We start from the raw sequence: 57,671 nt of genomic DNA on the forward strand, positions 1-57,671 counted from the left end.
CAAGCACTGCTGCACGTTTAGCTAAGAAAGGATCTGCGTGCACTAAACTCGCAATTTGTTGTGCAAGAATAGCGATTCGCTCTACTCTTGCACCTTGCGTGCCTAATTTTGCATGGAAAGCCACATTTAAATAATCAAGTCGTGCCATTCTTTGATCGAGAGGTTTTTTTAAATCAAGATCAAGTTTTTTTGCAGAAGATTGTAAATATTTGATATCTGGCAAATCACGCTGATCTGTTTGCCAAAAATAGAGTGCATCAGAAAGGCGAGCGCAGACAACTTTACTATTTCCCTTAGAAATTTCTTCGCCTTTATCACTTGCAAGAATATTAGAAACGAGAATAAAATGATGAGAGAGTTTAATTTTTTTGCCTTGTTTGCGGGTTACGAAACACTTTTGATTGACACGAATGGTCAAGCGAATAATTTCTGGAGGAATATCAAGGAAAGATTTGTTAAAATTGCCCATAAGTACAACAGGCCACTCAATGAGTCCTGCAACTTCTTCTAAAAGAGCATTATCTTGAACCAGTTCTAGACCGTTTGCAAAACAAAGATTTTGAGCATCAGCCAGAATAATATTCTTCCGCCTTTCGGCATCCAGAATGACCTTATGGATTTCAAGTTGGGTGATATAGTCATCAAAACGGCGAACTTTGATGGGTTTTCCGTCACTTAAGAAGCGATGCCCATAAGTTAAATTATTGCTTTTGAGAGAACCAATTGTAAAAGGAATAACGTGCGTTTCACCAATTTCTGGTCCAAAGACGCAAAGAATATTCTGTAAAGATCGAATCCATTTCAGAGCTCCACTTTTTTCTGAATCTTTGCCCCAACGCATAGATTTTGGCCATGGAAAGTTGCGAATAATTTCTGGTAAAATATCGGCAATAATTTCTTCTGCACTTCGTCCTTTTTTGATGATTTTAGCGATATAAAAATCACCCTTTTTATAATCATGCGTAATGTGTGTTTCAGAAATATCTCTCAATCCTGTTGCACGTAAAAAGCCATCAATGACATGTTGTGGAGATTTTATACTAGGTCCTTTACGTTCTTCATGGGTATCTTTTGAACGTATAGAAAGACCGCGTATATTCAATGTTAGCCGCCGAGGTGTCCAATATTCATGGGCAGCTTTATAGGTTAAGCCTGCATTCACAAGCTGATCTGTAACAGATTTTTTGAGGTCTGCAGCAGCTTTTCGTTGTATACGAGAAGGGATCTCTTCGCTGAAAAGTTCAAGAAGAAGATCAGACATTAGGTTTTTCTCCGTTATTGTGTATTTTCCCAGCTTCAGTGAATAAGAAGGCTTCTCCACAGCGGCGTGCAAGGTCACGAACGCGAAGAATATAACTTTGTCGTTCGGTTACAGAAATAACGCTACGTGCTTGTAGAAGATTAAAGATATGGCTCGCTTTAATACATTGATCATAAGCTGGAAAAACACATAGGTGTGAACTATTTTCTTTATTTGGTTTTCCAGCTTCAAGAAGCGCGATGCATTCGCGTTCTGCGTCAATAAAATGCTGATGTAGCAATTTGGTATCAGCAAATTCGAAATTATAGTATGAATATTCCTGTTCTGCTTGTAAAAAAATATCTCTATAACTTATTTGGTTTTCTCCATCTAAGCCATTAAAATTAAGATCATAGACGTTATCAACACCCTGGATATACATTGCTAGACGTTCCAATCCGTAGGTGATTTCTCCTGAAACAGGAGCGCATTCAATGCCACAAACCTGTTGAAAATAAGTGAATTGAGAAATTTCCATTCCATCACACCAGCATTCCCATCCAAGTCCCCAAGCTCCAAGCGTTGGGCTTTCCCAATCATCTTCAACAAAGCGAATATCATGAAGTGTTGTATCAAGACCGATAGCTTGTAGCGATTTGATATAAAGGTCTTGTAAATTGGGAGGAGAGGGTTTGAGAAGCACTTGAAATTGATAATAGTGCTGTAAACGGTTTGGGTTTTGACCATATCGGCCATCTGTTGGGCGTCGAGAAGGTTGGACGTAAGCCACTTTCCAAGGACGTGGTCCCAGGGAACGAAGTGTTGTTGCCGGATGAAAAGTTCCAGCTCCGACTTCCATATCGTAAGGTTGCAAAATTGCACATCCATAATGGGCCCAATAATTTTGCAAAGTTAAAATAAGCCCCTGAAAAGAACGTTTAGGATTGAGATATTCAGGCAATTTCACGCTTTATACTCTTTAATTTTCAATCAATAGATAGCGACCAAAGAAATTTCAGCCTCCATGATTGTCTATTATTTCATATGGTTGTGGTCAAGCAACATTGTTTATTGCAAACCAAATTTCAATTTTTTCTGAATTTCCTCGGAATTTTTTGCTTCCCCGTCGATTGCATGATTCCATTGAAATATTGCTTCACGCTTGCGCCCAACTTGCCAATAGGCATCGCCTAAATGATCATTTAATGTTGGATCGTCAGGTTGTAACCTGACAGCATTTTCCAATATTTGAACAGCTTGATTATATTGCTTAAGCTTGTAATAAGCCCACCCTAGAGAATCGAGGATATGACTATCTTGAGGTTGTAACGCAGAGGCTTTTTGCAACATGTGGAGTGATTCTTCAAGTTTCTCACCGCGTTCAACAAGTGAATAACCTAGATAATTAAGGACTTGCGGTTGGTTAGGAAAAAAATCAAGTGCTTTTCGTAGATCACTTTCTGCTTTTGACCATTGTTGTAAACGTTCAAAGGCGATTCCACGCTGATAAAAAAGCTTCCAATCATCTTGTTGAAAATTTGTTATTTGTGCAATAGCACGATCCAGAGTTTTTGTGGCTTCGATAAATTTATTATCTTGTATATAAAGCGCAGCGAGTGTTATAAAAATGTGGCGATCATTGGGGTTTTTTTTCTTTAATGAAGTGAGCAATTTGATGGCTTCCCTGTAATTATTGTTATTTGCAAGAATGAAGGCAAGCTGTAACTGTCCAACTCTATAATAAGGCGAGCTTTGTGGTAAAGAGCGATAAAGTTTAATGGCTTGATTGAGATCATTCACTTTGGCAGAGATGTTTGCCAGGTAGAACGTTGTTGCGTCATTTTCGGGTGATAAGGTTAAAGATAATTGTGTGAAAATACGTGCAATTCGTTGTGAGTTTTTATGGTTGAGGGCTGTTCCAAAGTTATACAATACTTCGCCAGTTCCTTGTTGAGGTGTTTTAATGAGCCTTTCTAAAGAAGCACCTTTTTCAACGTTTTCTCGAATATTCTTGAGTATTTCTCGTCCTGGTAACATCTGTTCACCGTGTTTGAGGGTTTGAATAGCTTGAGTGCGCATTTTAGAACGCAATTGGAATGAGGCATAGGCTATGATAATATGTTCATAAGTATTAGGGGCTATGAAAATGGCTTGTCGATTATGGAGTATTTGAGTGAAGTATTTTTGTGCATCCTGTTTACGTCCTGTGAGATCGCACATGAGTGCAAGATGATAGTGTATAAAAAGCTTATACCAAGCAGGTCCTTGGATTTTTTGAAGATCAGCAATTGCTTGAGTTTGGTACCCAGATCCGAATGTGGCCCAAGCACTGATTAATTCAGGTATTGGATTGTTGGCAACAGGAGGTGTTTTTAATTGCAAAAGAATCTTGGCCTTATTGTAGTCTTTTTTGATGAGATTTTTGATCGATAACGTTAATGAGACAAAGGGATTCATAACACCTTGCTCTTTCAATTTTTGGGCTTGTTTAACAGCGTCTTTAAAAGCACCTGAAAAGAGCATTGCTTCGAGCATCTCTATCTGTGTTTCAATATTTTCAGGTTTATAAGCAAGAGCTTTTTTAAAATAATTGATGGCAAGATCTGTTTTGTTTTCATGATTTGCGACTCTCCCTGCTAGATAAGCACCTATAAATGAGCTTGTATTGAGAGTGGTATTAATTTTGCTATGGGCGAGAGATTGTATCAGTATAATGCCGATGATAATGAGAGTAAGAAAGCCGGATACTGTTACACTGCGCATAGAACTAATCCTTCTTAAGATAATCAATCGACTGTACTTATAAATCATATCCGGTTACTTTATTGAAAAATATTATAATTATTGCAACTAATCAGTTTACACGGGCAATACAAAAGTCAACAGTTTCGACTAATGCATTATGAATGGAGCTTTCATTTATTGCAGCAAGAGCATAGGTTGCGTGTTTTCCATAGCTACGCGCTTGTTTTATTGTGTCTGTGAGGCTATCATATTTTTCTATTAAGTGTTGTGCATGTGCGAAGGTTTCATCATTGGTATTGCCATTTTCAAGTGTTTGTTTCCAGAATGTTTTTTCCACGGCATTGCCGCGGGCATATGCAAGAATAACAGGCATCGTGATTTTGCCTTCTCTAAAATCATTACCTATATTTTTTCCCAAATGTTTAGCAGCTCCACCATAGTCAAGTGCATCGTCAATCAATTGGAAAGCTAACCCTAGAAATGTTCCATATTTGCGCAATGCAAACCGTTCTTCATGTCCATGACCAGCAATAATTGGTCCGACTTCAGCGGCAGCTGAAAAAAGTGCAGCCGTTTTTGCATTGATGATTTTGAGATAATCTGAAATGCTAGTTTCTATATTTTTTGCGGCCGAAAGTTGCATAACTTCTCCTTCAGCAATAATTGCTGCAGCATTTGCTAAGACAGAGAGTGCCTCTATAGAACCAACATCGACCATCATTTTAAAAGCTTGTCCTAATAGGAAATCACCAACAAGTATGCTTGCTTGATTTCCCCAAATCATTCTTGCAGTAGATTTCCCACGTCGTAAATTGCTTTCGTCGATTACGTCATCATGTAATAAGGTTGCCGTATGCATAAATTCAACTGCTGTTGCGAGTTTTATATGCCCATCATTTTGATAACCAAACATACGAGCGGAGGCTAACGTGATCATTGGACGTAATCGTTTTCCACCTGATGAAATAAGATGGTTAGAAATTTCAGGAATCATTTCAATATCTGATTTTGCCATAGAGAAGATGCATTGGTTTACGCGTTCCATATCATCTTTGGTGAGATTGACGAGGGCTTGGGGAGAAATTGGATTATTTTTTATTTGATCTGATTTTATGGCAGCACGCAATATTTTTACTCCTAGAGTATTGTAATAGACATATATGAATTTTATCCATAGCATAAAGAGGGTTTTGCTTTGACTCAAGCTTTGATAGCACATTTGAAAATGCAAGCTTTGAGTAATATTGGCAAGGAATGTTTTTTATGCTTGGGTAATCGCGTTTTTATGAAATTATGGGAGAAATTTAAAGTAGTTTCATTTTAGCAAGATTTGATAGATAAGAGCTTTGGATTATGAGGATAAATATTGGGATTTTAAATGAATAAAACAAAGGGTTATAGCGATGAAACAATAGATGCGTTTCATCGTGGAAGGTTTTATTTGGTTCAACCGCGTTTACGTGGACATCGTTCTGGCATGGACGCTATGTTATTAGCGAGTTTAGTTCCCAATAATTTTAAGGGTAAGGTTGTTGATTTGGGTGCTGGTGCTGGTGCTGCGGGATTGGCGGTTGCTTCGCGTTGTTTGGAAGTTCACGTTACATTGGTTGAGCGTTCAGCTTTCATGGTATCTTACGCTCAAAAGACGCTTATGTTAAAACAAAATGTGAATTTTTCTAAGCGAGTTTGCTTATTACAAGCAGATGTTACATTTAAAGGGAGGCTCCGTTTAGAAGCAGGACTAGTGGATAATACTTTTGATTTTGCAATTATGAATCCACCTTTTAATAAGCCTGCCGATCGCAAAACGCCTGATGAACAGAAATTTGAGGCACACGTCATGCCTGAATCAATGTTTGATGATTGGTTACGGAGCGCAGCAGCAATTGTTAAGCCGGGTGGATATTTGGGATTAATAGCACGTCCGCAATCATTGAACAATATCTTATATGCTTTAGAGGGGCGCTTTGGTAATATTTGTGTAATTCCTATTCACGCACGCACTGCACAAGCTGCAATTCGTGTGTTATTTTATGCAAAACGAGGCAGTAGAGCGGCGTTATCTCTATTACCGCCACTGGTTATACATGAAGGTGATAGTCATATTTTTTCATCAAAGATTGATGCCATTAATAATGGGCGTATAAGTTTGTGGGAACTTTTAAAATGATATCTTGTGTTTTCCAATTTATTCTTTAAATTCGGATAAAGCTTTTATTTTTGGTTATAATATGGGGTTTGATTGGTATTTTGGGTATTGTAAGGTCCTTCCTTTCTGTTGTCCTTGCTCATTTAACGCTTAAGAACTTATAAGGAAATTTTGTTTTGGTTAATTTTATCAAAAATTTTATTCCACATCGTTTTTATTCCAGTAAAACTGAAATTCCTGTGGTACGCCTTCATGGAGCGATTATTGATTCAAGTTCATCGATAGCGCGTACACTTTCGCTAGGTAGGTGTGCAAATCTTTTAGACAAGGCTTTTGCTTACAAAAGAGCACCGGCTGTTGCAATTATTATCAATTCTCCTGGGGGAGCTCCTGTGCAATCACGTTTGATTTTCAAACGTATCCGTGATTTGGCAGAGGAAAAAAAGAAGCAGGTTCTTATTTTTATTGAAGATATAGCCGCATCGGGTGGCTATATGATTGCTTGTGCTGGGGATGAAATTTTTGCTGATCCTTCTTCGATTGTTGGTTCCATTGGGGTTGTTTCAGCTTCTTTTGGTTTTCCTGAACTTTTGAAGAAAATTGGAATTGAACGTCGTGTATATACGGCAGGAAAAAACAAGGTTATATTGGATCCATTTCAGCCAGAGAAGAAGACGGATATTGAGCATTTGAAATCTCTGCAACTCGAAGTTCACCAAACTTTTATTGATTTGGTTAAGGAGCGGCGTGCAGAAAAATTATCTAGTGATCCAAGTATTTTTACAGGAATGTTTTGGAGTGGAAAAAGAGGCGTGGAATTGGGTCTTGTCGACGAATTGAATGATGTGCGCTCTGTTATTAAGGAGCGGTTTGGCGATGATACGAAACTTCGATTAATTACACCTCCAAAAAGTTTTTTTGGACCTAAAACTCCTTCAGGAATTACTGCTCATGCGGTTCATACAGCAATTGATAGTGCGTTGATGGTAGCGCAAGAGCGAGCGCTTTGGCAACGTTATGGCTTATAATGAGAAAAGTGATTTCATATTTGTCGAGTTTAGTTAATGATTTTGCTTAAAAACACTTGTTGGAAGAGAAAAAATTTAAAATGATACGAATGATAGCAGTAAGTTTGGTTTGTATTATAGTTCTTTATACTTATTATGTGTTTAGGAAACGATTACGAAGGATGTTGCATTGCGTTTACTGTGCAAAATCTAAATCACAAGTTGGTATAAAAGAAACATTGGTAAAAGCCTCCCACACTGATCAATATTACATCAGATGATATCAGATGGACAAGTTTTATATAAGGGTCTTCTTTATGTATTCACCCCTATTAAACTAAATTTAGCTTTGCATGTTGTAGGGCGACGCGCTGATGGTTATCATTTAATAGAAAGTTTGGTTTATTTTAGTCTTAGTGGTGATTGTTTAAGCTACGCACCTTTTGAGAGTAACCACTTTGTTTTAACAGGCCCTTTTGCGGATGGGCTTGTTTCTGATGCAAAGAATTTGGTTGTTCGTGCACGTGATTTTATGTGTAATACTTTTCCTGAATATGCTAAACCTACTTTTTTTCAACTTGTGAAATTATTGCCGGTTGCTTCAGGGATTGCTGGTGGTTCAGGTAACGCTGCTGGTGTTTTGAGTCTGTTGCGTCAGCAATGGGCTCTTGATTGCTCTTGTGAAAAATTAGCGGAAATGAGCTTAGTGCTTGGTGCTGATGTACCGATGTGCCTTTTTGCGTTAGAATATCAGCAGCCACTTTTTGTTAAAGGAATTGGGCAAGATATAACACGACTAAAAGAGGCTTGTTCTGTTGCAATGGTTTTAGTTAATCATGGTCAACAGATTGAGACACGAGCTGTTTTTAAGGCTTTGGAGAAGTGCGATCATCCACCCTTAAAAATTGATTCGGAAGCTCTAAAAACGGTTGATTCATTGGTTGAAGCTTTACAGGAAACACGTAACGATCTTTTTGTTCCTGCCTTAAAAATTGCACCTCGACTGTCTGAGGTTTTATGTGCATTAGATGAGAGTGGAGCTCTTTTTTCTCGCATGTCCGGGACTGGTGCAACTTGTTTTGGTATTTTTAAAAATAAGAAAGCAGCCCAACAGGCTGCTCTTTTTATCAAATCGATGTATCCCGATTGGTTTGTTAAAACTATTGTAACGTTAGCAAAGCTCTAGTTTTTTGTGTTAAGTTAAAATTTGAAAGTAAAGGTGGAGTAGTGGCAACATTCTATTTGGCAAGAACAGCGGTGTTATTATCCTAGAGATGAAGAAAATAGTAATAAAATCAATAAATTATAGTAGCTGCAAGGGGGTGATCGTATTAAATTTGTTGTCTCTATTCCTAACTGTTTTAGAGCTTTTTTGTCGATTCCAGCGCAAATTTTTTACGATATGCGCTTTTTGTATAAAGAGATGCTATAGCATCATCTATCTAGCTAGAAAGTGCTTTCAAGTATGATACCGTTGCACCTGAGTTTGCTGCGCGTGTCACTGCCCATTTTTTTTTAAAAAAAAGCGATGTGCTGATTTTTAATGTATTCTTGATTGCATACTTTATTAAATACAACTTTAAGGCTTTCTTTAGCTAATTTCTTATCTTCTTTTTAGCAAATGAATGTTTCATCGCTAATGAGAGCAATTTAAAGGTTTTTCACTAGTTCAGGAAAAATCGGAATAAAGACATTTGTTTGGAATTTACTTTTCTCTGTCTTTAGATGGATGATATTATCTTTGACATCTTTCCAACCAATAGAACATCGTTTTCACAACGTAAGCCTGTGTAAAGAAAAACGTTAATCCAGACAAATTTATGAGCACCGACAGCTCATTGTTGATAATATTTCTCTATGTTTTTCTTGTATCCAAACAGGAAAGCCGTCTTTGTTTTTCAGAGGAGGTTGATCCCTAAAGCTGGATTGCTTTCCAAAAGTTTCTGTTCAATTGTTCAATTAAAAAGTCCATTGAGTGATTTCATAAAATTTTGAACAGCTGCTGGTGTTTTTTTTTTTCGCCATTCAACACCTGTTGTAATATGTGATTTTTTTATTTCTTCGTATAGAATTTTGCCTATGGTATCGAAAACTTTTATCATAATGAATTCTTCTTGTATTTTCGTACTTTTAGCGAGGATATGCTAATAGGTGCTGTTAAAATATTGTTTAAGAAGTCATGCAAATGACTCTTCAATAAGTTTACCATGATTTAGGTTTAGGAAGTATGGTGCTTTGTAATTTGGCAATTGCCCTTTTGTAGTTGTCAACAAACTCTTGCGTTCCATAGGTTCTGCGTATTCTCACGTGTGGTCCATGATCACCAATCCATACATGCCTTATAATTGTATCATGGCGTGTGATTTCTTTGACAAGATAAGGAGAGGGTGGTTTTGACAGAACAATTTCATATCAATAAATAAAAAAAAATTCAATTTATCACCTCGTGATTGGATAAAAAGTTTCTTCTTTTAAGGAATTCCTAGCCTATGTTTGAATAATCCTCTGGCTTTAACAAATGAGGTGCACAGAACTTGAAAGGAAATAAATAAAAACTTATTTAAGATAATAATGCTATGTGACAAAAAATGGATCATTTTTCGAGTTTATATTTTTTAGATTCACGCCTTAGCATGTAAGATTTAGTGGGTAATATTTAAGGAAATTGAAGATCTCTATGAGATATTTGATGAAGGAGGTCTTTTTTTGCAGAGAGGGCAAAGTAATTTGTTTTATGCTCTATTTTTTTCTGCAGGGCTTGCGGAAAAAGCATAGCAGTGCAAAAATAACTTCATGTCTCACCGTATCGATAATTTACCAAATGTATTTAATTTACCGTTTAAGCCAAACTTTTCATGTGAATTAAATTTGCAGAAAGAGGGGTTCTTGTATATAGCAGGTGTTGATGAAGTTGGACGTGGTCCTCTGGCCGGACCTGTGGTAACAGCGGCGGTTATTTTGGATAAAGACCACATTCCGGATGGATTGAATGATTCAAAAAAACTTTCTGCTCAGCGGCGTGATGAGCTTTATCATAAAATTTTGCAAAGTGCCTTAGCAGTTTCAATTGCTAGTCTTTGCGCCCGTACAATTGATCAGTCTAATATTAGAAAAGCAACGTTAGAGGCAATGTGTCGCTGTATTAGGGGACTAGCAGTTCCAGCCCATTATGCGCTGGTTGATGGACGTGATATTCCCTTTCAGTTACCATGTCCAGCAACTGCTTTGATTAAAGGCGATCAGCGTTCGGTTTCGATTGCTGCAGCGTCCATTATTGCCAAGGTAACGCGTGACCAGATGATGGAATGCGCGGGGCAGGTTTACAAAGGTTATGGTTTAGAAAAGCATGTAGGTTATGCAACGCTAGTGCACCGTGCTGCTCTTGAAAAATATGGGCCAATTGTGGGGTTACATCGTTATAGTTTTGCACCGCTTAAACAGCGCTACAGAGATCATATGTCATGACAATTCTGTCTTTCAATAGTGCTTCGATAAAAGAGGCCGTTGCGCTCCTTGAACAGGGGAAATTAGTAGCACTACCGACGGAAACTGTCTATGGATTAGCTGGTGATGCAACCAATGGAAATGCTATTGCTTCTATTTTTTTTACAAAGAGGCGGCCGAAATTTAATCCTCTTATTGCTCATGTAAGTAGTATTTTCATGGCGGAATGCTATGTTGAAATTGATTTTCTTTCACGTCATTTAATGGAAGTATTTTGGCCAGGGCCTTTGACATTCGTTCTCCCTTTAAAGGCACAGCATAATATTCATCCTTTAACTACTTCTGGCCTGAATACATTGGCAGTTCGTTTTCCAGATAGTTGTTTTGCGGAAGTTGTACAATGTTTTGGTCGACCTCTGGCTGCTCCTAGTGCAAATCAATCAGGATGCCTTAGTCCTACTTCAGCTGAAGCTGTTTTTGCATCTTTAGGAGAATCTGTTCCTCTGATACTTGACGGAGGTTTTTCTAAAATAGGGCTTGAATCAACGATTATTAAGATTTGTGGTGAGAGCATTTATCTTTTGCGTCCTGGGGGGGTTGCTGCTGAAGATATTGAAGAAGTTGCTGGAAAATCGTTGAAACGGATAGATCAGCGGGCTGCGATTGAGGCACCAGGCATGTTAAAATCGCATTATGCGCCCAATGCTGCAGTTCGTTTGAATGTTCACAAGATAGAACACGGTGAAGCACTTTTAGCATTTGGTAGAAAACGCATTATGGGGGTTGAAAATGCCGTTTCTGTTTTAAATCTTAGCGAAAGTGGACAGTTGGAAGAGGCAGCCTCTCATTTATTTCAATACATGAGGCAATTAGATTCACTCAAGGTGAAATCTATTGCAGTAGAACCTATTCCGTCTTACGGATTGGGTGAAGCTATTAATGATCGCCTTATACGTGCAGCAGCTCCAAAGGGGAAATGAAAATGGAGCAGGAGTTAATTGAAAGGTTTAGAAAAATTGTTGGTGCTGTGCACGCTATAACAGATCAGGATTTTATTGCACCCTATTTGCTTGAAGAGCGTGGACTTTTTCATGGAAAAACACCGTTGCTTTTACGTCCGGCTTCTACAGTGGAAGTTTCATCAATTATGCAATTGGCCAGTCAAACACGTACACCAATTGTCCCACAGGGTGGAAATACAGGTCTTGTCGGTGGTCAACAGCCAGATAAAAATGAGTGCAGCGTTCTTTTATCCATGGAACGATTGAACAAGATTAGGTGTATTAATCTTGAGGGTAATTTTGCTGTGGTGGAGGCTGGAGTCATTTTACAGACTTTACAGAAAAAAATAGATGAAGCGGGCCGTTTTTTTCCTCTTTCTTTGGCTTCGGAAGGTTCATGCCAGATAGGGGGAAATCTTTCCTCTAATGCTGGAGGGACAGCTGTTTTAGCTTATGGCAATATGCGTGAGCTTTGTCTTGGCTTGGAGGTGGTTTTACCTGATGGCCGTATTTTGGAGGATTTATGTTTTGTAAAGAAAAACAATAGCGGCTATGATTTAAAAAATCTTTTTATTGGTGCGGAAGGCACTTTAGGCGTTATAACAGCAGCAGTTTTAAAGCTTTTTCCAAAGATCAAAGGAAGAGCTGTTGCTTTTGTAGGCTTACACAGTCCAGTTAAGGCTCTTGAGTTTTTATCTCTTGCGCAATGCCATGGGGGAGGAATGTTGACTAGTTTTGAGCTTATGGGAAAACTAAGCTTGCAAATGGCTTTAAAGTATAAGATGTGCGAGAGGCATCTTTTTGAACATGAGCATGAATGGTATGTATTACTTAATATTTCATCATTGCAGGGTAATGGTGAGGCGTTATCAGTTCTAAGTACTATTTTGGAACAGTCTTTAAAGGAAGCTGTAATAGAAGATGCAATTATTGCGCAATCATTAAAGCAACAAGATTTTTTTTGGCAATTGCGTGAAAGTATATCACACGCACAAAAATTAGCGGGAGGATCTATTAAGCACGACATTGCTGTACCTCTTGCTTCCATTCCTGATTTTATTGCTGAGGCAGCTCTTATTGTTGAAGATATTGCTCCAGGTGCGCGGGTGGTTTGTTTTGGCCACATGGGCGATGGGAATCTGCATTATAATGTTACACAACCCGTTGAGTCTGATACTGCAACATTTTTGCAATTATGGTCACCAATGAATCATCGTATTCACGATTTAGTGATGCACTATCAGGGCGCATTTTCTGCAGAGCATGGAATTGGCCAGCTTAAGCGTGAGGAGCTTCGCACTTTCAAATCACCTGTTGCATTAGACATTATGCAGAAGATTAAAAAAACGCTCGATCCTTTAGGGATTATGAATCCTGGAAAAATATTATAGTCCAAGAGCGATGAATTTTGTCATGTATTTTTGTTTAGATTTCAATAACCAAAAAAGAAACCAGTTGTTTTTTATTCAATCTTTTAATAATCCGATGACGAGAAACTGTTAGAAGGTGTATATTGTTAAGATAAATTGGGACATTATATATGGCTAATCAATGCTTTAATCAGGCAAAAGCGGTGCTTGAATTTCGATTAGATCCGTGCCATTTGCCACAAACAACAACATATTTCTCATCAAAAACGGGCAATCAAATGATTTGTTCGTTAAGTGAGCGTGGTGTTTTTTTTAAAACAGATACTTCTTCAAGTTTATCACGTTTAGTGCCATCTTATCATTTCAAAGGAATTGCGGCGCGTACTGTAACAACCCTTTCAGGAGAAAAAGCTGTTGCATTAGAGTTGCTTCATGCAGATGAGGAAGTTTGTATCCCGCTTTTAGTTTCTAGAGATTTGAATAATATTCTTTTAGATTGGCGGGTGTGGGCGGATACTTATAGCCTTCCGATGCTTATGATTAATGAAGATAATCGTCTCGTGGTGGTTAAAGATCGTTCTGATTTATGTCGATTTTTTTCTACGACATTGCATTTTAAACACAAGCGCTTTTTACTCCGTTATAGCAATCCGTTGGGTTTGCGTTTAATGATCGCGAATCGGGTTGCACTACAGTAAATATTAATATGCCTTCGTTTTCGCTGTTATGCCACTAGATTCGTTAAATTTTACTATATTCTATATTTTTATTGAATTTAGAAGAGGGCTTTATTCCAAAGAGAGCTTTATTTTAGGTGTCAACGGTGTTAAATGCTTCTTCTATTATCATTAGAATACCAACATCTTTTTCTCCTGGCAGCTAAGCTATTGGTTTTCATGACAATGGGAATATCTTATCGAAGAATGTAGATTTTGCTTTTGTAGCATCATTCAAGTATTAGATAGGGTTTTTCAGTGAAAAAATCGCAGCTTTACCTTTCCTCTCTACAAAGGCAATGATAGTATATAATACTTGTTTTTCAAGTTTGGGGAAAAGCAAAAGAGTGTTTGTAAAAAGTGATGAGAAAATGAGTCTGAAAGAAAAGCAGTCGTAACGGTAATTACAAGACTACGATCCCGTTTCATACGCAGGAAATTTTCTTATTTTGTCTATTTTCTTGTGAGCATATTTTGTTTTTAAGAGGATAATTCAATATTTTTTTCAAATCATGAAACATATAGAACATGAAGCAGATTTATGCTCCATGCCTTCTGCATAAAATGATCGAATCATCAAAAAAGAATGTTCAAAGGATTGATTTCTCTCGTGCAACAGCGCGCCATCCGATATCGTGGCGGACAAAGCCCTCTGGCCAATCAATACAATCAACGGCTTCATAAGCGCGTTTTTGTGCCTGCAGAATAGTTTCCCCTGTTGCTGTTATATTTAAAACACGTCCACCATTGGCAATGAGTTCTCCATTGCATAATAGAGTGCCGGCTTGAAAAACTTTCACATTAGAGAGAGCATTTGCTTTATCAAGGTTGCGGATAATAGTACCTTTTTGGGGAGAATTTGGGTAACCTTTGGCAGCCATAACAACGGTTAAAGCAGTTTTTTCAGACCATTGAAGGGAGGTGTTTTCAAGATTTCCTCGCGCTGCTGCAAGCAGAATCGGGAGAATATCATCCTGTAGACGCATCATTAAAACTTGGCATTCTGGATCACCAAATCGTACATTAAATTCAATTAATTCGGGTCCTTTTTTCGTTATCATCAATCCGACGAAGAGAATACCTTTAAAAGGGTATCCCATTTGATTCATGCTATGTAGAATCGGTTCAACAATTTCTTTGAGAGTACGATTAACCATTTCTTGGGTCATGATGGGAGCTGGTGAATAAGCTCCCATGCCACCGGTATTTGCTCCAGTATCACCATCACCCACACGTTTGTGATCTTGAGCAGATCCAAAAGGTATAGCAATTTTACCATCACAAAGGCAGAAGAAGCTTGCTTCCTCGCCTTCAAGAAAGGATTCTACAACAATTTTATTTCCTGCATCACCAAAAGTATTTTTGAGGCAGGCATCAACAGCATTAAATGCTTCTTCCATTGTCATAGCAACAACAACACCCTTTCCAGCAGCTAAGCCATCAGCTTTAATGACAATGGGAACACCTTGTTGATGAATGTAGGCTTTAGCTTTTGCAGCATCATTAAAACATTGGTAAGTTCCTGTAGGAATGTTATTCTTACGACATAAATCTTTTGTAAAAGCTTTTGAACCTTCTAGCTGAGCAGCTTTTTGAGTAGGTCCGAATACACAAATATTAGCGTTATTAAGAGAGTCTGTTATACCCGCAACGAGTGGTGCTTCTGGTCCAACAATTACAAGGTCAATAGAGTGTGTTTTACAAAAATCAATAACGAGAGCGTGGTCATGAATATCCAAATCAATATTTTCACCCAATTCTATGGTTGCAGGATTTCCAGGAGCGCAATATAATTTTGTAAGCATTGGAGATGCTGCTATTTTCCATGCTAAAGCATGTTCCCGTCCGCCTGAGCCGATAAGAAGAATGTTCATTACTTACTCCTAATACAGAAGATGATGAAATCAGTTTTCTTGTCATAAGAGTGAAATGCTTCTATCGCAAGACTAAAGGTGAAGCCATTTGATGAAAAAAAATAAAAATATTACACATATTCAATCTTGTGAGAATCAGGGACGGGTTATGGATGCCTCCTCTAAACAGTGGGTCTACCATTTTCTTCCTTGCTCTGTGTGGTTTTATGCTCAATTGGCACGTTGGGATCGGCCTATCGGATGGCAGTTGTTGATGTGGCCTTGTTTCTGGTCAACAACAATGGCTTTTTTTTCTTATGAAATGCAGAGATTACCTCTTTTACCAGTGTTAATGGATTGGTTCTGGTATCTCTTTCTTTTTTTTCTGGGTTCTATAGCTATGCGGGGTGCAGGATGTACTTGGAACGATCTTATTGATCACAAAATTGATTCTCAGGTAGAGAGAACACGTTCTCGTCCGTTACCAACAGGTCATGTGAGTCGATTTCAGGCAAAAGTTTTCATATTAGTGCAATGTTTGGTTGGTTTAGGCATCTTATCGCAATTTAATAGGTTTAGTTTTTTTCTGGGCATCTCGTCATTGGTAGCGGTTGCATTGTATCCTTTTATGAAACGCGTAACGTATTGGCCGCAGTTTTTTTTGGGTGTTGCATTTAATTGGGGAGCATTAATGGGGTGGGCAGTAGTGTGTGGAAGTTTGAGTTGGGCACCAATCTTACTGTATATGGGATCAATCTTATGGACGATAGGGTATGATACAATTTACGCGCATCAAGATAAGGAGGATGATGCTACTGTTGGTGTATTTTCCACAGCACTTCTCTTTGGTGAAGGTACCAAGTGTGCTTTGGTATGTTTGTATAGTGGTTTTTTAGTGTTCGTCAGCTTAGCGTTTTATTTGGCGCAAGCCCCTTTCGTTAGTTTTTTGGGGCTTTTTGTGGCAAGCATTCATATGTTTACTCAAATTAAAGTTATTGATATAGATAACAGTTCACAATGCCTAAAGCTCTTTAAATCAAATTCATTTATTGGTTTTGTGATTTTTTTTGGTCTAGTATGCGGTGGTATAGGGATGGTACTTTATCCTACAGTTTAGCAACACAAGATGATAAATCATGTGTTCCATGATGGTAAAAGTGAAGGGAATGAAGAGCGAAGGATGCCATTATTGATTTTAAAATTTGTTATTTCAATTTTAAAATTCCTTCTCATGTAAAATTACCATCTTATTGCATTTTCGCGATTTCTAGAAAAAAGCTAAAAACAGGCTTAAAATGTGATGTCTCAATTAACCACCATGTCTCCTTAATGCAAGCTGTTTATTTCTAATCACCTTATCTAGTTTTTTTTTTGAACTAAAGCATTTAATTGGATAAGCTCTGTAATTGTAGCCTCTCTTCAAGTGGTACAATTGGCAAAAGATTATTATCACATAAGCTTTGTGTAAAGAATGTATTTCTTCGATTTCAATTGAAATCAATGGTTCACTCTTATTTTTTCAAATAAATCGTTTCACCGTTATGAAAATAAGTTGATTTGTAAAGATAATTTATCGTTTTGCAACTTGAATCAGAGAACTTAATACCGTAAGATTTTCTCATCTTAAATCTGTTTATGCTGAATCAATTAAAATTACCACCTTACATATCACGAGCAGGATTGGCGTGTGGATAAAAAACTATTAAGAAAGGAGTAAAAATGCCTTTAATAAAACGTCTAAATGCAAGGGCTTTAGCAATATTGGGAGCTGGTAAATATAATGATGGTTTCGTCTTGCTCCTTCATAAGAAAACAAAGTTTTCATTCTTTGAAAGTTTGGAGAATTAAGGATAGAGTTTTTGCCTTTTCCAATCGATCTGTTCAACAGAATCGCGTGTAAAAAGTAGGCGATCATGTAAACGGAATGGGCGGTCACACCAAAATTCAATAGAAAGAGGCTTAACACGGAAACCAGACCAATAAGGTGGGCGTGGGATATTACCTACTGCATAACGCGTAGTATATTGAGCAATTGCTTTTTCGAGTACAAAACGGCTTTCTAATGGCTGAGATTGTTTAGAAGCCCACGCACCGATTCGACTACCACGTGATCGTGATTGGAAATAGGCATCTGCTTCCTGAGTAGTGACTTTTTCAACAATTCCCCGAATTCTAACCTGCCGGCGGAGTGATTTCCAATGAAAAACTAAGGATGCTTTCATTGATTTTAAAATTTCTTGTCCTTTAGGGCTTTCATAGTTGGTATAGAAGACAAAACCTTTGGGACTGAAGTCTTTAAGAAGAACCATACGAACATTCGGTAAGCCTGTTGTATCAACTGTTGCTAACGCCATAGCGTTATAGTCATTTATTTCGCTCACTTTTGCTTCTTCAAGCCATTTTTCGAAGAGCGCAAAAGGTTTTTGTATTTGCATAGAGTCATTGTCTGTTTGTACTGTGTTGCTCATAGTATCTCCGAATGTCAGTGAGCAAGCGTGAGGATTAGAATTTAATTTATTTTACCATCGAAAATTAAAGAGCTGTTTTTTTCTATTTCAAAAATTCACTTCCGTTATATTTTTAGTATCTTAATTATTTTCTCTTTAGCATAGAATATAAGTGCTATAGTAAAAAATATCTATTTTATCTGGTATTTTAGTTACTTTATAGACATATAAAGAGAGAGAAATGTTATTATCTAAAAGTGACTGTTGAAGCTGTGAGGGATATTGAATAACGTATCAGTTGATATTTTGAAAATGAAAAGAGGGTAATATGCGTGATCCCTATACAATTCTGGGTGTGGCCCGTACCGCAAAACCTCAAGAAATTAAATCAGCATTCAGAAGATTAGCAAAGAAATATCATCCAGATCATAATGTGGATGATGCAAAGGCTAAGGAAAAATTTTCTGAAATTAATCAAGCGTATGAGATTATAGGCAATAAAGATAAAAAAGCACAATTTGATCGTGGTGAAATTAATATGGAGGGAAAACCGCTTTATCAAACCTACGGTGTTGGTGAAAATTTTAGCAATAGACACAATCCTTTTTCAGGAGGAGCAAAGGGATTTGATTTTGGTTCTTCAGGTGGCGCAGGTTTTGATCCGAGCGATATTTTTCGCGATCTGTTTGGCAGAGGAGGGGGCTTTTCAAATTCTGCACAATATAATCGCTCCCAACAGGGTACTCATGTTCGTGCCAATCTTACGGTAACGTTAGAGCAGATGGTTGGTGTAGAAAAGGTAGAAGCCGTTTTTCCTAGTGGGAAAAAGTTAAAAATTAAGCTTCCAGACTATGTTGAAGATGGACAAACTATTCGTTTAAAAGGTCAGGGAGAAGAGGTGGCTTATGGGCAAGCAGGAGATGCATTGGTAACCATTCATATTCAAAAACATCCTCGTTTGCGGGTTGAAGGAAGGGCTCTCCATCTTGATTTACCAGTTCCCCTTAGACATGCTGTTTTAGGAGCAAAAGAAGAAATTGAGACTTTGGAGGGACGTGTAGTCTTGACGATTCCTGCTTGGTCGAGTTCTGACCGTGTTTTACGGCTGAAAGGGAAAGGACTTCGTTTAAAAAATGGCAACAGAGACGATCTTTATGTGCATGTTCGTGTCATGTTGCCGGAAGGGGGAGATTCTGCATTAGAGCAGTTTTTGCAAATGCAAAAAGGATAATTTGTAAGATATATTTGTTTGATTTGAAAGCAATTGCTTGAAGAAAAAGTTGACCTATGTCATAGGCAGGTAAATAATTGTTAATTTTAAGTAGCAACAGGGCAATGCTAATGGCTAAGGGTAATGGTTTATTGTACGGCAAGCGTGGTTTAATTTTGGGATTAGCCAATAATCGTTCTATCGCTTGGGGGATAGCTAAAGCGGCGAATAATGCGGGTGCAGAGCTTGCTTTTACCTATCAAGGTGAGGCGATGAAAAAGCGTGTTGAGCCTTTGGCTGAAGAAGTAAAAGGTTTTGTTTGTGGTCATTGTGATGTTTCTGATGGTGCATCCATTGATGCGGTCTTTAACACAATAGAGAAGAAATGGGGTAAGCTTGATTTTTTAGTTCATGCTATTGGTTTTTCTAATAAAGAAGAATTAAGTGGTCGTTATGTAGATATAAGCGAATCGAATTTTATGATGACCATGAATATTTCTGTTTATTCCTTAACGGCTTTAACAAAGCGTGTAGAACAATTGATGTCGGATGGCGGTTCAATTTTAACGCTGACTTATTATGGTGCAGAAAAGGTTGTTCCCAATTATAACGTTATGGGAGTTGCAAAAGCAGCTCTTGAAGCGAGCGTGAAATATCTGGCAGTGGATTTAGGTCCTAAGCATATTCGTGTGAATGCTATATCTGCTGGACCAATCAAAACCTTAGCTGCTTCTGGCATTGGTGATTTTCGTTATATTTTAAAATGGAATGAATATAACGCTCCTTTACGTCGTACGGTAACAATTGAAGAGGTTGGTGATTCTGCTCTTTATTTACTTTCGGATTTGTCTCGTTCTGTTACCGGTGAAGTGCATCATGTGGATTCAGGTTATAACATCATAGGTATGAAAGCTGTTGATGCACCAGATATTTCCGTCGTTAAAGAATAAAGTTTTATGAGACGGTGGTGATTTAACCGAATTAAAAACGTCCAAAGGTGTTTTAAGATGGAGGCTATTTGTATAGAGCTTGATATATGCTCTATCTGCATATATCTGACAGAGAAACGAGTCATTTTTTATGTCACATAATACATTTGGTCATTTATTTCGTGTAACAACATGGGGTGAAAGTCATGGTAAGGCTTTTGGTTGTGTCATCGATGGTTGTCCTCCAGGCATTACTTTTACTCTTTCAGATATCCAATCTTACCTTAATAAACGTAAACCAGGACAATCCAAATACACGACGCAGCGCCGAGAGTTGGATCAAGTAGAAGCACTTTCAGGAGTTATTGTTCAGGACGATGGGATGACATTCGTGACAACAGGAACACCAATTTCTCTGTTGATTCGAAATATGGATCAGCGTTCTAAGGATTATAGTGCAATAGTTCATCAGTATCGTCCAGGACATGCAGATTATACGTATGATGTTAAGTATGGTATCCGTGATTTTCGAGGTGGCGGACGTTCTTCAGCACGTGAAACAGCAGCACGTGTTGCAGCAGGTGCTGTTGCTCGTAAAATTATTCCTGGTTTGATTGTACGGGGAGCTGTGATAGCAATTGGTCCTCATACGATTAATCGCAATCGTTGGAGCTGGTCAGAGGTTGATAACAATCCTTTTTTTACGCCTGATGTAGAGATGGTGCAGGTTTTTAGTGATTATATCGATAAAGTTCGTAAAGATGGTTCATCTGTTGGGGCTGTTGTTGAGATTATTGCAGAAAATGTTCCAGCAGGTTTAGGAGCACCTATTTACGCGAAACTTGATCAGGATATCGCATCATTACTTATGTCGATTAATGCGGTGAAAGGTGTCGAAATAGGTGATGGTTTTGCAGCAGCACGCTTGACAGGAGAAGAAAATGCAGATGAAATGCGGATGGGGAGTGATGGAAAACCGCTCTTTTTATCCAATCACGCTGGTGGTATTTTAGGCGGAATATCGAGTGGACAGCCAATTGTTGCACGTTTTGCAGTAAAGCCTACGTCATCAATTTTGATTCCTCGTCGTTCAATTGATGTTGATGGAAATGATGTAGATGTTATAACGAAGGGGCGTCATGATCCATGTGTTGGGATTCGTGCTGTTCCTGTTGGTGAAGCAATGGTGGCTTGTGCTCTTGCGGATCATTATCTCAGGCATCGCGGCCAGGTTGGGTGCTTCGAAGGGTGAGTAATGACGTATGATCAAAAAAAAATTGTTTCTGCACTTCGCGCTTTTGAACGCGGTGAAATTGTGGTGGTTACAGATGATGATGACCGTGAAAACGAAGGTGATTTGATTGTTGCCGCTGTTCATTGCACAGAAGAAAAGATGGCATTTATCATTCGCCATACAACTGGTATTGTTTGTGCTCCTATGCCAAAAGAAGAAGCGCAACGGTTTAATCTTACTCCTATGGTATTAGATAATAATTCAGCACATCGTACCCAATTTACTGTAACTGTTGATTTTAAACATGGAACAACAACAGGGATTTCAGCGCACGACCGTACATTAGCGGTGCGTAATCTTGCTAATTTGAATGCTGGTGCGAGCGATTTTATCCGTCCAGGACATATTTTCCCGTTGATTGCGCATGAAGGGGGAGTTCTCATGCGTTCAGGCCACACGGAGGCAGCTGTTGATTTATGTAAATTGGCTGGCTTGCCACCAGTTGGTGTTATTGGTGAATTGGTCAATGATGACGGTAGCGTGAAACATGGAGATGAAGTTACAAAATTTGCACAAGAGAATCAGTTGCATGTCATAACAGTTGCAGATCTGATTGCTTATCGCCAACGTAAGGAAATGTTGATCCAGCATGTTGGAGAAATGCATATTGAAACATCAGTAGGTCCAGCTGTTGTTCAAAGTTATCAACTTCCTTGGGAAGCTGTGCAACACGTTGCAATCATTTTTGGTGACATTCGTGACGGTGAGGATATTCCTGTGCGCTTGCATCGTGAAAATATTATAAACGATGTTTTCGGTCAAACTTCAGATATTTTAGAGATCATGCGGCGTATGATGGAAAAAGAAAAACGTGGTGTGTTTGTTTATTTGCGTGAAGGATCTGTTGGTGTACAATCAGCTGGTAGCAGTCAGGCACTGGCAATGAGGGGGTTAGAAAACCATACCAAAGCGATTGAACGTGAAGAAGAATGGCGCCAAATTGGTTTAGGATCGCAAATTTTAAAACATTTAGGGGTTAGTTCTGTTATTCTTTATGCTTCTAAAGAGCGTTACTATGTAGGTTTGGAAGGTTTTGGAATTCGTATATCCAGAACAGATATTTTATGAGGATCACATGAAACAAGAGATACAAAAGGGAGATGTTACTACATTAAGTTTTGAACAAGCGCTCAAACAACTTGAAGTAATTGTTGAGAATTTGGAACGTGGGGACGTACCTTTAGAACAATCAATTGATATTTATGAACGTGGTGAAGCTCTTAAAAAACATTGCGAGAAACTCTTGAAAGCTGCAGAAGTTAAAGTTGAGAAGATTCAACTTTCAGAGGAAGATTCTCCAGAAGGATTAGAACCTCTTGATTCTGAATAATGCTAAATATTTAGAATATTTAATGCAAGTTTATAGGAAGCACGTTTTATCGGTTTCTTTTTTATGAAATGAATTAAAAATGAGAAAATCTGTAAATAATTCCATAAAGATAAAGTATTCGAATAAAATGCATCACACTATAAACGAAAGAGTGAAGAAGGCTTATCACTTACCATTTCATTCTCTTGATAAAATAGTATTAGGGAGTTTTTTTTGTCTCAGACATTGACGCCATTGCTTGATCGTATTTGTTTACCACAAGATTTACGGGCATTGCCTGAGTCTGATTTGGCGCGGTTAGCTGATGAGTTGCGTTCAGAAACAATTGATACGGTTTCCGTAACAGGTGGTCATCTTGGTGCTGGACTTGGCGTTGTTGAGCTTACTATTGCATTGCATTATGTTTTTAATACCCCTGAGGATAGGATTATTTGGGATGTTGGTCATCAAGCTTATCCGCATAAAATTTTAACGGGGCGTAGAGAGAAAATTCGCACATTGCGTCAAGAGGGGGGATTATCAGGTTTTACAAAGCGTTCAGAAAGTGTGTATGATCCATTTGGTGCGGGGCATTCTTCTACTTCTATTTCAGCTGGTCTTGGTATGGCAGTAGCAAGTGCTTTAAAAGCAGAGACAAGAAGAAACATTGTTGCAGTGATTGGTGATGGCGCTATGTCTGCTGGTATGGCATATGAAGCGATGAATAACGCTGGTGCTTTGGATGCACGTTTGATTGTTGTCCTTAATGATAATGATATGTCTATTGCACCACCAACAGGTGCTATGAGTGCTCATCTTGCACGATTGGTTTCTCGTCCTGCTTACCGTAGTTTGCGCGAACGGGTAAAGGTATTAGGTAAAAAATTGCCAAAGTTCTTTTTAGACAAAGCACGTCGTTCAGAGGAATTTGCACGTGGTTTTTTAGTTGGAGGAACTTTGTTTGAAGAGCTTGGCTTTTACTATGTTGGACCAATAAATGGTCACAATTTGAAGCATTTATTACCTGTTTTAAAGAATGTTCGCGAATATCCTACCGGTCCTGTTTTGATACATGTGGTTACGCATAAGGGCAAGGGATATGCACCTGCGGAAGCGTCATTGGATAAATATCATGGTGTTAATCGTTTTGATATTATAACAGGTAAACAGGTTAAAGCATCAAGCAATGTTCTTCCCTATACTAAAGTATTTTCTAAAGCTTTAAGAGAAGAAGCCAGTTATGATAATAAGATTGTTGCTATAACAGCGGCAATGCCAACAGGAACGGGTCTTGATTTTTTCGCTGAAAAATTTCCTGAAAGAATGTTTGATGTTGGTATCGCTGAGCAGCATGCAGTAACTTTTGCTGCTGGCATGGCCTGTGAAGGCTACAAACCTTTTGTCGCGATTTATTCTACTTTTTTGCAGCGCGCTTATGATCAGATTATCCACGATGTATCGATTCAAAAGTTACCTGTACGTTTTGCGATTGATCGAGCTGGTTTTGTAGGCGCAGATGGCGCGACGCACGCTGGCAGTTTTGATATTGTTTTTTTGACTACTCTGCCTGAATTTGTTGTTATGGCGCCTTCTGATGAAATGGAACTGATGCATATGGTACGTACCGCTGCGGCTTATGATCAGGGGCCAATTTCCTTTCGTTATCCGCGTGGCGAAGGGATTGGCATGGATTTACCGCAGCGCGGTGAGATATTAGAGATTGGTAAAGGGCGTATTCTGCGTGAGGGAAACAGGATAGCTTTGGTTTGTTTTGGAACGCGGATGTCAGAAGTGTTGGTGGCTGCTGATGCGTTGAGTACGGAGGGATTGTCTACGACGGTTGCAGATGCACGGTTTGCAAAGCCTTTAGATAAAGATTTGATGCGTCGTTTAGCACGTGAGCATGAAGTATTAGTGACAATTGAAGAAGGCGCAATAGGTGGATTTGGAGCGCACTTATTACAATTTTTGGCGCAAGAAGGGCTTTTAGAACATGGTTTGAAAGTTCGCACATTAAAGCTTCCTGATGAATATTTGAACCATGGTTCACAAGAGAAAGTTCTTTCGCGTATAGGCCTTGATGCTGTTGGTATTGTCAATACGGTTTTTTCTGCTTTAGGATGCAAGATTCGGACAGTGCAGAAAATTCGAGTATGAGATGGCTATTAGAAAAAGGCTTGATATCCTTTTAGTTGAAAAAAACTTTTTTATAACTCGTTCACGAGCACGTGATGCTATTGTTCGCCAAGCGATTAAGGTTAATGGTGAAATCATTTTAAAAGCTGGGAAAATCATTTCTGATGACGCAGAAATTGTCGTTTGTGATCCTGCACAGAATTATGTTTCACGTGCGGCACTAAAATTGATATGTGCACTTGATGCATTTCCGATTGTAACGGATAAAGTGACTGCCATTGATATTGGTACATCGACAGGTGGTTTTACACAAGTTCTCTTAGAGCGCGGAGCAGAGCATATTATTGCTGTTGATGTTGGTCATAATCAATTGGATGCACGTTTATTTGGCAACAGTGCGATAACCTTATTGGAAGGCTTAAATGTTAGAGATTTAAAACAGGAACATTTAGGTGGGCGAGAGATTGATCTCATTGTTTCAGACGTTAGCTTTATTTCTCTCAAACTTGCATTACCTCCTGTTTTGTCTTTAGCCAAGCAGGGAGCACAGGCCGTTTTATTGGTAAAGCCACAATTTGAAATTGGTCGAGAATTTCTTGGTAAGGGGGGGATATTGAGAGATCTATCAAAAGCAAAACAAACTGCTAAAAGACTTTTTGATTGGTTAAATACGCAAAAAGGGTGGATCGCAAAAGGTTTGCTTCTCTCTCCCATTACAGGTAGTGATGGCAATTTAGAATATTTGTTATTCGGAGAAAAAAAGGGTGAGCAATAGAATGGTAATTGAGCATATTGGAGCTAGTGATTACGGTATTTCTAATACACCATATGATCCTATCTCTGTTCTTTTTACTTTACCGGGAGAGGTAGCTATAGTTTCTCTTCTTGGAAAATATGGAAAACTTATTGCCTTAGAAGAACAATCATCAGAACGCGTTGATGCCATCTACCAACATTTTGAGAATTGTGGAGGGTATGTTCTTCAGCATTGACATGCCGATGCTTATCGCGTTTGGAAACGACAATTGGTTGTTGATGCGCTAAAAAGATATGAGATTGATGTTTTTGTTTCTCCTTTAATTGAATGTGGATATCAAAATCGCCGGCGAATTCACTTTAACAGTGCTTTCCACTCAGAAAGGTCATATTGTTGGCTTTTAACAGTTATGTATCTCATGATGTTATCGCACTTGAGGAATGTCCAGTCACAAGTTTAGAGATTATCTCTAAACTAGATTCTATCAAGCTACTTTGTGCTCTTGTAGGCAATCTTATTAAGCGTTTTCAGGTTACAGTAACGTTTGTTGAAAATGGTTTAGATGTTGCTTTCAATGGGTGTGTTGTAAGGGATGAGCATATTTGTCAGAAAATGGTTCATATAGCTCTTGCATATGGAATTACATGTTTATTTATTAAAGGTGAAGTTTTGGTTGAACGAGAAAAACCATTGGTTTACTTCGGAGATGTTTGTGTTGAATTTCCTGCTGGTGGGTTTCTACAAGCGACTTTTGAAGCAGAAAATATTATAGGCAATATTATTTTGGCCTATTTGGCCTATTTAGAAAAAGCACGGAATGCTGTTGATTTGTTTTTAAGGGTAGGAACATTTACTTTACGTATGGCGAAAAAGATGAATGTTCATGCGGTAGAAAATGATTAGATAGCATTAGCAAATTTAGATTGAGCAGCGCGTTTTATAACTGGTTTAAAACAGTAACTTGTGAAAAACGTGATCTTTTTTGTTGTCCACTTTCTGCGAAGGAACTAGCGTGTTTTGAGTGCGTTGTTTTTGATCCTCCACGTGCTGGTACACAAGAGCAGGTGCATGAATTAGTGAAGACAACAATCCCTCGTGTGGTAGCTATTTCATGCAATCCTGTTACGTTTGCTCGTGATTTATCTCTTCTTGTTGCCGGTGGCTATCAATAGAAAAAATCATACCGATTGATCAATTTTTATGGTCTCCACAGTTGAAATTGTTGCACTTCTAAGCAAGCTTAAAGCGAAGGTAAATTGGAAGCTTTAGCCTAAATTGAAAAACTCTTTTAAATTCTGTTGAGAATTTTTTAAATCAAGCTGGTTTGTATATTTTATGCAAGTGTTGTTCCACCAATTGTCATATTATTAATTCGCAGATGAGGTTGTCCAACGCCAACAGGGATGCTTTGTCCGGCTTTTCCGCACATACCGATACCATTATCAAGTTTGCTATCATTTCCAATCATTGTAATACGTTTCATGGCTTCTGGTCCGTTTCCAATAAGAGTTGCACCTTTAATGGGGGCTACAATTTTTCCATTTTCTACTCTGTAAGCTTCGGTGCATTCAAAGACGAATTTTCCAGAAGTGATATCAACCTGTCCACCACCAAAGGAAACAGCATAGATGCCACTTTTGAGTGAGGATAGAATTTCTTCAGGTGTTTTATCGCCTCCTAACATGATCGTATTTGTCATTCGTGGCATTGGTGCATATGCATAGGATTCACGCCGTCCATTTCCAGTTGGATTAACACCCATAAGCCGAGCATTTAGCCTGTCTTGCATAAAACCAACAAGTTTTCCATCTTCAATAAGAACGTTATATCCTGATGGTGTGCCTTCATCATCAACAGTAAGTGAACCACGACATTTTGGAATTGTACCATCATCAACAACTGTTACACCTTTTGCGGCAACTTGTTGACCCAAAAGTTCAGAAAAAGCAGATGTTTTTTTGCGGTTAAAGTCTCCTTCTAATCCATGGCCTACGGCTTCATGAAGCATAACGCCAGGCCATCCGTTGGCTAAGACAACATCAAATGTTCCTGCTGGAGCTGCTTCTGCTTCTAAGTTTATGAGAGCCATACGCAAAGCCTCATCAGCAGCCTTTTTCCAATTTTTTTCGTTAATGAATCGGCTAAATGCTTGTCGTCCACCACATCCGTAGAAGCCATTTTCACGCCGATTACCCTCAGCAGAAACCACAGATATAGAAAGTCGTACAAGCGGACGGACATCACGAACAAAATGCCCATCAGCACGCAAAATTTCAACATGTTGTAGTGAACCGGAAAGAGAAACGGTTACTTGATGCAATTTATCATTTTTTGTACGTAAATAGTTATCAATTTTTTGTAAAAGTGCACTTTTTTCTTCGAATGATGGAGCATTAAGGGGATTATGTGATTGATAAAGTTTTTTGTTTGTTTGTTGAGGTGCTATGCTATAAGATCCTACATGATTTTTATAGGTAACAGCTTTAGCTGCTTCACTAGCACGTTTGAGTGCGGCAGCTGATAATTCACTAGAGTACGCATATCCAGTAGCTTCTCCAGAAACAACGCGCAGACCAAATCCCATATCTTGATGAAATGAGCCATTTTTAAGCTGTCCATTATCAAATAAAAGCGTTTCGCTTTCTGTATACTCAAGATAAAGTTCGCCATCATCAGCATGGTGAAGTGATTCTTGCACAAGTGATTGCACTTTAGCTGAAGCAATATCAAAATGGTCAATCAGGGATTTCATAGTAGTTATCCTATTTTCAATGTCTGGAAGATTTCATTTGTTGTGTTCAAGAAATTATAAAACAAATTCTAAGATACAAATTTTATTACATTGGTAAATTTGTATAGGCATCATTAAGTCCTTGAAGATCAACGAGGCTTCCGATTCCTTGCTCGGGAGTTGTGAAGATAAAATAGGTTGCTGTTTTACCTTTTAGAAAAAGTTGTAATATATCGTCTTTAAGAATAGCTTCAGCAACACAATTATCACCCAGACAACGACGATATTCTATTCGTCCCATATTTTTATCGTCAATTTTAAGTCCAACACCAGGGCGCAATTCAACACGGATTGGAACAAAAACGCGCATCAAAACACCTTGATTTTTAGGAAGTTTATAAAAAGTAACACGCAGGGTAATATCATGCCGATTCTGTGTGTGTACGTTTTGCACAACTTCACATTGTATATTAGGTGTACCTGGTGGCAAAGAACAGACTTTTGTCCATGCACCATAGGTTTTTGGGGGAGGAACACTTTGTATATCCGATGTTTGTGCAAAAGTGTGAGTAATAGAACTATTATAAAGTGCATAAAGAATAGCACCAACAAAGAAAATTTTTTTTATCAATTTATAAAGTACCACAGGAAACCTTACCTAAATCAACACTCTTAATGTAAAGGTTTGTAAAAAACTTCAAACTGAAATTATAACATAAAACTAGTGTCTACCAAACATATTAACCCATATGCACGAAAGAAAAAGTGAAAAAAACAGTCTCCTAAGAGAAAAAGCTTTTAGCATTGCTTTACGATGTTTGGTAGGATGTATTTTATTTTTATGATACATTTTTAATGTAAGAAAAAATGTGTAGTGAAAAAATGTATTTTTGTTGCAGATACTTCTCTCTTTTTTTAGGGGATACATATAAGAGAAGCATCTTCCATGTTCTCAAAAATACTCATATATTAATTAGTCACTCCCATATGCCAGAAAGTGTTTGCCTATGGATGACAGAGATGGAAAAGGTCTGTAAGCGGAATGTCTATTCCAAGAGAATTATTGGTTGTAAATGGTAAATCAATTTCACCAAAATCTAGTATTTATGATTATATCACATTATTAAAACCACGGGTTATGTCGCTTGTTGTCTTTACAGCTCTAGTTGGATTGATCCTATCACCTATTTCTATAAATCCATTGTATGGTTTTTTAGCAATTTTGTGTATTGCTGTAGGTGGTGGTGGTGCTGGAGCACTTAATATGTGGTATGATGCTGATATTGATGCAATGATGGAACGTACCAAAAGTCGCCCTATTCCTGCTGGTAAAATCAGTTCCAGAAAAGCATTTGTTTTTGGCATGGTTCTTTCTTTACTTTCTGTATTGATTATGGGGAATTTCGTTAATTGGTTTGCAGCACTTTTTCTTGCGTTCACAATTTTCTTTTATATCGTTGTCTATACGATTTGGTTAAAGCGTAGAACTCCGCACAATATTGTTATTGGTGGTGCAGCTGGAGCTTTTCCACCTATGATTGGATGGGCTGCGGCAACCGGTACAGTGAATATTGAGAGTTTTTTATTATTTTTAATCATTTTTATGTGGACTCCACCGCATTTTTGGTCTCTTTCTCTCTTTTCATCCCTTGATTATGATACAGCGGGCATTCCTATGATGCCTAATGTACGAGGGGAGCATTCAACAAAAAAACAGATCTTATTTTATACTATTCTGATGGCAATATGTGCCGCTGGACCTTTTATTACCGGTTTTGCAGGTGTTTTCTATGGTATTTTTTCGACAGTTTTGAGCATTATCTTTATTCATTTTGCCTATCGTTTGTGGAAAGCTAATACACATGACGCAACTATTTTGATGGCAAAAAAGACGTTTTTTTTTTCGTTATTTTATTTAGCAGCTATATTTGGAATTCTTTTGATTGAATTTCTTGTTTGGTGTTTCATCATCCTCTAGTACAATGAAATTAAAGAGAAAACTTAAAATAACTCTGCCTGAATAATTATAAGAATGTGTCATACCTGATACGCTATTACAGGGCAGGAGTGTATTTTCAATTTTTTTCTTTACAGTGTTTGTATTGTGCGTAAAAATGGTAATTTAAAATATATGGTCAAAGTTATAAATATTAAGGAAAGTTTATGTCTATACTTTCCCCTTTAATAATACGTCTTTGTAGTCCGCGTGGATTTTGTGCGGGAGTTGATCGCGCTATCCAAATTGTTCTTCTTGCATTAAAAAAATATGGTGCTCCGGTGTATGTTCGTCATGAAATTGTGCACAATCGCTATGTCGTTGAAGGACTGCAGCAACGGGGGGCTATTTTTGTGGAAGAACTTAATGAGATTCCAGAAGAACATCGCAATCAACCTGTTGTTTTTTCTGCGCATGGTGTGCCAAAATCTGTACCAAAACAGGCTGATCGCTATAATTTGTTTTATCTCGACGCAACATGTCCGTTGGTTTCTAAGGTTCATAAACAAGCAATGCGGCATCAACGCCATGGACATCATGTCATATTAATTGGTCATGCTGGTCATCCTGAGGTGATAGGAACAATGGGACAGCTTGAAAAAGAGGCTGTTACGTTAATTGAAACGGTGGAAGATGCTTTGCATTATCAACCAGATGATCCAGATAATTTGGGATTTGTAACGCAAACAACACTTTCTGTTGAAGATACAGCTGGGATTCTTAATGTATTACAAAGACGTTTTCCTGCGTTGGAACCGCCAGCTGCCGAATCAATTTGTTATGCTACGACGAATCGCCAAAATGCTGTTAAGGCGGCTGCACTGGGGAGCGATTTATTTTTGATTGTTGGTGCACCGAATTCTTCTAATTCACGACGTTTGGTAGAGGTTGCTAAGAGATCTGGTGCGCGGCAGTCTATTTTAGTTCAACGGGCTGATGAAATTGATTTTGATCGTTTGGGTGCTCTTTCAGTGGTGAGCCTTTCAGCAGGAGCTTCTGCTCCTGAAATGATTGTTGATGAAATTATTTCAGCTTTTCGTGAGCGTTATGATGTGTCAATAGAATTGACTGAAACAGTGGTGGAAAACGAGACATTTTTGGTAAATCGCGAATTACGTGATGTTGTTTTGACTCTTCAAGATATGGCTTTTATGAATGGTCAAGCTGAAACGCTAAAAAACAAAAATCAGGATATGTAAATACCTTCAATGAAAGCAGAATAATGGCGGTTCATACAGATATTCATCCGAATGATTTGAAGGTATTTTTAACACGTTATTCGATAGGTTCGCTTCTCTCCTATCAAGGCATAGTGGAGGGTATCGAAAATTCTAATTTCATACTGTATACAACAGAAGGCAGGTTTATTCTAACGCTTTATGAAAAACGTATTTCAAAAGATGATTTGCCTTTTTTTTGTAGTCTTATGCAGCATTTAGGGAGGCGAGGAATTCCTTGCCCTCAACCGGTAATTCAAAATAATGGGACGATGATCGGTGAATTAGCAGGACGTCCAGCTGCTATTATTACTTTTTTGGAAGGGATGTGGATCCGCCAGTCCAGTGTATATCATTGTTGTGAAGTAGGTTGTAGTTTAGCTCAGTTGCATTTAGCTGCTCAGGATTTTTCGCTTAGTCGGAGAAATACTCTTTCTCTTGTGGATTGGAAATGTTTATGGGAACGTTGCCAAACAAGGAAAGATCCATTGCTTAGAGAGTTTGGAAAAAAAATTGATACTGAATTAGCTTTTTTAGAAGAAAATTGGCCGTCGATTTTGCCAACAGGTATTATTCATGCTGATTTGTTCAATGATAATGTATTTTTTCTGAATGATCGTCTTTCTGGCATTATTGACTTCTATTTTGCTTGTAATGACTTTTTGGCTTATGATTTAGCTATTTGTTTGAATGCTTGGTGTTTTGAACATGATCATTCCTATAATCTTATAAAAGCACGTGGACTATTGGAAAGTTATCAAAAGATGAGGCCATTGGTGCCTTTAGAATTGAATGCGATTGTTATATTAGCGCGTGGTGCAGCCTTACGCTTTTTACTCACACGCCTTTATGATTGGTTCAATACACCGTTCGGTAGTGTTGTGGTTAAAAAAGATCCATGGGAATATTGGCATAAGCTTTGTTTTTTCAGTAATGTAGGTTCACTAAGTGAATTAGGTTTTTAAATTTTATGTTACATCAACAGAAAGTCGTTGAAATTTATACAGATGGTGCTTGTTCAGGAAATCCTGGAGTTGGAGGGTGGGGAGCAATTTTACGCTGGAAAGGTCATGAATGTGAGCTTTATGGTGGAGAAGTGCAAACGACCAATAATCAAATGGAACTAATGGCGGCACTTTGCGCGTTAAAGGCACTTAAAGAATCTTGTTCGGTTGATCTTTATACGGATTCAGTTTATGTACGCAATGGTATATCTTTATGGCTTGAAGGATGGAAGAAGAATAATTGGCAAACTGTATCAAGAAAAACTGTTAAAAATAAAGAGTTATGGCAAGCTCTTGAGGATGTTTGTTCTCGCCATACTATCAGATGGCACTGGATAAAAGGACATGCTGGTCATCCAGATAATGAGCGTGCAGATGCACTTGCACGTAAGGCAATTATTGAATATCGGAAAAATGGATGTTTTTCGGCATAGTCTTTGAGATCTTTTCCTTTGATTACGGAATAGAAAGAAGGTTTGATTACAGAGGAACGATAAATGTTCCGCTTAAGGCGTAATCTTTAAAGGAGACCGTGTAAAAAACTGTTTTGTTTGTTGTCTTTGATGTGAAATAGATGGGAGCACTAAAAAGCGTATATTCTACGGTATCACTTACTTTTTTTGCTGGTCCAATTTGCATTTCTTTTCCATCTAAAAAGAGAGATATCGGTATGATTTTCTTTTTATTTTGTATTTTGATAAAGAGGGTATTTGTCTCTTTTCTAGCATTTATTTTTAATTCATGATGTGTTGTATGAGGTAAGGCATCCTGAGCCTTTTTTAATAGAGATAAAGGAAGTTGTTTGTTGTTTTGAATGGATGGAGAGAAATTAAAGTTAACAGTAAACGGAAAACAGATTTTATTACATAATCCAAGAGTTAAAGAACCAGTTAAGTTACTGCTTGTATGGGAGATGGTAAAAGGCAATAAGACTTCATTTTTATAACCGATTGACCACTCGTTTTCTGTTTCATAAAGCTGTGGTATGGGGTAAAAGATTTCATAAGAAACTTGTTGCTGGAAATTAAAAAATGGTGCCATGCCTGAATTACCTGGATTGCGCCAGTATGTTTTCCATCCAGGTTTAAGAACGATTTCAATGACTCCGTTTCTTATTGTAGAAAAAGAAGGACTAGTGATAGATAATCTGACGCGTCCTCCATTTGATTCATACCAAGGTGTTGTAAAGAGATATACCTCTTGTTTTGTTTGAGCGCTAACAGAGTAGTGAAGCAATCCTAAAAATACGAATGTTAAGCTTAAAGTAACTAAAAGTTCTTTATAACATAAAATTGAAATATTTTTTAATTGTATAAAGATTTGAATTTTTTTCATTTGGGTTTTATTTTCTTTTTGTATGAATTGGACTGAATTTTAACATGTAAGCTATGGAGAATAACAAATTAATGAAGCAACGTGATGGCTTTTTAGGTGGACAGTTACTCATAGCAATGCCTGGGATGAATGACAAACGTTTTATTCGTTCTGTTATTTATATTTGTGCACATTCTGATGCTGGTGCTATGGGGATTATTCTTAATCAATTGCACCATATTGATTTTCCTGAGCTTTTGCTTCATCTTGGGGTCATAAACAGTGGTCAAAAACAACATCTTTCTGAACCAATAAAAAAGTTTCCCGTACGCTATGGTGGACCTGTTGATCCTTCACGTGGTTTTGTGCTTCATTCGGATGATTATGCTTGTGAAGAAACCGTTCTTGTTGCGGATAAGATCTGTTTTACTGCAACAATTGATATACTAAAAGCAATCAGTTGTGAAAAAGGTCCTCAACATGCATTGATCGCACTAGGTTACGCTGGATGGAAAGCGGGACAGCTTGAGGCAGAAATTTCTACAAACGGTTGGCTGATAAGCTCAACATCGCCTAGTTTTCTTTTCGAAAGCGATTTAAGTCGCAAATATGATGAAAGTTTAATCCGTATGGGAATTAATCCGACCTATCTTGTTTCTGAAATGGGGCACGCGTAAAGAATTTTACTATTTCCCGAGTTTTTATTTAACAGTATTTTCTCTCCTATGGTTTGTTTTTATAAGGGAAGTGATTTTGAACGAGAGTGATTAACTCTTCGATGGCAACTGGCTTAGTAACAAGTGTGCTTTGAACATATTTACAGCCTTCTTGACGTAGGAAAATCGCTTCTTTTTCATTTTCAACGCCTTCTGCGATGATTTGTAAATTAAGATCAATTGCCATATTAATAATAGATTTGAGAATAAGTTTTTTCTTAATCGAATCGATTGAGATAAGTGAACGATCTAATTTAACCATGTCAAATGGATAACGGACGAGATATGCAAGTGATGAATAACCTGTTCCAAAATTATCCAGTGCGAGATTCAGTCCCAGTGCTTTAATTTGTTCAAGAAAGTGCGCTGATTGTTCAGGATTTTTTCTCAAGACAAATTCCGATATTTCTATCATCAATCTCCCTTTGCTGAGTGGGTGGCGAAGCAGAGTGGAGCGCAATTGACTTATAAAGCGAGGATGAACCATTTCCGGGCTTGGTAAATTGATTGAAATAAAGAAAGATTGTTGAAAGAATTTTTCTTGTACATTTATAAGATCAATAACGGCATTGTCGATGATAAATTCTGCAAAATCCATAACGATTTGTTCGTTTTCTACGATCTTGATAAAATCAGAGATATTAAGATTTCCATAATTTGGATGATGCCATTCTACAATTGTCTCAAAACCAATAATATGTCCATCTGATAAATTAAGAATAGGATGGTAGAGAATTTTTATTTCATTACGTTTTATAGCATAATGAACGTCTTGTCCCATAGTATTATGCTCGAGGCCTAACGTGCGAAAATTGGGGCGAAAAGGTTCAATATGGTTTCCTCCCATTTGTTTTGCGCGGATCATCGCTAGTTCACTGTCATTTAAAATATCTTTGGCCGTTGATCTATTTTCACTCCACGTGACTAGCCCAATTGATGTTGAAAGCTTTATTTTCTTTTCTGTAAGTGCAATAGGTGCTGAAATTGTTTTGTGCAGATGATCTGCAAATGTTGCAATTTTTTGCGGTTCAGTTTCACTGAGTAAAATGATTGCAAAACGGTCTGCAGAAAGACGTGACAAGGTATCTTGAAAGTTAATAAGACGGCTCAAGCGGCGTGCTATAATAAGCAATACTGTGTCACCAACAGCTATGCCTAATTTGTGATTAATTTGACGGAAATTGTCAAAGTCAATCATAAAGACAGTTGGTCTAATTTTAATATTTTCTTTAGCCAAAGAGGTATAGTTTTGTAGTCTATCGAAAAAAATTTGTTGATTAGGGAGTCCCGTTAAGCTGTCGTGGATTGCATCATGCAATAAACGTTCTTCGGCTTTCTTGTGGTTAGTAATATTAACTATGGTGCCAATGACACGGATAATTTTTCCATCTTTTTGCATAGCTGGACGTGCACGAAGAGAAAACCAATGATAATAACCACCACCGGAAGAAAGCCGGAAAATTTGATCAATGCGTCCTTTTTTGTTTTTAAGAATGATATCCAATACGGCTTGAAAGCGTTCACGATCATCATGGTGCAAAGCTGAAATCCAGTTTTGCATAGGACCATTGAGTTTGTGGGTTTCAGTCCCAAAGAGGGGCTTCATATCTGGATGCACAACAATGCGATCACGTTCGACATTCCAATCCCAAATAATATTTCCAGCTCCTTTTGCTGCGAGCACTTGCTGTTCAAGGTCAGAAAATATTCCTTCATGGAAAGCATCATTGGAAAAAGTTTGTTGCATGACAGTAAAGCTGATGAGAAGCACAATCAGCACTAGTCCACCTGATAAAGCTGGTTGGATAATGTCATTGTTTAAATATCCTGCTATGCAGGCATAGGCCCCTAAACACCAGCAGCTAATAAGCAACCATGTTGGTATAAGCATGATTGCACGGTCATAGCTTCGGATGGAAAAATAGCTAATTAAAATAATACCAAGTATAGCGGTGAGGCCAAATGACAAACGAGCGATTCCAGCTGCTCTAGTGGGGTCATAAACAGCAAACGCTCCCAGACCACAAAGAGCGATAGTCCACACAATTGCACCATAACTGAAGTGATAGTGCCAGCGGTTAAGGCATAGATAGGTGAAAAGGAAAATAAAGAGTGTGGCTGCAAGTGCTACTTCTGTACCAGCACGCCAAATTGGTTGTGTTGTTAATGTAACAGCAAAGAATTTATTTAAAAAGTTGAAGTCGATGCCAATATAAAAAAGCACCGCCCAGGCGATAGCAGCTGTTGCAGGAAAAAGAACTGTGCCACGAACGACGAAAAGAACAGTTAAGAGAAGCGCTAAAAGACCTGATATACCAAGAAGAATACCATGGTAAAGCGTATAAGAATTAATGGCATCCTTATAGGCTTCAGGTTTCCATAAATAGATTTGTGGCAAATTTGCAGAATTAAGTTCTGCGACAAATGTAACGATAGCGCCAGGGTTAAGTGTAATACGGAAGATATCAGAGTTTGCACTGGATTGACGATCAAGGGAAAAACCTTCGCTTGGCGTGATGGATTGAATCCGTGCTGATCCAAGGTCAGGCCAAAGAAAACCGGAGTGTGCCATACGATAATGGGGGACAACAATAAGACGGTCAATTTGTTCGTCTGTGGGATTTGCAAGAGAAAATACTGCCCAGTTTCCAGAAAATTTTGCATTTTTTGCCTGCACTTCAATGCGCCATACAATACCATCTGGTCCTGGCACTGTACTTGTTTGAAAGATAGAGTTGTCCGTATGATGAATTTCGATTGCTCTTGAAAGATCAAGAGCGGCATCTTGAGAAGAGATTTTGATAGGCTCAATTGCTTTTACTGATGTAAGATGGACAAAAGAGCTTAGAACCATAACAAAGATAATGTTAATTATTTTACGCAAACTCTTCACAATGTTTCACTTTCAGTATTTTTTATGATGTTTAATTTTAAATCTTTTCAAGAAAATACGTCCACCTTTTATAATTTATTATACATAACAAGCAGTTATTGTTTTCTTTTAAAAAGTTACGCCGATTACATACAAATATAAATTAGATATCTGCTTGCCTCAATGGGGCTTGAAACCGATGGAATTTTATTTTTAGGAGAGAAAAAAATAAGCCATTGGTTTTTAGTTCACAGATATATATTGACTAGAGTTATTATCACATGAAGTGTGAGTTGGGTAGTTTTGTATACCTCTTTGAGAAATATTTTCCAAACTTATTCAGGGAGAAGAATTTTTGTGGTAAATTTTATCATAAGACGCATATTATTATATACAGCTCTTTTTTTACACTTCATCATAGGGAATAATGCATAAAGCGTTTGAAAAAGGTTTATTTAAACCTACTTTATATTTGATGAAAGTGTTGATGTTAAGTTATCGAAATGCATGAGAGAGCCAACAGGTCCAACAGCTGCTAATGTTGGAGTAGTATTGATAAAAAGACGGCCAGCTAAATCAATTAATCTTGCGGGAGTAATAAGCTCTAAGCGTTCAATTATTTCAGATAGTGAAATCTCTCTGCCATAAAGAAGCATTTGACGGGCAATGAAACTGGCTTGACTAGATGGATTTTCCTGCGCCATTGTAAGGGTAGCTCGATATTGTGCTCGTGCTCGTTGAAGTTCATTGGCGTGGATGCTTTTGCTTACCTTAGAGAGCTCGTCGAGAATTACAGGAAGCAGTTCTTTTAGTTTTTCTTGTCCGGTGGCAGCGTGAAGGCCAAAAAGTCCGATATCTGAAAATCCCCAATGAAAAGCATAAATAGAATAGCATAATCCACGTTTTTCTCTCACTTCTTGAAAGAGTCGTGATGACATACCTCCACCAAGAATGATTGAAAGAATTTGTGCAGCATAAAAATCACGCGCATGATAGGCGCGTCCTTCAAAACCAAGAACAACTTGTGTGTCCATTAGATCGCGATATTCACGAAAATCGCCTCCGACATAATTCGCAAGGTTTGTGAGAGGCTCTGTTGAGTGAGGACGAAAAGTGCTAAGGCGACTTTCGACCTCTTGCAGGAAATTTTTGTGTTGTACAGCGCCTGCTGCAACTACGATCATACGGTCTGCGCTATAGTGTTGATTCATAAAACTATGAAGGTCAGCAGATGTAAATGATTGAACGGTTTTCGGTGTTCCTAAAATAGAGCGACCAAGCGACTGATGACGAAAGGCTGTTTCAGTAAAGTGATCAAAAACGACATCATCAGGAACATCACGAGCGGCACCAATTTCTTGAAAAACCACTTGTTTTTCTCGTTCTAATTCATCCTCATCAAATTTTGAATGCATTAAAATATCGGCTAGAATGTCAATTGCAAGCGGAATATCGTTTTTAAGTACACGTGCAAAATAGGCAGTTGTTTCCGTACTGGTGGTAGCGTTGATTTCACCACCAACATCTTCAATATCACTTGCAATCTGAAAGGCTGTACGGTTTTCCGTTCCTTTGAAAGCCATATGTTCAAGAAGATGGGCGATTCCATGCTGTGTAAAGGTTTCATTACGTGAGCCAACTTTAACCCATATTCCGAGAGCTACACTGTCAATTTGTTGCATTGTATGTGTGGCGATGGTCAAACCATTACTCAGGCGGCTGATATCTACACCCATGTGTTCACGACTCCGTTAAACAAGCCAAATACTTTAATTATTAAGAGTATTGGAATATTATTGATTTGAATTAATGCAGCTAACTTTAATAAGATGCACGCGATTTTAAAGAAATGTAATTTTTGACTATTTTTTCATCATTAGCAAGACCTATAAAATGTTCTTCGCGTTCCATTAAATTGTTGAGACGAGATGGCCATGGGGCATTAAGTCCACAGGCGTTTTTAATGGCGTCAGGAAATTTAGCAGGATGAGCAGTAGAAAGAACGATCATTGGAATATGTGGTTGTCTGTTTTCACGAGCTACTTTAAGCGCAACAGCTGTATGTGGATCAACGAGATAGCCGCTTTCTTTATAAACACTGTCAATTGTTTTTGCTGTTTCAGCTATGCTACTTTTCCCTGCAGAAAACAGGGAACGAATATTTTTGAGCTGCTTTTCATTAAGATTAAAACATCCTGATTTTTTCAAGTTTTCCATCGCATTGCGAATCCACACAGGATCACGATCGCTACTTTCAAACAGTAAGCGTTCAAAATTAGAAGAGGCTTGAATATCCATAGAGGGTGATGTTGTATAGGTTATCGTCCGTGTTTCATAAGTGCCGCTGGTTAATGTGCGTACGAGGATGTCATTATCATTTGTTGCAATGACCAATTGGGCAATGGGTAACCCCATACGGGCAGCAACATAACCTGCAAAAATATCACCAAAATTTCCAGTAGGAACAGTAAATGAGACAGCTCTATCAGGAGCACCCAAAGAAAGTGCAGATGAAAAATAATAAACAGTTTGCGCTATAATACGTGCCCAATTTATAGAATTAACTCCCGAAAGCGCTTTTTTTTGCCGGAAATTATAGTCATTAAACATTGCTTTCACCAGTGCTTGGCAGTCATCAAAACTCCCTTCAATGGCTATGGCATGCACATTTGTGTTGTGACTGGTCGTCATTTGCCGCTGCTGAACGGGTGATACGCGCCCTTTAGGAAACAAAATAAAAACGTCTGAATATTCTCTTCCAGCAAAAGCTTGTATTGCAGCACCACCTGTATCACCTGATGTGGCAGCAATAATTGTTGCGCATTTATTTTTTTTGATGAGAACATAATCCATCAGTCGAGAAAGAAACTGCATTGCGACATCTTTAAATGCCAAAGTAGGACCGTGAAAAAGTTCAAGAATAAATTCATTTGGTCCAGTTTGCAGTAACGGACAGGTCGCTGGATGGTGAAAGGAAGCATAAGACTCAGAAATCATATTTTCAAAAGAAGTATATTCGATTTCGTTATTCATAAAGGGCCAAAGAATGGTTTTAGCGATTGTCATATAGGATTGACCACGAAGCGCTCGTAATGCATCGAATGATAATTGGGGAAATTTTTCTGGAAGATAAAGTCCACCATCACTAGCCAGTCCAGTCATAATAGTTTCAATAAAGCCTAAGGCAGGAGCTTCACCTCTCGTGCTGATATATTGCATAAGTTTTTTCCTTCGTTTATTTCTGATAAGTTGGCGAAGTTATTTATTTCATGTTTTTCATGATATTTAAATTATTAAATCAATAGAAATTTATTTGCTTATTCTTATAAATAATGAAAAGAAATGACATTAGCCATTTCTGTTTTTAAAAATTAAAACATAAATATTTATGAAAAATTTGTCATAGACAAGAGACCTTTTTCTATTATTCATTCGCTTATTTTGCAATTCATGTTAATTGATATATTTTCCTCAATAATGAGATAACTATAGATAATAGTATTTATTGAAAAAATTCCTTGCACAAAATCAATTATTCGTAGTTATTTTTCTGTTCTTATTTTGTATAATAAAAAAATCATATACAAATTAGTCTTTTTCAAAATAGTATAGTATGATTTATGTTGAAGGATTTATGAGGTAATTTCATGGCATTACTAATGGGTATTATATTTGCTACGCAGTATTATTGGTATGTAGCTAAGGTTATTTATAGAAAATACAAAAAACAGTCTGCCCTATTATGTGAGACAGACTGCAATTAAAAAATTATTTTAAAAAAAGAAAAAAGTAATCGGATAATTGGGGGTTATTTGCCTTTAGTTTTACCTACTGCCCATCCAAGTATACCAGTAAACATACCCATGATAGATCCTATCAGGAAACCAAAACTTAGAGCTCCTACGGTAGTAAAAATTCCTAACGTAATGGGCTCAAACACCTTTTCAATTTTTCCTTCAAGAGCAGGTTCATTTTTTGCTTCATAAGTGAAACTTGGCACATAGAAAGTAGCCATATTGATTACTTTCTTTTTTCCTTGTTCCATTACAGAAACAGAAATATTCTCTTGCTGAGGGCTATTTCTCAAATGATTTGCATGAGCATTTATAATTTGTGAAAGAGAAAAAAACACCGCGATAAAAACACGGAATACATGATTTTTAAATACTTTAATCATAATTTTACCTCAAATATCTTTAATTGATCACTAATCAAATGCATCGATAAAGCTAAGAGATGCGCTGGAAGAAAGTTTTTAAGATCGTTTTTACTCACAAGAATTAACGATGCGTTTTATAGGTAATAATGAGTACAAAGTGTAAGCTATTTTCATTTTCTATACTGAATTATTAAGTTTCCATATTTGAAAAAGAAATTTTGTGAGCTTTACTGTTTTGTTTTGTATATAATGAGATTTATTATCCACCCGAATAGCAGTCCCACTGCAGTTGTTGCATACCCGATTGCCATTCCAATACCAAAAATCCCTATTGTGATAGGCTCCACTACTTTCTCAACTTTTCCTTCAAGAGCAGATTCATTTTTTGCTTCATAAGTGAAACTTGGTATATAGAAAGCCGCCATATTAATTGCTTTCTTTTTTTCTTGTTCCATTATATAAACAGAAATATTCTCTTGCTGAGGGCTATTTCTAAAAGGATTTGCATGAGCACTGACACTTACAATTTGTGAAAGAGAAAAAAATGTTGCAATAAAAACACGGAATACATGATTTTTAAATACTTTAACCATAATTTTACCTTAAATACTTTTATTAATATAAATGAACAGATGTGAAGTCAGTAATGCAGAAATCGACAAATTTTCACGACGGTTGATGATTGTAGTAAAGGAGATGTGCTTCATTATGTGCTTTTGTGGTATTAATAAACACATAATGAAGCTCCTTTATCATTATTTATACGTCATTTGAAGAATGATATAATTTGCGCTATCCAGTTTATTACGGTTGAAATTATGTATCCAGCGCTCATTATACCTACTCCGAGCGTAATGATATCAACTACCTTTTCAACTTTTCCTTCAAAGGCAATTTCATTTTCTGTTCCATGATTTAAGCTTGGAATATAAAAAGCAGTCATATTGATTGTTTTCTTATTTCCCTGTTCTACTACGGAAATAGGAGCGGCTGCTTGAGAGTTATTTTCTAAGTAATTTGCGTGAACATTTGCAACTTGCGAAAGAAAAAAAACACTAACTGTTACAATACTCAAGAGCTGATTTCTAAGTACTTTTTTCATAATTTTACCTCAAATATTCTATTTTTAATTAAATCAGTAAATACATCATTGAATATAGTAAAAATGAATTACATATATACAAAACGTATTTACATATCAAATAATGATATGTATATCATTATGTATATTTAATCAATAGTAAAAATACATAGTGAAGTTATATTTATTTTAATTATTAAATATATGATAAAATAAGATAAATATTTTACAGAAATTTTTTAAAAATATTTTACAGATTTTTATCGAATTTTTTATGTAATTCTTATTTGTAGAGTGTATTTTTTATTCTCATTTTGGATGTTTTTTAATTTTAGATTATAGCTAATTGAATTATAAATTTAATGACTTCATTTTATCTTTAAATAATAAATATGATTTGTAAGGATCAAAAAATTAATTACAGAGATATAAATACAAATGAGTTTATCTTATATTTTTTATACAATTAAATAAAATCTAAAAGATATAAGTAGTATTTTTGTTTATACATATTTAAAATAATAAATTAAGATACAAAATATAATTTTATAATTTGTGATTTAAATTTTAATAAGATAAATTGATAAATGCGTCGTTTATTTTCCAATATGCAGAAAAAGAGATCTAAAAAATTTTAATGAAATTAAATAAAGAGGTTTTTACTAAATCATACTTAGCATATTGATGCAGTTTTATTCATGATGGTGAATACTATGATCTGTATGTTTTAAGCTAAGAATTGTATGTAGATCTTATTTATGTAGTGTATTTATTTGCGTCATTATTACCCAATTCCCCAAAGGGATAAGGAGCATACTGATTGTATCATTTTCAGGTTATTATGCGAAAATGATGTATTATTTTTATTTACAATGAGCAGAATGCAGATTGCGTAGCAATGAAGTTACTGATGATAAAAATGATTAAGAGCAGTTGTTAATTATACGCAGCTATTATAATTGTCTCTTAATTCTTGTGGTATGTTTTATCAAGGTAAGAAAATTTTAGTAAAAATATTACTGAAAAACAGTGTAAGTTGATATATTTCTAATTATGATAAATCTTGCCATACTGCCATTGCTTCTAAGACTTCTAATAAATGAGCATGTTTTGCGATAGCTGTTTCAGCACCAGCCTCTACAAGTGCATTAGAGTGGCCAAGATAACTATGCGATCCTCCAGTAAAACCGATAACGCGCATGCCTGCTGCGGTTGCAGCATGTACGCCATGAAGTGAATCTTCTATAACAATAGTGTTGTTTGGTTTTATGCGTAATTGTTGTGCGGCGGAAAGAAAAACATCAGGAGCAGGTTTCGTTTTTTTTGTTCCGATTTCAGGAGCAGAAAATATTTTATCTTTATCATCAAAAAAATTATAGAGATCAACGATAGTGAGCATCTCTTTTATCTCTGTGCTTCTTGCATTAGAGCAAATACAATAAGGATAGCGAGATTGTATCGCTTCTATCGCTTCTCTTATACCATCGATAGCACGTAATTCAGTTTTTATTTGTGCTCGAAAAAGATCTGACATCTGATCTACAAGATGAGCAGAAGTTGGTTTTCCTGTTTCCTGTTCAACTTTTTTAAGAATATCAAGAAAGATTAGTCCTGCATAACGCGTACTCAATTCTTCAGGTGATATTTCATATCCAGTTTTCTTAAGTAATTGAGATCCAATTTGTGCTGCGAGATATTCAGAATCTACGAGAACTCCATCACAATCAAAAATAATGAGATCTATCTTAGGCATAAGATATTCCTTTACATGTTACTTATTAAGCTTGAAAACTTGCTTTAAAATGATCTTCAAGAGACTTTATTTCATAAAAATATGCTTTGAAAATGATTCCTATTATTTTGATAAAACAAAGAGAAGGATATGTGAAGAGTATCTCGAAAAAAGAAGAAATAAAGATTTATCAGTATGAAATTGCTTTATTATTTTTAACAGCAAAACAAATATCAATTTTGCAAAAATAGGCAACAATTTTGAATAAACTTAACGATCCATTTACTCTATTTTGTAAATATAGATTTGGTAGTGCGGACCTATAGTCATTTTGATTATGGGATAATTTCAATTCATTTTGTTGGGTATTTCATGTCGGTTATTCAGCTTCAAAAAGATTTTGTTCAGATTTCTTCACAGATGTCATGGCGTAATAAAATTTTAAAAGGAGATTGTGTTGCAGTACTGGAAAAACTGCCCAAACATTCTGTTGATATGATTTTTGCCGATCCTCCTTATAATTTACAATTAGAGGGTGCTTTATACCGTCCAGATCATTCGCTTGTTAATGCAGTAGATGATGCGTGGGATCAGTTTGAGAGTTTTGCTGCTTATGATGCATTTACGCGTGCATGGCTGCTTGCGTGTCGTCGTGTATTAAAACCCAATGGGACACTCTGGGTTATTGGATCTTACCATAATATTTTTCGGGTTGGTACAGCCTTACAAGATTTAGGTTTTTGGATACTGAATGATATAATTTGGCGTAAAAATAATCCCATGCCTAATTTTCGTGGGCGTCGCTTTCAAAATGCTCATGAGACGCTTATTTGGGCTGTTCGAAATCAAAAGGATAAAAAATACACATTTAATTATGATTCCTTAAAAGCTGCCAATGAAGATACACAAATGCGTTCAGATTGGCTTTTTCCTCTTTGTACTGGTGCTGAACGTTTAAAAGATGAAGCAGGGCGTAAATTACATCCGACACAAAAACCACAACCTTTATTAGCGCGTATTATTATGGCGTCTAGTAAGTCTGGTGACGTTATTCTTGATCCGTTTTTTGGCTCGGGAACAACAGGCGCTGTTGCTAAACTTTTGGGGCGTGATTTTGTGGGTATTGAACGTGAACAACAATATATTGATGCAGCCTATGAAAGGATTGCTAAGGTTCAACCTTTAAACGAACCAGAATTAGCGATTTGGGGTAGAAAAAAAGCAGAACCGCGTGTTGCATTCAACAGTTTGCTTGAAGCGGGTTTAATCCGTCCTGGAGAAGTTCTTTATGATCGGAAGAGGCAAGTCTCTGCTATTGTAAAAGCTGATGGTACTCTCATGTATGGTGGTGAAGTTGGTTCTATTCATGCAATGGGGCGAAAGGCTCAAGATTTACAAAGCTGTAACGGTTGGACATTTTGGTATTACGAGGAAAATGGACAATTGAAATCAATAGATGAATTAAGAATATTAATACGTTCACAGATGTTAAAAAATGGTATTGTATAAGATTAATGAGTTCACGCTACTAAGTACTTCATCTGTTCAGTGAGGGGCGTTATTTTAACTTGAAAGGATGTGGAATTGCGACGGCGATGGCTTTTTTCATCACAGTAGGGAGAGCCTGTTCGGCAAGATGATGAATGTCGCACCACCAACCATTTTGATGTTTTATTTCGCGAATACCGCTAATATAGTAAACGTCAAGTTTCAAAGAAAAATGGGTAAAAACATGTGTAATTTGTCCTTTAAATTGCCAATTGGCAGTAAAGGGTGCATTTTGGAGTCCATTTGGGTTCTTTATTCCAATATTGTTAGGAATTTGGGTCATACCACCGAGTAATTTTTCACCCTGTCGCTTTTCGAGATAAATTTGCTTCTTTTCATTAAGAACAACAAAAGCAGCACCAGTTTTTGAAAGGCGTTCTTTTTTAGGAGCTTTGATTGGAAAAAAATCTGCTTTTTGCATTTTTTCTGCTCTACATAAACTTTGGAGAGGGCAGAGGGGGCAAGATGGTTTACGTGGTGTGCAAATTGTCGCTCCTAGATCCATCATAGCCTGAGCAAAGTCGCCAGGGCGATTTAAAGCAGTAATTTTTTGTGTTTTTTCTTTAATTTCAGCTTTTGCTTTGGGCAAGACTGAGGTGATAGCAAATAAGCGTGTTACAACGCGTTCAACATTACTATCAACAACAGCTACAGGATGGTTAAACGCAATAGCAGCGATGGCTGCAGCAGTATAGTCTCCAATACCGGATAGAGTACGTAATACTTTTACAGATTGTGGAAATTGTCCTCCGTGATTTTCAACGAGCTGTCTCGCACAATTTTTAAGATTGCGTGCACGTGAATAATAACCAAGACCCGCCCAAGCTTTCATGATATCATTTTGTGAAGCTTTTGCTAAAGAAGAAAGGTTAGGCCAAAGTTTCAAAAATTTTTTAAAATAGGGCTTAACAGCTTCAACAGTTGTTTGTTGAAGCATGATTTCAGAAAGCCAAATGCGATAAGGATCAGGGTGAATGCCTTGCATTTGTTCTTCTGGGGTAATACGCCATGGTAGATGTCGGTGTTTTTGATCGTACCAAGAAAGAAGGCGTGAAGAAATTTCATGCATGATTTTTGTCAACCACAGGGAGATATAAAATGCAAAAGAAAAAAAGTATTAATTTTGCAATTCATAGTTCTTTTTTTCCTTATTATTAGGACTTTTTGTCAAGTAAGTATCGGATTTTATCGATATTTAATTAATTTTTGAAGGTAAGAGCTCTTAGATGAAAGAATAAATTGTTATAATTTAGTAAATGTTTTGATGATGATGATTTAGAAAGATGAGCAAACAACTTCAAAAACGCCACTTTTATTCTCTTTCTGAGACGATATTCAAAATGCTTGATCCAGTTTTACGTAAGCGAACAGGACTTAATGTGGCGCTTATAGAGAATTGGTCACAGATTGCAGGCCATGATATCGCTGAGTATACAGTACCACTTAAGATTATTTGGAAACGTCGCGTGGATCAAAATAAAATTTTTCAACCTGGAACACTTGTTGTGGCGTGTGAAGGATTTGTTGCGTTGAAATTGATGCATGAGACAGAGGAGTTGATTCATAGAATTAATGGTTTTTTTGGGTATGTTGCTCTTAACCGCATCAAAATTGAACAAAGGAGCATTTCGGTTCTTAGTGATCAGTTGTTGAAGAAGTTATCTTTGAGTGAAAAAGACAAAAAATGCGTGGAAAAAATGCTTGAGGGGGTTGAGAATGAAAGTTTACGCCAATCACTTTATGAACTTGGCTGTTGCATTTTTGCAGAAAAAAAGAATAAATAGAGCAGAGTATTTTACATATTTTTCTTTAGTAATATGAAAGAGTGTTGGATTCTTATTCGTTTAATAACAACAGAAAAGTATTATTGATGATAAACTGTCGTTCCTTTTTGTCTTTCGCGATAATTTTTTCTCTAATGACAACCATGCAAATCAGTGCAACCACCGTTTTAGCTGATGAAGTTAAACCAGTTTCAACTGTTGATATGACCGAACTTCTTAAATCAGGCAAGGTTAAGGATAGGTTTGAGGGGAAGGAAAACGCACCAGTAACAATTGTTGAATATGCTTCATTAACGTGTGTTCATTGCGCACATTTTTATACTGATGTACTTCCTCAAATTCGTAAAAAGTATATCAAAACGGGAAAAGTAAAACTTATCTTCCGAGATTTTGCTTTTGATTCTCGTGCAACGGCAGGCTTTATGTTGGCGCGCTGTGTACCAGAAGATCGTTATTTTCCTTTGATAGAAGTTTTATTTCAAAAACAGTCTGAGTGGGTTTGGGGGAGAGATGCTGTGACGCCGTTGAAGAAAATTGGCTTAATGGCAGGTTTTACCGATGAAAGTTTTAATGCCTGTCTGAAAAATCAGTCTATTTTAGATGAAGTAAATGCGTCTTTTGAGCGTGGAAAAGAACTTGGTGTCAATGCAACACCTACCTTCTTTATTAATGGTAATAAATATGAAGGTGTGATGTCAGTAGAAGCCTTCTTTTCAGTGATTGATAGTTTTCTTAAAAACTAATCTTTTCTTTAGAAGATGGGTATTGATATTTGTGATTGTTCCCCTTCTTTTCGAAGAAAAGAGGTTTTGCACATTGGTAAGCTAATATTTCTTTGGTTTAGCCAATTTTGAATCGAATATTGCTTTTGAGGATTAGCCCAGATCAAATGATGTTTTGATGCTAATATGGAAGGACTTGTACGATGACAAAATGGGTTTATAGTTTTGGTGATGGTAATGCAGAAGGAAGTGCAAGTAAGCGCAATCTTCTCGGCGGCAAAGGGGCTAATTTAGCTGAAATGAGTAATCTGGGTCTGCCTGTTCCTCCTGGATTTACTCTTACGACAGAAGTTTGTAATTTTTATTACGCATATGACAGGTCATACCCAAAAGAATTAAAGGAAGCTGTCGAACAAGCGCTTAAGCATATTGGTGAACAAACAGGACGTGAATTTGGTAACGAAAAAAGGCCACTTTTACTCTCTGTTCGTTCAGGAGCTCGAGCGTCTATGCCAGGAATGATGGATACAGTGCTTAATCTTGGCATGAATGATGAAACTGTGAAAGCAATTGCTTTACAGACCAACAATGAACGCTTTGCTTATGACAGTTATCGCCGATTTATTCAAATGTATTCGAATGTTGTGTTGGGATTAGAGCATTCGTATTTTGAAGAGATTCTTGATGACTCAAAAGTGCGCAATGGTTACGCTATTGATACAGAAATGACAGCGGTTGATTGGCAAGATGTTATTGTTTCTTACAAGGCATATATTGAAGGAAAGTTAGGCAAACCTTTTCCACAAGATCCTGAACAACAATTATGGGGTGCGATTGGAGCAGTTTTTTCAAGTTGGATGACAGCACGCGCTGTCACTTATCGTCGTTTACATAATATTCCTGAAAGTTGGGGAACGGCAGTTAATGTTCAAGCGATGGTGTTTGGCAATATGGGTGAGGATTCAGCAACAGGTGTTGCTTTTACACGCAATCCATCAACAGGGGAAAAAGAGCTTTACGGTGAATTTTTAGTTAATGCACAGGGTGAAGATGTCGTAGCAGGTATTCGAACTCCGCAAAATATCACAGAAAATGCACGTATTGTTGCGGGCTCAAACAAGCCATCTTTAGAAAAAATCATGCCAGAAGCTTTTGAGGAGTTGTGTCAGATTGGACAAAAGCTTGAACAGTATTATCGCGATATGCAAGATCTCGAATTTACAATTGAAAAAGGTAAATTGTGGATGTTGCAGACTCGTTCGGGAAAACGAACAGCGCGTGCAGCTTTAAGAATGGCGATTGAAATGGTTGAGGAGGGGTTGATAAGTCGTGAAGAAGCGGTCATGCGCATTGATGCAAAATCGCTTGATCAACTTCTACATCCGACACTTGATCCCAAAGCAGGGCGTTTTGTAGTCGCACGTGGTTTACCTGCTTCTCCGGGTGCGGCAACTGGTGAAATTGTTTTTACTTCGGAAGAGGCAGAAACTGCATCGGTAGAAGGACGAAAAGTTATTTTGGTACGCATGGAGACAAGTCCAGAAGATATTCATGGTATGCACGCTGCAGAAGGGATTTTAACGACGCGCGGTGGTATGACAAGTCATGCTGCTGTTGTAGCGCGTGGTATGGGAAAACCATGTATTTCTGGGGCAGGGAGTGTGCGGATTGACTATAATACAAACACAATGTTTGCTTCAGGGCAAAGTTTTAAAAAAGGTGATGTCATTACGATTGATGGTGGGAGTGGAGAAATTTTTAAAGGCAAGGTTGCGATGTTGCAACCTGAGCTTGGCGGAGATTTTGCAAAATTGATGGAGTGGGCTGATGAGATGCGGCGTATAAAAGTTCGCGCCAATGCTGAAACACCGTCTGATGCACGTATGGGACATTCCTTTGGGGCTGAAGGTATTGGTCTGTGTCGTACAGAACACATGTTTTTTTCTGGTGAACGTATTGTTGCTATGCGTGAAATGATTTTAAGTGATGATGAAAGCGGGCGTCGTAAAGCGCTAGATAAGCTTTTGCCAATGCAGCGCTCAGATTTTGTCCAATTGTTTGAAATTATGTGTGGGTTGCCTGTTACTATCCGCTTGCTAGATCCACCCCTCCATGAATTTTTACCAAAAACAGATGCAGAGATTCTTGATGTTGCAACGGTTATGGGAGTTTCTAAGGACGTTCTTGTGGAGCGCGCGCGGCAGTTGCATGAATTTAACCCTATGCTTGGATTAAGAGGATGCCGTTTGGCTATTACTTATCCCGAAATTGTTGAAATGCAGGCACGGGCAATTTTTGAAGCAGCAGCAGAAGCTGCTCAGAAATCTGGATCTCCCGTTATGCTTGAAATTATGGTACCACTTGTTGCACTGAAATCTGAACTCGATTTTGTAAAAGCACATATCGATCAGGTAGCTTGTGAGGTAATGAAGGAGAAGGAAAGCACTATTCAATATATGATTGGGACGATGATTGAGCTGCCAAGGGCGGCTCTTCGAGCAGATGAAATTGCTGAAACTGCCGATTTTTTTTCATTTGGTACAAATGATTTGACGCAAACCACTTTTGGTATTTCACGTGATGATGCCGCACCTTTTTTAGCAACATATTTTCAAAAAGGACTTTTGGAACAAGATCCTTTCGTATCTATTGACCGTGATGGAGTAGGGGAACTTATTGCTATTGCTGCACAGCGTGGGCGTTCGCAACATGCAAAAATTAAATTGGGGATTTGTGGTGAACATGGAGGCGATCCTGCTTCTATTGCTCTATGTGAAGAAAATGATTTAGATTATGTTTCATGTTCTCCTTTTCGGATACCAATTGCGCGCTTAGCCGCAGCGCAGTCAGCAATTGCAAAAAAGAGAGAGTGGTTTTAGATTACTCTTTTGTATGGTTGCTGTGGTGGTTAAATAAATTGTTAGGGACTCTTCATTTTTTCATTGAAGAAAATCTCTAAGATGTCTTATAAATCGTATGTATAAGAGAAGGGGTCTGTCTTTGATAAGTTTATGAGAAAAACTATAAGGCACAACATGTTTTCAGAGTTTACTTTAATAAGATAGGTAATTATCTTCAATTTAACAAACCTATTTCATGCATTTTCATCAAAACTGTGTGATTGATTTTACCAGTTATGGGAAGATCAAACATTTTTTGAAACTGTTTTAAGGCTTCTACTGTCTTTTGATCTTCTACACCTGTAACAATAACCTCCTGATTACCAAAAATACGTAAGGCTTTTTGCACTTGTACAATATCTGCGATAGTAGGCTTTGAAACAGTTTCTGTTGAGAGAGGCAGATCTTTTGTTTTTGTTATCTCATTTGTCATTTCCATTTCGCTTTGCTTAATTAATACCGCAATTTCATCTGTTAAGGGTTTTTGTAAAACACGATTTTGCATTTCCTCAGCAGTTTGTTGTTTCCATAGTGCTATGGCACGACGCGTTTTAGGTCCCTCTAGTCCATCTAAAGAACCATCATAAAGTCCTAGTTTTGCTAGCTTTTTTTGCATTTCTAGTGTGCTTTGTGACGCAGAATGTGAAGATGAGTTTTTGTTTAAGTAATTCGGAGGTAGTATAGAAGTAACATATGGATTTTCTTGAAATTTTTCTTCTTTTAAGAACAAAGTAGAATTTTTTTCTATATTTGGAACGGATGTGAATTTCATTGGAGTAAAAACATTTTGATGTATTTTCATTTGTGAAAATAAAGCATTAAATGAAAAAAATCCAAAACTAATAATAAAAATAATAAAACCAACAAACAACAAAGTATTTTTTTGTTTATAAAAATAAATTTTTTTTATAACAAAAATAATAAAACGAATTTTTATGAGAAAAAATGTTATAATAATACTACGTTGTATGCGATTTTTTTTAACTTTTTTCTTTCTTATCTTTCTTTTTTTTATCATATTTTAATTTTTATTTCCAATTATGACTGTTTTTTACACAGAAAAAATCAAATTATTCTCACTTTAAGTGAGCAGGAGAGACATTTATGTTACTGTTCTCTATCTTTTCAAATTGAATAAATAAAATCTTCCTATCAAAAGTGTTATTTATAAATAAACAAAAGCCTTTATCCACTTTTCTCAATTTTATTATCACCTATAATCAATTCTTCATGATCATCTAAACAACAGTTTATATATTATCTTATTATACCTTTTTTGTGCATATATTTGATAGCATTTACAATTAAGTTAAGACATCCTATAATGCTGGCAAGCTGATGGCAGCTCTGTTAATGGTGTGATCAGCATGGGGCTATCATGCTTCGATATAAATCCATACTCCTAACATTCTATTCATCCTCATTATAGTCTGATAAGAGTGCGAGCCTTTTTATCTCCAATGGGCTCCAATTTGACTATATAAATTTAATGTTAAGTTATTAAAGAAAAAATATATCCCATTTTTGCACAATCATATACTATATTTTTAGTTAATGACACAATCTAGTAAACAAGCGCTCGATTTTATAAAACGCCTATTTTATAAATTTTTTATTAACGAGAAAGAGCATAAACTATTAATTTTGTTTTATTTGAATAATGTGGTACATTAGCTGCACATGATACGTTTTTTAATCAAATTATCATTTTTTTTGTTTTTTGTTTTTATCATCATTTCATTTTTTGCAGCAAAGCCGAGCAATAACCATTCTTTTACTCAGAAAGAGTTTGAGACAAAAACGAGCGATGTAATGACGGCTTTTAAAGAAACTCTCAGTGATTTAGGAAAATTCTGTGACCGTAATATAGAAACCTGCAAAATCGGAAAATTCTTTTTAAGTTCACTTAGCGAGCGTGCAAGTTATGGTGCAAAAGCAGCTTATGAATATCTTGGAAATATATTAAGTGATAAGAATATAGCTCAATTTGAAAACATTTCCCCCAATGTGGATGAAAAGTCTTCACAAAAAAAGAAGCATTCAACACTTCCTTGAAATAAAAGTTTTTAATGCTCACTATTGGTTTTATGCTAAGAAGAATAAGCGCTTATTCTGTCAACCAAATGTATCACATGATCATAAAAAACAAAACAGGACTGAGGTTATGGCAGAAACGATCAATGATATTATAGAAAATTTTTCTCTTCTGGATAATTGGGAAGATCGTTATCGTTATGTAATTGAACTGGGCCATGAATTACCGGATTTTCCAAAAAACGCTAGAAATGATGCGAACAAAGTTCATGGTTGTGTAAGCCAAGTATGGCTTTTATCTTCACGTGATAATTCAGAAAATCCAATACTAACCTTTCAAGGTGATTCCGATGCTCACATTGTGCGTGGACTTATCTATATTCTTCTTGCCTTCTATTCAGGAAAAAAAGCCTCCGAGATTCGCAATGCCGATGCCGAAGGGCTCTTTGAAACACTTGGTTTAAACGAAAATCTCACACCACAACGATCGAATGGCCTTAAATCGATGATTGAAAAAATCCGTAACGAGAGTTACATATAGAACCAACCTCCCGTAGCAACAACTACACAGAACTCTCACAGAAAATGCACTTCCTAAAAAACATTTTCATAGACTAGAGATAGAACTCTTTTGAAAAATGCAATTATTTTGTTTTCTTCCGTTTGCTTTTGCGTCCAAGTCCCATTTCCTTCGCCAGAGCTGAGCGTGCTTTTGCATAATTAGGTGCAACCATAGGGTAAGAACTGTCCAATTGCCACTTTTCACGATATTCTTCTGGCAACATCCCATAATGGGTCATAAGATGACGTTTCAGGGATTTAAACTTCTTTCCGTCTTCAAGGCAAATGAGATAATCAGGAAAGATCGAACGTTTTGGGTTAACAGCAGGCCTTTGCTTTTCAACTTCAACTTCTGTTAAATCTGCGTTCCCTGCTTTACGAAAAGCGGCATGAACATCAGCAATCAAACTTGGCACTTCAGTCGGTCGGATCGAATTATTACTCACGTAAGCAGCAACAATATCAGCAACTAATGTAATAACTAAATTGCTTTCAGTCTCTAAGACTGGACGATGTTCCATTCTTTTTTCCTTTAATTTAAAATCGAGATATCATTGGTACTCATACTCATAATACAGAGATCCCATGCACGTAGGTTTCATATTGTACAAAAATCTTTTTTGTCAATTCAATTATTCTATAAAATCGCCGAAACACAAAAAAATCAAATAAATACCTATTTTTTGTCATAATATATGATGAAAAGAAAGGGCTTCTTTCCTGTTAGAATATAGTTTTTTTTATAAAAATTCATTCACAATGTTAAAGTATATCATAAATATAAAAATAATATAGAATGAATTTATTTATTTTTTAGAGAAATTTTTAATAAAAATATTAAATTTAAAACATAAATATAAAATAAATATTTCATTTTATATATTTATAATATTAATATTATCATTTTTAAATTTTACAAATTTCATTTTTTGTTATCATAAAATGATCTTTTCTGAACATAAAAAGTGGCTTAAACAATTTTTAAAATTCAAAAAATGTGGTGAATAGGATGAAAAAATCAAATATATATTAAGAGCTGCAGAACATCATAGGATAATATATAAACACATCAGTATGGTATTGAAGGATTTTTTCCTTTTCAGACTATACATTCTAAAAAAAATTTATTGTGTATATCCAGAAATTATTTCTACTATTTGAAGAAAATTCCAACCATGCTGCCAAAGAGTGTAATCTTCTAGCATGTCGATTAAAACGACCTGATCTTTATAGGGACAATACTTATGACATATAATAAACAGAAGTATAGCGAGTAATTGTGGAAATTATTGCAGTCATATTTCTGCACGTATGTGGAACGCACAAATTTTCCCATTTGCAAAAATAATATGATTCTAGCATATAAACGAAACCATAAATATATTTTTATATAGGATCGTATATGACTCGTTCTTCTGTACTTCCACCCAAAGCATCCAAAATCATTTATAAAGACGTGTATCACGGTATTTGTCGCGATGATCCTTATCATTGGCTACGCGCATCTAATTGGCAAGACGTTTTAAAAGATCCTAGCTGTCTTGATAAAAATATTAGGCATCATCTTGAAAAAGAAAATGCCTATCAAGCTGCTCAAATGGCTGATACCAAGCTATTACAAGATTTACTTTTTGCCGAAATGAAAAGCCGCATCCCTGAAAATGACAGTTCTGTTCCTATAAAACGTGGAGCTTTTGCGTACGGATTCTCTTACGTTACCGGAGGTCAATATCCCCATTATTTTCGTACATCAAGGAGTGGGCAGGAAAAAAACGTTTATCTTAATGGCGATGCTTTGGCCGAAGGGAAAGAATATTTCAGTTTTGGTTCAGTTCAAGAATCTCCTGATCATAAACATGTTGTATGGACCTATGATGACAAGGGATCAGAATTTTACACAGCTAAAATTCGTAATTTGGAAACATTGTCTGATTATACGGATACAATTACAGATACATCCGGACAGATTGTATGGGATGCTAAATCTGAAGGTTTTTTCTATACGAAGATAGATGAAAATCATCGGCTTTCAGAGCTCTATTATCACCGATTAAACACTGATCAATCGCAAGATAAGCTGATTTTTCGTGAAGACAATCCAGGATTCTTTTTAAACGTAAGCAGTTCTAAACTTAATGATGTTATTTATATTAATATTCATGATCATGAAACGTCAGAAGTTTGGCTGATCCCTGCTCAAACACCTCTCACTGTTCCGCAATGTGTACGGAAGCGACAAAAAGGTATTGAATATTCTCTTACAGAGGGTGGTGATGTCTTTTATATTCTTACCAATTTAGATAACGCAAAAGATTTCAAAATTATGGTAGCGCCATACACATCTCCACAATCAGAAAATTGGTCTGAACTTGTATCACATCAACTTGGATGTTTGATCATATGCCATGATGCTTATCAAGATTTTCTTGTTTGGCTTGAACGCTTTGAGGGACTTCCTCGTATAAAAGTAATGGAGCGTACCACCAAGCAAATTCATTCCATTTCTGTTACAGAAGAAGTTTATTCCCTAGGTCTACAAGGTGCTGCAGAATATAACAGTCAAACTATTCGCTTTATCTATTCATCTATGACAACACCTGATCAAGTTTTTGACTATGAGATGAAAAGTCGCAGACGAACACTTCTAAAAACACAAAGAATTCCTTCAGGGCATAACAAAGATGAGTATGTAACACGGCGCATTATGGCAACTGCAGATGATGGTGAGAAAATTCCTATTTCACTTTTTTATCATAAAACTACTGCTCTTGATGGCAGTGCTCCTTGTCTGCTCTACGGTTATGGTGCTTATGGAATCTCTATTCCTGTAAGTTTCAATAGTACTGTACTGTCTTTGGTTAACAGAGGTTTTGTTTATGCTATTGCCCATATTCGTGGAGGAAAAGAAAAGGGAGTTGAATGGTATGAGAAAGGGAAACACCGTTTTAAATACAATACATTTACAGATTTTATTACCTGTGGGCGCTACCTTGTAAATAATAAATTCACTACTCATGATCGACTCATCGCCCACGGTGGTTCGGCGGGAGGAATGTTGATGGGCGCTATCGCAAATATAGCTCCACAGGATTTTTCTGGGATTGTAGCGAATGTGCCTTTTGTTGATGTTTTAACAACCATGTTAGATGATTCGCTACCATTAACACCTCCAGAATGGCCTGAATGGGGAAACCCTCTTGAATCGCAAGAGGATTATAATCTTATCGCCTCCTATTCACCTTACGATAACGTTAAAGCTCAAAAATACCCCTCTATCCTTGCAATCGCAGGATTAACTGATCCTCGTGTAAGCTATTGGGAGCCTACAAAATGGGTGGCAAAGCTGCGCGATTTAAAAACAGACGATAATGCGATTTTATTACGCATTAATATGGATTCAGGTCACGCAGGCGCGTCTGGGCGTTTTTCAAAGTTGGAAGAAATTGCATATATCTATGCATATATCTTAAAAATAGCGAAAAAAAACTGCTGCTAAGTTGGTATTTTTTCTTTTTGAAAGGCTCCACAGCCTCATGAATTATGGAGCCTTTAATACAACATAGAAAGTCATGCAAACAATTTAAAGTTCACAATCTTCATAAAGTTTCAAAACATAGTCCCAATTAATTAAATGATCGACAAAGGCTTCAAGATATTTTGGACGCGCATTGCGATAGTCAATGTAATAGGAGT

Annotated in this window: 47 protein-coding genes and 3 pseudogenes (2 of these 50 only partly in view); 29 read left to right on the top strand and 21 right to left on the bottom strand. The window is 36.9% G+C overall.

Annotated features, from left to right (window positions below):
• From glyS to O9A_RS03080, 4 genes are all read right to left on the bottom strand, one after another.
• Window positions 1-1,261: the 5' portion of a glycine--tRNA ligase subunit beta gene (glyS, locus tag O9A_RS03065; protein ID WP_034458671.1), read on the bottom strand. The gene continues 962 nt to the left of window position 1, outside the view; 1,261 of the gene's 2,223 nt are visible here — the first part of the coding sequence; its start codon is at window positions 1,259-1,261; its stop codon lies off the left edge, out of view.
• A complete protein-coding gene (locus O9A_RS03070; RefSeq protein ID WP_034458673.1) occupies window positions 1,254-2,207 on the bottom strand; it encodes a glycine--tRNA ligase subunit alpha in 954 nt (317 codons plus the stop codon). The genes glyS and O9A_RS03070 overlap by 8 nt, the downstream gene beginning before the upstream one ends.
• A gap of 101 nt (window positions 2,208-2,308) precedes the next feature.
• On the bottom strand, window positions 2,309-4,003 hold the full coding sequence (locus O9A_RS03075; protein ID WP_034458676.1) for a tetratricopeptide repeat protein: 1,695 nt from the start codon (window positions 4,001-4,003) through the stop codon (window positions 2,309-2,311).
• A 91-nt stretch (window positions 4,004-4,094) separates the two neighbouring features.
• Entirely contained in the window at window positions 4,095-5,165 is a 1,071-nt protein-coding gene (locus tag O9A_RS03080) for a polyprenyl synthetase family protein (RefSeq protein ID WP_084790493.1), read from the bottom strand.
• A 198-nt stretch (window positions 5,166-5,363) separates the two neighbouring features.
• Between O9A_RS03080 and O9A_RS03085 the strand changes: the two genes are divergently transcribed.
• The 3 genes from O9A_RS03085 to O9A_RS03095 all read left to right on the top strand — a co-directional run bounded on the left by O9A_RS03085 (window position 5,364) and on the right by O9A_RS03095 (window position 8,327).
• Window positions 5,364-6,155, top strand: a complete 792-nt coding sequence (locus O9A_RS03085) for a tRNA1(Val) (adenine(37)-N6)-methyltransferase (protein ID WP_034458678.1) — start codon at window positions 5,364-5,366, stop codon at window positions 6,153-6,155.
• A gap of 155 nt (window positions 6,156-6,310) precedes the next feature.
• On the top strand, window positions 6,311-7,162 hold the full coding sequence (locus tag O9A_RS03090) for a S49 family peptidase (RefSeq protein ID WP_034458680.1): 852 nt from the start codon (window positions 6,311-6,313) through the stop codon (window positions 7,160-7,162).
• Between the two features lie 256 nt (window positions 7,163-7,418).
• Complete coding sequence (locus O9A_RS03095) at window positions 7,419-8,327, top strand: 4-(cytidine 5'-diphospho)-2-C-methyl-D-erythritol kinase (RefSeq protein WP_034458682.1); 909 nt, start codon at window positions 7,419-7,421, stop codon at window positions 8,325-8,327.
• 175 nt (window positions 8,328-8,502) lie between these two features.
• On the opposite strand, the pseudogene O9A_RS03100 reads toward O9A_RS03095, so the two are convergent.
• Window positions 8,503-9,541 (bottom strand): annotated as a pseudogene (locus O9A_RS03100) (tyrosine-type recombinase/integrase).
• A 393-nt stretch (window positions 9,542-9,934) separates the two neighbouring features.
• Here O9A_RS03100 and O9A_RS03105 point away from each other — a divergent pair.
• From O9A_RS03105 to O9A_RS03120, 4 genes are all read left to right on the top strand, one after another.
• Window positions 9,935-10,606 (top strand): ribonuclease HII, encoded by a 672-nt coding sequence (locus tag O9A_RS03105; RefSeq protein ID WP_034458684.1) that lies wholly within the window; start codon window positions 9,935-9,937, stop codon window positions 10,604-10,606.
• The gene (locus O9A_RS03110; protein WP_034458686.1) at window positions 10,603-11,565 is read left to right on the top strand and encodes an L-threonylcarbamoyladenylate synthase; all 963 of its coding nucleotides are present in this window, start codon (window positions 10,603-10,605) and stop codon (window positions 11,563-11,565) included. The genes O9A_RS03105 and O9A_RS03110 overlap by 4 nt, the downstream gene beginning before the upstream one ends.
• A 2-nt stretch (window positions 11,566-11,567) precedes the next feature.
• Complete coding sequence (locus O9A_RS03115; RefSeq protein WP_034458688.1) at window positions 11,568-12,977, top strand: FAD-binding oxidoreductase; 1,410 nt, start codon at window positions 11,568-11,570, stop codon at window positions 12,975-12,977.
• A gap of 149 nt (window positions 12,978-13,126) precedes the next feature.
• Window positions 13,127-13,654, top strand: coding sequence for a DUF6101 family protein (locus tag O9A_RS03120; RefSeq protein WP_034458690.1), 528 nt, complete (start codon window positions 13,127-13,129; stop codon window positions 13,652-13,654).
• Window positions 13,655-14,262: 608 nt separating this feature from the next.
• On the opposite strand, the gene purD is transcribed toward O9A_RS03120, so the two are convergent.
• Window positions 14,263-15,546 carry a phosphoribosylamine--glycine ligase gene (gene purD / locus O9A_RS03125; protein WP_034458692.1) on the bottom strand — a complete coding sequence of 428 codons (1,284 nt, stop codon included), beginning with the start codon at window positions 15,544-15,546 and terminating at the stop codon, window positions 14,263-14,265.
• Window positions 15,547-15,637: 91 nt separating this feature from the next.
• On the opposite strand from purD, the gene ubiA reads away from it, so the two are divergent.
• Together ubiA and O9A_RS08275 are read left to right on the top strand one after the other, a co-directional pair.
• Window positions 15,638-16,642, top strand: coding sequence for a 4-hydroxybenzoate octaprenyltransferase (gene ubiA, locus O9A_RS03130; RefSeq protein WP_034458694.1), 1,005 nt, complete (start codon window positions 15,638-15,640; stop codon window positions 16,640-16,642).
• A gap of 602 nt (window positions 16,643-17,244) precedes the next feature.
• Window positions 17,245-17,337: pseudogene (locus O9A_RS08275) on the top strand (DUF4102 domain-containing protein); the annotation flags it as partial.
• A 32-nt stretch (window positions 17,338-17,369) separates the two neighbouring features.
• Here O9A_RS08275 and pdxH read toward each other — a convergent pair.
• Window positions 17,370-17,993: a pyridoxamine 5'-phosphate oxidase gene (pdxH, locus tag O9A_RS03135; protein WP_034458696.1), complete on the bottom strand. Its 624-nt coding sequence runs from the start codon at window positions 17,991-17,993 to the stop codon at window positions 17,370-17,372.
• Between the two features lie 307 nt (window positions 17,994-18,300).
• Here pdxH and O9A_RS03140 point away from each other — a divergent pair, with 307 nt between their 5' ends.
• The 8 genes and pseudogenes from O9A_RS03140 (at window position 18,301) to O9A_RS03175 (ending at window position 26,876) form a co-directional block, all read left to right on the top strand.
• On the top strand, window positions 18,301-19,203 hold the full coding sequence (locus tag O9A_RS03140; RefSeq protein ID WP_034458698.1) for a DnaJ C-terminal domain-containing protein: 903 nt from the start codon (window positions 18,301-18,303) through the stop codon (window positions 19,201-19,203).
• Between the two features lie 110 nt (window positions 19,204-19,313).
• Complete coding sequence (fabI, locus tag O9A_RS03145) at window positions 19,314-20,132, top strand: enoyl-ACP reductase FabI (protein WP_034458700.1); 819 nt, start codon at window positions 19,314-19,316, stop codon at window positions 20,130-20,132.
• A gap of 130 nt (window positions 20,133-20,262) precedes the next feature.
• Window positions 20,263-21,363 carry a chorismate synthase gene (gene aroC / locus O9A_RS03150; RefSeq protein ID WP_034458703.1) on the top strand — a complete coding sequence of 367 codons (1,101 nt, stop codon included), beginning with the start codon at window positions 20,263-20,265 and terminating at the stop codon, window positions 21,361-21,363.
• 3 nt (window positions 21,364-21,366) lie between these two features.
• A complete protein-coding gene (gene ribB, locus O9A_RS03155; protein ID WP_034458705.1) occupies window positions 21,367-22,473 on the top strand; it encodes a 3,4-dihydroxy-2-butanone-4-phosphate synthase in 1,107 nt (368 codons plus the stop codon).
• Between the two features lie 7 nt (window positions 22,474-22,480).
• A complete protein-coding gene (locus O9A_RS03160) occupies window positions 22,481-22,735 on the top strand; it encodes an exodeoxyribonuclease VII small subunit (protein WP_034458707.1) in 255 nt (84 codons plus the stop codon).
• Between the two features lie 213 nt (window positions 22,736-22,948).
• Window positions 22,949-24,871, top strand: coding sequence for a 1-deoxy-D-xylulose-5-phosphate synthase (gene dxs, locus O9A_RS03165; protein ID WP_034458709.1), 1,923 nt, complete (start codon window positions 22,949-22,951; stop codon window positions 24,869-24,871).
• Window position 24,872: 1 nt separating this feature from the next.
• On the top strand, window positions 24,873-25,625 hold the full coding sequence (locus tag O9A_RS03170) for a TlyA family RNA methyltransferase (RefSeq protein ID WP_034458711.1): 753 nt from the start codon (window positions 24,873-24,875) through the stop codon (window positions 25,623-25,625).
• Window positions 25,615-26,876, top strand: a pseudogene (locus O9A_RS03175) (class I SAM-dependent RNA methyltransferase). Before O9A_RS03170 ends, O9A_RS03175 begins: the two are co-directional and overlap by 11 nt.
• A gap of 64 nt (window positions 26,877-26,940) precedes the next feature.
• Here O9A_RS03175 and tldD read toward each other — a convergent pair.
• Window positions 26,941-28,359 (bottom strand): metalloprotease TldD, encoded by a 1,419-nt coding sequence (gene tldD / locus O9A_RS03180; RefSeq protein ID WP_034458712.1) that lies wholly within the window; start codon window positions 28,357-28,359, stop codon window positions 26,941-26,943.
• An 85-nt stretch (window positions 28,360-28,444) separates the two neighbouring features.
• Entirely contained in the window at window positions 28,445-28,984 is a 540-nt protein-coding gene (locus O9A_RS03185) for an invasion associated locus B family protein (protein ID WP_034458715.1), read from the bottom strand.
• A 396-nt stretch (window positions 28,985-29,380) separates the two neighbouring features.
• Between O9A_RS03185 and cyoE the strand changes: the two genes are divergently transcribed.
• From cyoE to rnhA, 4 genes are all read left to right on the top strand, one after another.
• Window positions 29,381-30,316 carry a heme o synthase gene (gene cyoE, locus O9A_RS03190; RefSeq protein WP_034458717.1) on the top strand — a complete coding sequence of 312 codons (936 nt, stop codon included), beginning with the start codon at window positions 29,381-29,383 and terminating at the stop codon, window positions 30,314-30,316.
• A 185-nt stretch (window positions 30,317-30,501) separates the two neighbouring features.
• A complete protein-coding gene (gene ispH / locus O9A_RS03195) occupies window positions 30,502-31,533 on the top strand; it encodes a 4-hydroxy-3-methylbut-2-enyl diphosphate reductase (RefSeq protein ID WP_034458720.1) in 1,032 nt (343 codons plus the stop codon).
• A gap of 23 nt (window positions 31,534-31,556) precedes the next feature.
• Window positions 31,557-32,516, top strand: a complete 960-nt coding sequence (locus O9A_RS03200; RefSeq protein ID WP_034458722.1) for a homoserine kinase — start codon at window positions 31,557-31,559, stop codon at window positions 32,514-32,516.
• A gap of 5 nt (window positions 32,517-32,521) precedes the next feature.
• The gene (gene rnhA / locus O9A_RS03205) at window positions 32,522-32,989 is read left to right on the top strand and encodes a ribonuclease HI (protein ID WP_034458724.1); all 468 of its coding nucleotides are present in this window, start codon (window positions 32,522-32,524) and stop codon (window positions 32,987-32,989) included.
• Between the two features lie 46 nt (window positions 32,990-33,035).
• On the opposite strand, the gene O9A_RS03210 is transcribed toward rnhA, so the two are convergent.
• Window positions 33,036-33,890 (bottom strand): protein-disulfide reductase DsbD domain-containing protein, encoded by an 855-nt coding sequence (locus O9A_RS03210; protein ID WP_034458726.1) that lies wholly within the window; start codon window positions 33,888-33,890, stop codon window positions 33,036-33,038.
• A 71-nt stretch (window positions 33,891-33,961) separates the two neighbouring features.
• Between O9A_RS03210 and O9A_RS03215 the strand changes: the two genes are divergently transcribed.
• Window positions 33,962-34,546: a YqgE/AlgH family protein gene (locus O9A_RS03215; RefSeq protein WP_034458728.1), complete on the top strand. Its 585-nt coding sequence runs from the start codon at window positions 33,962-33,964 to the stop codon at window positions 34,544-34,546.
• 46 nt (window positions 34,547-34,592) lie between these two features.
• Here the strand turns inward: O9A_RS03215 and O9A_RS03220 are convergent, their stop codons facing one another.
• From O9A_RS03220 to O9A_RS03250, 7 genes are all read right to left on the bottom strand, one after another.
• On the bottom strand, window positions 34,593-37,478 hold the full coding sequence (locus O9A_RS03220; RefSeq protein WP_034458730.1) for an EAL domain-containing protein: 2,886 nt from the start codon (window positions 37,476-37,478) through the stop codon (window positions 34,593-34,595).
• A 440-nt stretch (window positions 37,479-37,918) separates the two neighbouring features.
• On the bottom strand, window positions 37,919-39,193 hold the full coding sequence (locus O9A_RS03225; protein ID WP_034458732.1) for a M16 family metallopeptidase: 1,275 nt from the start codon (window positions 39,191-39,193) through the stop codon (window positions 37,919-37,921).
• 85 nt (window positions 39,194-39,278) lie between these two features.
• Entirely contained in the window at window positions 39,279-40,676 is a 1,398-nt protein-coding gene (thrC, locus tag O9A_RS03230; protein ID WP_034458734.1) for a threonine synthase, read from the bottom strand.
• A gap of 589 nt (window positions 40,677-41,265) precedes the next feature.
• Window positions 41,266-41,634 carry a hypothetical protein gene (locus O9A_RS03235; RefSeq protein WP_034458736.1) on the bottom strand — a complete coding sequence of 123 codons (369 nt, stop codon included), beginning with the start codon at window positions 41,632-41,634 and terminating at the stop codon, window positions 41,266-41,268.
• 209 nt (window positions 41,635-41,843) lie between these two features.
• Window positions 41,844-42,209 carry a hypothetical protein gene (locus O9A_RS03240; protein WP_034458739.1) on the bottom strand — a complete coding sequence of 122 codons (366 nt, stop codon included), beginning with the start codon at window positions 42,207-42,209 and terminating at the stop codon, window positions 41,844-41,846.
• Window positions 42,210-42,382: 173 nt separating this feature from the next.
• Window positions 42,383-42,718: a hypothetical protein gene (locus O9A_RS03245; protein ID WP_034458741.1), complete on the bottom strand. Its 336-nt coding sequence runs from the start codon at window positions 42,716-42,718 to the stop codon at window positions 42,383-42,385.
• Window positions 42,719-43,748: 1,030 nt separating this feature from the next.
• Entirely contained in the window at window positions 43,749-44,450 is a 702-nt protein-coding gene (locus O9A_RS03250; RefSeq protein ID WP_034458743.1) for an HAD family hydrolase, read from the bottom strand.
• Window positions 44,451-44,849: 399 nt separating this feature from the next.
• Between O9A_RS03250 and O9A_RS03255 the strand changes: the two genes are divergently transcribed.
• Window positions 44,850-45,938 carry a site-specific DNA-methyltransferase gene (locus O9A_RS03255; protein WP_425348744.1) on the top strand — a complete coding sequence of 363 codons (1,089 nt, stop codon included), beginning with the start codon at window positions 44,850-44,852 and terminating at the stop codon, window positions 45,936-45,938.
• A gap of 49 nt (window positions 45,939-45,987) precedes the next feature.
• On the opposite strand, the gene mutY is transcribed toward O9A_RS03255, so the two are convergent.
• Window positions 45,988-47,046, bottom strand: coding sequence for an A/G-specific adenine glycosylase (mutY, locus tag O9A_RS03260; protein ID WP_051665558.1), 1,059 nt, complete (start codon window positions 47,044-47,046; stop codon window positions 45,988-45,990).
• Between the two features lie 214 nt (window positions 47,047-47,260).
• Here mutY and O9A_RS03265 point away from each other — a divergent pair, with 214 nt between their 5' ends.
• The 3 genes from O9A_RS03265 to ppdK all read left to right on the top strand — a co-directional run bounded on the left by O9A_RS03265 (window position 47,261) and on the right by ppdK (window position 51,362).
• Entirely contained in the window at window positions 47,261-47,761 is a 501-nt protein-coding gene (locus O9A_RS03265; RefSeq protein ID WP_034458749.1) for a DUF721 domain-containing protein, read from the top strand.
• 86 nt (window positions 47,762-47,847) lie between these two features.
• Window positions 47,848-48,504 carry a DsbA family protein gene (locus O9A_RS03270; protein WP_034458751.1) on the top strand — a complete coding sequence of 219 codons (657 nt, stop codon included), beginning with the start codon at window positions 47,848-47,850 and terminating at the stop codon, window positions 48,502-48,504.
• Window positions 48,505-48,686: 182 nt separating this feature from the next.
• Window positions 48,687-51,362: a pyruvate, phosphate dikinase gene (ppdK, locus tag O9A_RS03275; protein WP_034458753.1), complete on the top strand. Its 2,676-nt coding sequence runs from the start codon at window positions 48,687-48,689 to the stop codon at window positions 51,360-51,362.
• Window positions 51,363-51,558: 196 nt separating this feature from the next.
• On the opposite strand, the gene O9A_RS03280 is transcribed toward ppdK, so the two are convergent.
• The gene (locus O9A_RS03280) at window positions 51,559-52,401 is read right to left on the bottom strand and encodes a peptidoglycan-binding domain-containing protein (RefSeq protein WP_034458755.1); all 843 of its coding nucleotides are present in this window, start codon (window positions 52,399-52,401) and stop codon (window positions 51,559-51,561) included.
• A 662-nt stretch (window positions 52,402-53,063) separates the two neighbouring features.
• Between O9A_RS03280 and O9A_RS03285 the strand changes: the two genes are divergently transcribed.
• On the top strand, window positions 53,064-53,438 hold the full coding sequence (locus O9A_RS03285; RefSeq protein ID WP_034458757.1) for a DUF5330 domain-containing protein: 375 nt from the start codon (window positions 53,064-53,066) through the stop codon (window positions 53,436-53,438).
• A 109-nt stretch (window positions 53,439-53,547) separates the two neighbouring features.
• A complete protein-coding gene (locus O9A_RS03290; RefSeq protein WP_034458759.1) occupies window positions 53,548-53,958 on the top strand; it encodes a SufE family protein in 411 nt (136 codons plus the stop codon).
• Between the two features lie 103 nt (window positions 53,959-54,061).
• Here O9A_RS03290 and O9A_RS03295 read toward each other — a convergent pair whose 3' ends face one another.
• Window positions 54,062-54,499, bottom strand: coding sequence for a Ros/MucR family transcriptional regulator (locus tag O9A_RS03295; RefSeq protein WP_011180394.1), 438 nt, complete (start codon window positions 54,497-54,499; stop codon window positions 54,062-54,064).
• Between the two features lie 881 nt (window positions 54,500-55,380).
• On the opposite strand from O9A_RS03295, the gene O9A_RS03300 reads away from it, so the two are divergent.
• Window positions 55,381-57,474, top strand: a complete 2,094-nt coding sequence (locus tag O9A_RS03300) for a S9 family peptidase (protein ID WP_034458761.1) — start codon at window positions 55,381-55,383, stop codon at window positions 57,472-57,474.
• A gap of 84 nt (window positions 57,475-57,558) precedes the next feature.
• Here O9A_RS03300 and O9A_RS03305 read toward each other — a convergent pair whose 3' ends face one another.
• Window positions 57,559-57,671, bottom strand: partial view of a superoxide dismutase gene (locus O9A_RS03305; RefSeq protein ID WP_034458763.1) — the 3' end only. The gene runs 490 nt beyond the window's last position; 113 of the gene's 603 nt are visible here — the last part of the coding sequence; its start codon lies beyond the right edge, outside the window — the gene reads right to left on this strand; its stop codon occupies window positions 57,559-57,561.

It is taken from the genome of Bartonella koehlerae C-29 (genome assembly GCF_000706625.1).
In the GTDB taxonomy this organism is placed as follows: Bacteria; Pseudomonadota; Alphaproteobacteria; order Rhizobiales; family Rhizobiaceae; genus Bartonella; species Bartonella koehlerae.

Bases quoted from the DNA above. Each gene is read 5' to 3' on its own strand.
- mutY (WP_051665558.1), bottom strand. From the start codon at position 47,046: ATGCATGAAATTTCTTCACGCCTTCTTTCTTGGTACGATCAAAAACAC.
- thrC (WP_034458734.1), bottom strand. From the start codon at position 40,676: ATGCAATATATCAGCACGAGAGGTGAAGCTCCTGCCTTAGGCTTTATT.
- O9A_RS03225 (WP_034458732.1), bottom strand. From the start codon at position 39,193: ATGGGTGTAGATATCAGCCGCCTGAGTAATGGTTTGACCATCGCCACA.
- O9A_RS03140 (WP_034458698.1), top strand. From the start codon at position 18,301: ATGCGTGATCCCTATACAATTCTGGGTGTGGCCCGTACCGCAAAACCT.
- ubiA (WP_034458694.1), top strand. From the start codon at position 15,638: ATGAAAAAAAATAAAAATATTACACATATTCAATCTTGTGAGAATCAG.
- O9A_RS03235 (WP_034458736.1), bottom strand. From the start codon at position 41,634: ATGATTAAAGTATTTAAAAATCATGTATTCCGTGTTTTTATCGCGGTG.
- O9A_RS03245 (WP_034458741.1), bottom strand. From the start codon at position 42,718: ATGAAAAAAGTACTTAGAAATCAGCTCTTGAGTATTGTAACAGTTAGT.
- ispH (WP_034458720.1), top strand. From the start codon at position 30,502: ATGTCTATACTTTCCCCTTTAATAATACGTCTTTGTAGTCCGCGTGGA.
- O9A_RS03285 (WP_034458757.1), top strand. From the start codon at position 53,064: ATGATACGTTTTTTAATCAAATTATCATTTTTTTTGTTTTTTGTTTTT.
- O9A_RS03095 (WP_034458682.1), top strand. From the start codon at position 7,419: ATGATATCAGATGGACAAGTTTTATATAAGGGTCTTCTTTATGTATTC.
- O9A_RS03255 (WP_425348744.1), top strand. From the start codon at position 44,850: ATGTCATGGCGTAATAAAATTTTAAAAGGAGATTGTGTTGCAGTACTG.
- O9A_RS03265 (WP_034458749.1), top strand. From the start codon at position 47,261: ATGAGCAAACAACTTCAAAAACGCCACTTTTATTCTCTTTCTGAGACG.
- O9A_RS03200 (WP_034458722.1), top strand. From the start codon at position 31,557: ATGGCGGTTCATACAGATATTCATCCGAATGATTTGAAGGTATTTTTA.
- O9A_RS03160 (WP_034458707.1), top strand. From the start codon at position 22,481: ATGAAACAAGAGATACAAAAGGGAGATGTTACTACATTAAGTTTTGAA.
- O9A_RS03250 (WP_034458743.1), bottom strand. From the start codon at position 44,450: ATGCCTAAGATAGATCTCATTATTTTTGATTGTGATGGAGTTCTCGTA.
- ppdK (WP_034458753.1), top strand. From the start codon at position 48,687: ATGACAAAATGGGTTTATAGTTTTGGTGATGGTAATGCAGAAGGAAGT.
- O9A_RS03110 (WP_034458686.1), top strand. From the start codon at position 10,603: ATGACAATTCTGTCTTTCAATAGTGCTTCGATAAAAGAGGCCGTTGCG.
- O9A_RS03105 (WP_034458684.1), top strand. From the start codon at position 9,935: ATGTCTCACCGTATCGATAATTTACCAAATGTATTTAATTTACCGTTT.
- O9A_RS03210 (WP_034458726.1), bottom strand. From the start codon at position 33,890: ATGAAAAAAATTCAAATCTTTATACAATTAAAAAATATTTCAATTTTA.
- fabI (WP_034458700.1), top strand. From the start codon at position 19,314: ATGGCTAAGGGTAATGGTTTATTGTACGGCAAGCGTGGTTTAATTTTG.
- O9A_RS03215 (WP_034458728.1), top strand. From the start codon at position 33,962: ATGAAGCAACGTGATGGCTTTTTAGGTGGACAGTTACTCATAGCAATG.
- O9A_RS03280 (WP_034458755.1), bottom strand. From the start codon at position 52,401: ATGATAAAAAAAAGAAAGATAAGAAAGAAAAAAGTTAAAAAAAATCGC.
- purD (WP_034458692.1), bottom strand. From the start codon at position 15,546: ATGAACATTCTTCTTATCGGCTCAGGCGGACGGGAACATGCTTTAGCA.
- O9A_RS03115 (WP_034458688.1), top strand. From the start codon at position 11,568: ATGGAGCAGGAGTTAATTGAAAGGTTTAGAAAAATTGTTGGTGCTGTG.
- O9A_RS03085 (WP_034458678.1), top strand. From the start codon at position 5,364: ATGAATAAAACAAAGGGTTATAGCGATGAAACAATAGATGCGTTTCAT.
- rnhA (WP_034458724.1), top strand. From the start codon at position 32,522: ATGTTACATCAACAGAAAGTCGTTGAAATTTATACAGATGGTGCTTGT.
- O9A_RS03295 (WP_011180394.1), bottom strand. From the start codon at position 54,499: ATGGAACATCGTCCAGTCTTAGAGACTGAAAGCAATTTAGTTATTACA.
- O9A_RS03120 (WP_034458690.1), top strand. From the start codon at position 13,127: ATGGCTAATCAATGCTTTAATCAGGCAAAAGCGGTGCTTGAATTTCGA.
- cyoE (WP_034458717.1), top strand. From the start codon at position 29,381: ATGTCTATTCCAAGAGAATTATTGGTTGTAAATGGTAAATCAATTTCA.
- O9A_RS03080 (WP_084790493.1), bottom strand. From the start codon at position 5,165: ATGCTATGGATAAAATTCATATATGTCTATTACAATACTCTAGGAGTA.
- O9A_RS03170 (WP_034458711.1), top strand. From the start codon at position 24,873: ATGGCTATTAGAAAAAGGCTTGATATCCTTTTAGTTGAAAAAAACTTT.
- O9A_RS03240 (WP_034458739.1), bottom strand. From the start codon at position 42,209: ATGGTTAAAGTATTTAAAAATCATGTATTCCGTGTTTTTATTGCAACA.
- ribB (WP_034458705.1), top strand. From the start codon at position 21,367: ATGACGTATGATCAAAAAAAAATTGTTTCTGCACTTCGCGCTTTTGAA.
- tldD (WP_034458712.1), bottom strand. From the start codon at position 28,359: ATGAAATCCCTGATTGACCATTTTGATATTGCTTCAGCTAAAGTGCAA.
- O9A_RS03075 (WP_034458676.1), bottom strand. From the start codon at position 4,003: ATGCGCAGTGTAACAGTATCCGGCTTTCTTACTCTCATTATCATCGGC.
- O9A_RS03270 (WP_034458751.1), top strand. From the start codon at position 47,848: ATGATAAACTGTCGTTCCTTTTTGTCTTTCGCGATAATTTTTTCTCTA.
- O9A_RS03300 (WP_034458761.1), top strand. From the start codon at position 55,381: ATGACTCGTTCTTCTGTACTTCCACCCAAAGCATCCAAAATCATTTAT.
- pdxH (WP_034458696.1), bottom strand. From the start codon at position 17,993: ATGAGCAACACAGTACAAACAGACAATGACTCTATGCAAATACAAAAA.
- aroC (WP_034458703.1), top strand. From the start codon at position 20,263: ATGTCACATAATACATTTGGTCATTTATTTCGTGTAACAACATGGGGT.
- O9A_RS03290 (WP_034458759.1), top strand. From the start codon at position 53,548: ATGGCAGAAACGATCAATGATATTATAGAAAATTTTTCTCTTCTGGAT.